The organism is Bacillus cereus group sp. BfR-BA-01524 (assembly GCF_022662595.1).
Lineage (GTDB): Bacteria > Bacillota > Bacilli > Bacillales > Bacillaceae_G > Bacillus_A > Bacillus_A thuringiensis_S.
The window spans coordinates 57,672-106,791 of sequence record NZ_JAKUDW010000004.1; the positions used below are offsets into that span (position 1 = coordinate 57,672).

Sequence of the window (49,120 nt, forward strand, 5' to 3'; positions counted from 1 at the left end):
TTAAAGCGCCTACGTTGATTACCATATCAACTTCAGTTGCACCTTTTGCGATAGCATCTTTTGTTTCAAATGCTTTTGTTTCAGTAGTGCTTGCTCCTAATGGGAAACCGATTACAGTACAAACGTCTACATCATGTCCAGCTAGTTCATCAGCCGCTAATTTTACCCATGTTGGGTTAATACAAACAGAAGCGAATTTATATTCCTTTGCTTCTTCGATTACTTTCATAACATCTTCTTTAGTAGTATTAGCTTTTAAAATTGTATGGTCAATTAACTTTGCAATGTTCATTATCTTCACTCCCCATATCTTTTAACAACTTCATTCTAACTCTTAGTTGAACAAATGTAAATACACTTTTGAAATTTTGTTCATTCTTTTTTAAAAGGCATTTTCTTGTAGTAAATAAAGCGCATTCTAACAAAGAACACTTCATATATAATCAAATTTTCTATGTTAACAATGGTAGTATGTATCTCCATATCCATAATTATTTTTTAAAAGGCAATTTGTGTTCAAAAAAGACTCCTATCATTCATACATAACAAAATAAAAGGAGTTCTCAAAATTAACATTTTGAGAACTCCTTTTATTTCTAACCTTTTTCATAATGTAACAGTTCTTTTGCTGTATGCTGATCGATAATTAATACATTTGCATACCCGCCACGTAACGCACCATCAATTGCTTTTATTTTTCTATTACCACCTGCAACTAAAATAGAGCGTTTCTTTAATTTCAGTTCCTCTAACTCAATTCCAATTGTACGCTGATTAATCTCTTCGCTACTAATATTTCCGTCTCCATCAAAGAAACGTGAACAAATGTCACCGACTGATTGTTTTTTGAGTAAACTTGTTTCATCCTTATCGAAATAACCTAATCGGAATAACAGCGCTTCGTCTCGCACTGTTCCTACAGTGAAAACTGCAATATTCGCTTGTTTCCCCATTTCGATAATGTGATGAATATGTCGATCCTGCTCTACTAATTCTTTTGTCACTGCATTATCAAATATAACTGGAAGAGGTAGATTTCTTGGCGTCGTTTGAAAAGCATCTGCAAATAAAGCTATCGTCTCATTCGCATATGTATTTACACTCGAATGACTAATGCCACCTTTTAGCTGGACAACCTCTACCCCTTTTACATGTTGCGGTACGATTTTTCTAGCAATTTCATACATCGTCATTCCCCAGCTTACACCAACAATATCACCGTTTTTAACCGTCTTTTCCATATACTCAGCAGCATATTTACTTATATACTCTGTAATCGTTGCATATTCCGGTACTGGAGAAAACACAACATGTGCCTCTAACAAGTTGTACTTTTCTTTCAGTAAATTCCCAACGTTATCTAAATCCGCAAATGGATCGGCGATGCTAATTTGAACAAACCCTTTTTCTTTCGCGTACTTTAACAATCTAGAAATCGTCGGTCTTGAAATATTTAATTTGTTAGCAATTTCTTGCTGACTATAATCTGATTGATAATATAATCTTGCAACTTCAACGCTTAATTGTTGTTTATCTTTTTCCATAGTAACTCATTACAAATCCCTTCCTGTATTTCCCTTTCGTTACAAGCATTATACAGCTTTATGCAAAAAAATTCGACTACCGAATTTTATCTAACTGAACTTCTATTCTACGTATTATATATAATGAAACCTTATTGTGTAGATTTACAAACTCAATATAGAAACACTTACAACATATAAATCAGTTTATATGTAATTCATTCTTTATTGCTTTTCCTGTAGTAACGATAACAAAGCCGTTCAATAAGAAACATGAAACATCGTCTAAAAGCTATTCAAATACCCCTCATAAACAAAAGATACTGTTCATAAGGGGTATGTATTCAATTTAAGTTTATAAAAATCGGATGGAAACACTGCAAGTTCTCACTTATTTAGAATAAGAGAAAAGATGATGTTTTATTTGTTCAATAAAATAATGATGGTGTATATTATCGTTAGATACGCGACTTGCCATAATAGCTCCCTCCATTGAAGATGCAAGAAAAGAAGCGAGCGATATAATATCTATATCTTCTTTAAGTTCTTGTTTCTCTATTCCTTCTTTTATGAGAGAAGCCATTAACATTACTGTATCATCATAACCTTTTGCTGCTGCTTTTTGTAATTCTGGAAATACTCCAGTACTTTCAATTGCGCTATTAAGTAATGGACAGCCTCCAGCAATAGGAGGATTATTAGCTGCATCTTGATATACAAGGAAAATTGCAAGGATTTTATCAATTGCTGTCTTTTTATTTTCCATTGCTTTATGAAAATGACTCCACATAATCTCACCACTTTTGTCGTAGGCAGCAAGGACAATTTCTTCTTTACTTTTGAATCTACGATAAATAGATCCTTTAGGTAATTCAGTAGCTGTCATTATATCCTGGATGGATGTGCGAGTTATCCCATTAGTATTAAATAAATATAAAGATGTTTCAATAATTTTTTCTTTAACCTTATCAACTTTAGTCATGCTTTGTAATCCTCCTAATAAAAACGAGCTTAATATTTCAGGTGATATTTACCATCTATTTTCTTGAATTTTTTTGTAAGTATAAAGAAGTTTGGAACAAAAATATCTTATCAACCCCTATATTATCTGAACCTCAAACAATACGGTTTGAAAAGAGGTTAATCAAATTGTATTATCTATATCAATCAAATGAATTTTCTGTCAAAATTAACATGACCAATTATTCAATTCAGTCATGTTATACAACTACTTTCACCTAACTTCGTAGCAGGGGTAAAAATATATAGTTAATTTTAACGTATAGACATATGATTATTATATATAATTTTTATTAATATGTTTAGCTAAAGTGTTCGAACTCCCCCCACTTTCACTTCATTCTATAAAAGATTAATCATTAATGATTACTGGAATTAAATTGTAACAAAGCAACTGAGATATAAATATATTTGCTTTTTTCCATTTTGATTTTGTTAATACTTTGTAAAAAAGGTTTAAAAAACTAGAAACTTGTAGTATTATTAGATTTCAATTCAGACCGAACTGTCCGGTTTGAAATCTTTATATAAATATATTTATAAGGAGAACGTTATGCAGAAAGAAAAATCAAAGATTGTAGGTAATTTAATTACGGGGGCAATAAAGTGAACTTTATAAAAATGAATAAAAAAGAAATTATTATGCTAATAGTTTATACAATGTTTGCACTACTTCAAATTGGCTTGTTCATATTATTTGGCTTATCACTTTTAACTAACAGCAATTTAGTTGAATCAGAATTTGCTCTTAGTGCCATCGGTTTGACTGTACCTGCTATTGTAGGAATAATTTTCTTTAGGAAAGAAATTATTGAAAGTTTTACTTATTTTAAAGAGAAAACAATTTTGAAAATAGTAAGTGTTCCTCTGGTGGTTTTATTTACGGTAATTGTAGAACAATCTGTTATGCGTTTTCTAGCAACTGCCCAGCCAGAGAACCAAGAACAGCTCCTTGAAACAGGTACGGGGATACCTCTTATTTTTACATTGCTAGTATTTGGTATTCTAGGGCCATTGCTTGAAGAAATTGTGTTTCGTCATATAATATTAAATCGTTTTTCACATTATATTGGTACTGCTATTGCATCTATCATCTCAATTATAATTTTTACAGTTCTTCATACGAACCAGCTTTCAGATATTGCTATTTATTTACCTGGCTCAGTGATACTTACTGCGGCTTATCTTATTTCTAAGAGATCCATTGCATATGTTATGGCGATACATATGTTAAACAATTGCATCATTTTCATTCAATTGCATATGTCATAGCGATACATATGTTAAACAATTGCAGGTTTTGATGCAAAAATACTCTATGTTTCTATCGAGTATTTTTGGCACCAGAACCACTTTTTCTAAGGCATAAGAAATCTTATCAAAACTACAACTTATTAGGAGAGTGTCAGTCATGATTGTAACAACAACTTCTGGAATTCAAGGTAAAGAAATTATTGAGTATATTGATATCGTAAATGGTGAAGCTATTATGGGTGCAAACATTGTCCGCGATTTATTCGCTTCAGTTCGTGATGTTGTCGGTGGCCGTGCTGGTGCTTATGAAAGTAAGCTAAAAGACGCTCGTGATATTGCGATGGACGAAATGAAAGAACTTGCAAAACAAAAAGGTGCGAACGCTATCGTTGGTATTGACGTAGATTACGAGGTTGTACGTGATGGAATGTTAATGGTTGCTGTAAGTGGTACAGCTGTACGTATATAAGTAAATAAAAAAACGGTTCCTCCCTTGGAATTTATACTTTGAGGAGAGGCCTGGTTCTGTTGCTGATTTTAAAGAATAAAAAGAAATGTTGATAAATCATTATACGTCGAAAAAACACAGTTTGAGTGTAAACTGTGTTTTTTTATATAGAGGCCCCATCCCATCACTATCAAGCTAAAATTTTGTGTTAACTTGTACAAAATTTACATTTTTTACTTTGGGGTAATTTTGAATCCTTAAGTTTATGGGCATGTGGTGGTACCCTCTAATACTGTACAAATTTTTTATAAATGGTTGTAAGGTTCTACGTTTTTGACCATTCTGTACAACGATAACTTTGGTTTATTGATTTCACCTGTAATCTGGTATCCTATCCTCTGATACAATTTAATGGCAAGTTGGTTCTCTTTCTTTACCGTCAGAGAGCATTTGGCAAAGCCTTGCAGCGAAGCTTGTTCCTCAGCAGATTCAATTAGTCTGGTACCTATCCCTAGTCCTCGACTTTCGGGCAGTAAGGCAATTGTTCCGATGTGAAACTCATCATCTTCTCCCTCCTTCAAGGTAAACATGGAATAAAGCATTTTGATATTCAGTATGTTATAAACAACAAAACCCAGCTTTCGGAACGAAAGCAGCTGTTTAAAAGTGGGCCAGGCAAGACGATTTAAAACTGGTATGGGATAGCAAGTAATCATCCCTAAAGTTTTCCCGTCCATTTGAGCTTCATAAGCGTATTGATGACTGAAACGGTTGTTCTCCTGCCGCCATAGCTTACAAAATGTCCAATCGACTGTGTTCTTCTCCTCAGATCCTGCAAGTGGAAACGCCATGTATTCCAATGCCATTACATTTAGCTGGGCGCCGACCATGGATTGATGAACAGCCTTTACAATAGAGATTTTATTCATTATCCTATTGCTCCTTTTCACTTTCTATATTATTAATATTAATTATCATGGATTTGAATCAGTTCAGTTCACTTCCCTCTCAATTCATCCTTAGCTTTGAAACCATAATAAAATGTATTTAAAACAAGCTCTGCAGCAGATTTTTTAGCCACATTTCCTTCATGTACCTGTTCCCAGGTATGGAAAAGCAGAGCATAAAGCGTATTCAAAATCCATTCGCTGCTAACTGTTTGCTGAAAGTAACCTCTTTGTTGTAGCAATTCAATAACGCGTCTTAAGGGTTCCCTCAGCTTCTCTTCTGCTTCACCTAATTCTTTGTTGTTAAATACAGATGCATCATGACCTAGAAAATAGATTTTGTCACCTAAAGGGATTAACGCTTCAATGAGTTCCGGGATATAGTTTTCACTTCTTTCCTCATCCAGTGGAATCTGGTTTACAGTATCACTTACCATTTGTATAGCCCGATGGCCCAAGAACAGCATCAATTTCTCCCTGCTTTCGACGTAGCGATGGAGTGTAGCAATTCCAATTCCCGCATATTCCGCAATTTCATTCATCGAAGCAGTAGGATTTTCAACAAGCAATATAGTAGCTGAATCAAGAATTGCATTAAATCTCGCTTCCTTCAACGCTGACAAGTCTTTCTTCATCGTCAATCTCTCCCTTTTTCTGTATAAAGTCGTCATTTTTGATAGATGAATATATCATTTGATATTATAATAAACAATCTCAAATAAAGTGTCCAGCTGCTGAATGTAGCTTTTCAAAAAGAATTATATTCCTGAAACTGATAGCACTTTGAATGTTTCATTTTTAGCATTTCATTATTTAGATAACGATGAAGAAATTAAATTCTTTAATGTAATAAATACAAGAGCCAAAGGAAATGGTACGAATCGCTTTCTTAGTAGAAAAAATGATTACCTTATCTGGTTTTTTTAACTATTTTTATGACGAATTAATAATTACAGTAATTTTTCTACTTTTATTAAATCCGTTTGCACTTCATTTAATTATTGAATATTTTATAATGAAGTTACTTTCTGCATAAAGTTATCGGTTTACTTTAAAATTCACTTCCGGGTATTTGGTCATCAGCCTTTTAAGGGTTGAGCCGTCATCCTCCTGTTTTACATACTGGTCAAAAAATGCCAGGCTGAATTCGTTAATAATACGATGAACTTCCTTTGGATTTTCACCTGGGCTCTGCAACAGAGGTGAGAACAAATGTAAATCGGTAAAGCTTGTATGATCCGTATGAGGAATGACCATTGACATACCACCACCAGCTAACCCACGTCCGTATCGCTCCCTCACTTCAAAGGGATCTGCTTCATCAGGCTCTTCTGCACTCATGAGCAGAAATGGTTTTCCAATGCCACTTTCAGGCAAAATTTCACCATACAATGTACCATCCATATTGATAGCTGCTTTGACACGAGAATCTTTTGCAAGTATTTGTGCTGCGGTAGCTCCACCGTAAGAGTGGCCAAACATTCCAATTCGCGAGGTATTCAGTCTTCCTGTAAAGAAACCGGTCTCATCGTTTTCGTTAAGTTTCTCTATCTGATTAAGGACAAAGCTGACATCTTCCTCCCATAATTTTATGTGGCTATCTCCTTCATCAGTTAAATTGATGGGCTGTACGTAAGCAGTTCGACCACCTGGAAAGACGGTAGCTGCAGCATCAAAGGTATGATCGATACTTAGAACAATATATCCTTGACTAGCCAACTCCTCAACTTGAAACGTGTTTTGATTACGAAAACCATTAAAACCATGAGAGAAGAGTAATATGGGATAGTGATTCTCTGAGTCTGAGAGTTGTAAATCCATAAACGAATGAGACTTTACCAATTCCATGTGGCTGAATGCAAATGCAGGAATAGACAATGTTTTTTCCAATCCCTTGGAGAGCTCATTTATGTTACGAATATAAGGTTCTGGATCCCCCTTGCTTTTTTCAGCTGCAGGATACCAAATTTGCACCATCAGTTCGCGCCGATCGTTTGGATTTTTCGAATATGGTTCATTTCTCTGATGATCAACCCAATGATATAGCTTCGTACCGACCCTATGTGGACCAGTTGGTTCTTCAAATGAAAATACCGGCATAAGTAAGGGTAGCGCAACTGCTACAGACAAATAGATACATAGTAACGAAGTCTTAACTATGTATATACCCGAACTTCTAAAGCCCTTTTTCCGCCCAGTTAATAAATAGCATAAAATTAAGATAACTGGGGATACATATGCCGGAATCATCTGCCACCTAAAACCTTCTGCCAATAACTGAACTGTAACCATTACAACGGCAATCAAAGTAGCTAATTTAGACCACTTTTTCGTTTCTCTGCCTATTAACAGTATCCAACTCAATAGACTAAAATTCACTACTATCAAAACAACTTCCCAGAAATTCATTGGCCTATCTCCTTTGCATGCATTTTACTTCTAATTAAAGAGGTAGTTTTCAGCCTAAGCAAAAGCAGATGAAACACCTATATAGTTGCACCAATTATGCTTAGTAACCGTTGCATCCACTCTACTCCTTTATTCAAATTAAAAACTTAAAATGCCCAGCTACCTTTACGGAAAATTGGTTCTACAGTTCCATCTGGTAGAATACCGTCGATATCCATCTCACTGCTGCCAATCATAAAGTCCTCATGTGTTATTGAAATATTTGCCCCTAACGTTTCAAGCTGATCGTTTTCTAAATCTCTTCCATCCTCTAAGCAAGTTGGATAAGCTTTACCAATCGCTAAATGGTTCGATGCATTTTCATCAAACAATGTATTAAAATATAAAATTCCCGATGCTGAAATCGGTGATTCATGTGGTACAAGTGCTACTTCACCTAAATAGCAAGAGCCTTCATCCACATTAATAAGCTCCTGTAATAAATCATGTCCTACCTGTGCTTCAGCTTTAACAATTTTTCCTTCTTCAAATGTCAGTTTAAAGCCATCGATAATATTCCCTTGATAAACTAATGGTTTTGTATTGCTTACATAGCCATTTACACCTTGTTTCATCGGTAACGTATAAACCTCTTCTGTCGGCATATTAGCCATAAAGATAGTATCATCAGGAGTTTTACCACCTCCAGTAACCCATTTATGCTGTGGTGCTAATGCAATTGTTAAATCAGTACCTGGCGCTGTATAGTGAAGCTTCATATATTTTTTATCGTTCAGTAGGACCGCACGAGATTCTAAATTTGTTACATGTTCACGCCATTTTTCAATAGCACTGCCGTCACCAATACGAACAGCTTTAAAAATAGCCTCCCATAATGCTGGTACTTGATCCTCAGTTGCTAAACCTGGGAACACCTTCGATGCCCACTTTGGTGAAGGAACTGCTACCATCAACCAAGCTATTGAATCCTTCATTACGGCGTTGCGATTGTTTCTCAGAGCAGCTCCTGCTACCTTTTGATAGGTAGCTAGGCGATCAGATGAAATACCTGTAAATTTATCAGGATCTGTAGCATCTATCATTAATAGTGCTCCTTTACGTTCGATCAGCTCATCATTCATTTTGACTATCCACTCTGGGAAGCGATTAAATTCTTCATCTGAGGCATAATCAAAGTAAGCACGTTCCATTTCTTCATCCGAAAAATTAACATGAACACGCCCTGCCCCAGCCTTATAAGCCTCTTTCACAATTATACGGGCGAAATCCAATGCATCCACTGATGTATTGACTAATAAGTATTGCCCTGGTTGAATATTGACACCGATTTTCACCGTAAGTTCTGCATATGCTTGTAATTTTTCTTCAAAAGTCATATTATTTACCTCGCTTTTATTAAATTGGTTTTGAATTCCCCTCACTAACTTACTTTCTGAACAGGTTTTCTCAGAATTTCCATTTCCCATTTTTTATTAGAACATGATAACAACTAATGGATTTTTTCTACTACTCATATATTTAATTTTTAAACTTTGATTCAATTAATATTGATTTGTTTTTCAAAAAATCTAATCGATGGGTATCAAACACTACATAAAGTTATAGAGTTCTTTATTGTGAAAGCTCACTCATTTCTTCCCAATCTTTTCAATGCTGCTGTACCTAAAGACTTACCATCAATAGGGCGTTTAACATTCTCAATCACTCCTTTATCTTTACAAAAGCATTTTTGATAGATAAACATATCATTTGACATAAGATTAAATCATTTCAAATGAATTATCAAGCCATAAAATTTAATTTTTAAAAAATTCGGTAAAAAAAACATATGAAAATGGATTCTATCAAAGGGAGCGATAACAAAAAGATTTTTATACACACATGGATAAAACACATGACAAACTTATATATAATTGCAAGTTCAACTCTCACAAAAAACAGGATAAAAAAATAAACAGCAGAACTAGTCCACTGTTTACTTTGCCACACCTTCATGTAATTTTTCTGTATAATCCTTTACATCTTTCCAGCTATCTTTCGCTGTATGTAAATCTTCTTTTATAAACGTAAACTCTTCTGGAGTAATTCCTTTTACGTTTTGTAGTAAATTATTATATTTTGCACCTACTGTATACCATTGATTTGATATGTTTTGTAGTGCTGTAATTGCTGCATCAATTGTTTCTGTCATGTTTGTTGTTTTATTTTTTACATCAGTCAAAATTAAGACTTCTGCTTGTGCTCCTGAAATTCTATCTTTTAAATTAGCGATTTCTCTTTCTGCATTTGCGATATCTTTTTTCGCAACCGCAATCATCGGCCCGCCAGCAAGACATGTTATTAGAGCTACGCAAAGTACGCCACCAGCAATGACCATATCATTACTCTTTTTAATCGAATCGTTATATGTATTTATTTGTTGCTCTAGAGCTGGAATACCAGCATTCGTACTTGCCAATATCGCTGTTAACTGATTTGTATCCTCTTTGAAACTATTTGTATCTTTCGCCATTCTATCGCGAAAAGCTTTCAAATTTCCTAATAATCCATCTACCTCATTTTGATTCTTTACAATATCCGCATACAACTTTTCTAAATCCGCTTTTAATTTTCCGCTATCCTTTTGATCAATCGCTATTAACATGTCATTATAATACGATTGAAAAGTATTATTGTAATTTATAATATTTTGATCCATTTTCATAATTTGAGGCTTCATATTATTTAACCAATATGCTGCATTAACTTTTGCATCTCTTTGATGCTGAATCATATTCCCTTTAAATTCACTATTAATCGAACTTATTTTACTTAAATCCGTCTCTTGTTGATTTTGAATTAATTTTGCATATGAATCCATTGCAAATATACTTGATGTCGTTTGTGCCATTACATCTTGGAATCCAGCTGGCCCTAGAGAATAATTTTTCGCACTTTCTTGCAATGTTTTTACGTTTTGTTCTGCTGCAAAAGGATGTAAAGGAAATGCGTTACTCGTTGCCACCCCAGCAATCATTAACGTTAAAAGGCATTTTTTATAAAATCTTTTCTGCATACTTTTCACCTATTTTCTTTATAAAAGTATAAAAAGCTCCTGCTCACAACTGAACAGGAGCTTCAAACCATTCATCAACACTTAACGCTCTAACGATTCGTATTCGATTATGCTTTTTTCGTATCTACTACTTTAATATCTTCCGCATAAATCTTTTCTGCATAGTCTTTAATGTTTTTCCAGCTATCTTTCGCAATGTTTAAATCTTCTTTAATGAAAACTAGGTCGTTTGGACTAATAGAATCTACATTTTGAAGTAAAGAATTGTATTTTGATCCCATTGTGTACCATTGGTTTGAAATATTTTGTAACGCTGTAATTGCAGTATCGATTGTATTTGTTAAATACTCTGTTTGTGTTTTAATGTTCGTTAATCCTGCTACTTCTAATTGCGCAGTTGTAACTTGTCCTGTTATCTTTTGAATTTCTGCTTGTGCATTATCAAGCTCTTTCTTCGCTAATACGATTCCAGCTGTACCACCGCCTACAGCTGCTGCACCACCTGCAATTAATGCTACTCCTAGCGGTGTTCCTGCGCCCGTAGCAATAACTACTGCACCACCGATAATTGCAATTGGTCCTAGAGCTGTCGCAACAGATGAACCGATAATAATTGCATTATATTTACTAATTGCTTCATTGTACGTTGTAATTTGATTTTGCAGAAGCGGAATTCCTGCATCTTGACTAGCTAATATAGATGTAATTTGATTTGCATCACCCTTGAAGTTTTGCGTATCCGAAGTCATTTTATTTCGGAATTTCTTCAAGTCTTCTACTAACTGATCCACTTGCGCTTTATTTTCATTAATACTACTTGATAATCTAGTTAAGCCTTTCGTAAGAGTCGCTTTATCCTTTGCATCAACTGCAGCAACTAAAGTATCATAATAGTTTTGGAATTTCGTATTGTAGTTAATGATATTTTGATTCGTTGAAATAAGCTGTGGTTTTAATACATCTAACCATTGCTTCGCATTTCCTCTCGCTGTATCTTGATGCTGAATGACTTTTCCTTTTAAAGCCGCATCAACAGACGATACATTTCCAAAGTTAACATTACCTTGTTTAATAATTGTTAAAGCATACAGATCCATTACTAAAGCATTTGAACCTGTTCTTTCCATTGCATCTTTTAAGCCTTCTGGTCCTAATGAGTATTCTTCATAGTCATTATAAGCTTTTGCTACCGCATGAACTGGAGCTTGTTTCACTGTGCTTTCAGCTGCATACGTATGGGCTGGCATAATGTTTCCTGCTGCAAATACTGCCATAAGTGCTGATAGAGCCATTACTTTATATGGTTTTTTTGTCATTTTTCTTCTCTCCCTATATCGCTAATTATTTTTCTGCTTAATGTACTTCAACGTTTGTAACGTAATCTTCAAATTGATTTGTTTGTTTATTCATTTCATCACTTACTTTTTTAATTTGATTGAAATGTTTTTGAAGTAAACTACTGTCTGTATACGTGCCTTCTTCAACATTCTTTTGAATTTGGATCATATTATTGTTTAAAACTTTCCAGTCCGTTAATAACGTTTCTAAAGTTGTAATTTGACGATTGATTAGTTCTGTAAAGCTACTTACTTGGTCTTCAACAAATGTAATTTGTGTCGCCTCTGCTTCAGTTTGTGATAACTTTTGAATAAGTGGTAGTAGCTCTTTTTGCTTTTGCTGAATGCGAAGAGCTGCTTCTCTCGTTTGACTATCTGCAGCATTTACAATTTCATTACTTAAAGTACCGATAGAAACAAAATCGATTGTTTTCGTTTGTGCAGTTTGATTTGTGATTGTAAATACTTGTTTACCGATATTAATAGAACCTTTAATGATTTCTTGAGGTCTATTCAAAATAGTAGTTAGTTCAGCTTGAATTTCCCCTTGAATTCTTTTAATATCTTCTCTTAATTTCACAATATCTCCACTTGATCCTTGCAGTGTTTTTATTGCTTCATCGGCTTTAATTGATAAGTTGTTACTATCTTTGTCTAATACTGTTTTAAATCGATTTAACTCTAATAAATCTTGCTCCATACTCTCTTGGATGCTTTGTACTTGCAATTGTAATTTTCCATATGCACTTATAAAATCTGCTTTTGCTTGCTGATCTTCATTTACGTTTCCTGCTAGTTCATAGAGCTTACTATAATAGCTATTAAATCTAGTGCTGTATCTCATCATTTCTTGATTTAAGTCAATTAGCTTCGGATTATATTCATCAATCCATTCTCGTACATTCGCCTTTGCAAACTTTTGATGATTCGTTAAGCTACTCATCGCATTTACCTTAATGTCTGGCTGTTGCAAGATAATTAATCCGTATGCTTGAATAAGCGGTGATTGTGATCCTAACATTCTAATTGAATTGGATAATGTATTTGGAGCAATTACATTTTGCGCATATACTGTTTTCACTTCTGTTTGCCCCTCCTTGGCGTAAGCGCTTACAGGAATGAAGCAACTCGTAGATACTGCTGTAACCAATAACCCTGTAATTAAAGTCTTTTTCACTTTAACTCCTCCTATGTATTAGCAACTATTACTATCGCATTTTATTATTCTATTTTCTTGCCCATAATTTGAGATGGTTAAAATAGAGAACGTTCTCACCGCGATCCATGTATGAACCACCTCTCTCGTATTGCTACAGTACTTACTTATCGTCACAAAACATTTTATTATTTTTCATATGTGTTTAGTATGAATAACATTGTATAAATTTTCTATTTCATCGAAATTCCCACATTCACATAGTGAATATATTACGTAAAAATATTATTCATTTTAAACTAAACAACATGCGTAAATATGAAATTTCGTTTTGTTTTCATATATGTTTTGTACTGTAAGGTCATTTAAACACAGCTGTTTATATAACGTAAAGAAGTATTTTCATCCCCTTTATTTTCAAGCTTTCATGTCCTTATTTCAAAATATAATCCGATTCACTTTATCGATTGAAATATCTACATATCACAACAGAAAACACTACTTGCAAATAACCGATAAAATTATATCGATATAATTTTTAAACCCATATGCAATTATGCATAGGATATACACAAAAAGGATAGCTTCATTTTCACGAAGCTATCCTTCAAAAATCTTCTTATTTTTTCAAATGATATGGAACTGTCGTAATAACAACATTTCTTTTATAAAGTAAATACGCACGTATGAGTAAACTGGATTGATTATGAAGAATGTTATGCCAACCTTTTTTCGGAATGAACTGTGGTATAACGACCGTAACGCGGTAATTCGATTCACTTGCCTTATACTGCACTGTATCAATGAATTTCGTTAACGGCTGAATAATACTTCTATAATGAGAATGTAATGTAACAAGCCTTACTTCAGGTTGCCACACCTTCCATTTCTCTTCAAATTTCTTTTCCTCTTCTCTGTCAAAAGCAACATATACAGCGATAACTTGATCTGCAGAAAGAGATTTCGCATAGTTCAATGAATTTTCTACTACATGCGTCATACCTGCTACAGGAACGACAATTACATTCCCCTCAATTGGAATAAGAGGTTCACAAGTTTTTAAACTTAATTGATCACCCACTGCATCATAATGCTTCTTAATTCGATGAAACAAGAAGATAATAGCAGGTAAGAAAATAAGAATCGACCAAACTTGTGCAAATTTAGTTAAAAAGAACATGCTCATTACGATAAAACTAATAACTGCACCAATTAAATTAACCGTTAATTTTAAAGCCCATCCTTCAGGTTTTTCACGAAGCCACTTTAATACCATCCCTGTTTGAGAAAGTGTAAATGGAATAAATACACCTACTGCATATAACGGAATTAAATGTTCTGTTTGTCCTTGGAAAGCTACAATTAAAATAATCGAAGCAACTCCAAGTATTATAATACCGTTTGAGTAACCTAGACGGTCTCCTCTAATCGTAAACATTCTCGGTATGAATTTATCTTTTGCGAGGTTAACCGCTAATAAAGGAAATGCAGAATAGCCTGTATTAGCTGCGAGAATTAATATTAAAGCTGTTGTACCTTGTATGAAATAGTACATGAAATTACGTCCAAATGTTTGTTCAGCAATTTGAGAAACAACTGTTACTTCTTTACTCGGCGTCACTCCGTAATAATAAGCTAAAAATACAATTCCTGAAAATAACACAGCAAGTAATGCACCCATTGCAAGCAATGTTTTTGCAGCATTGTTTGGCGCAGGATCTTTAAAGTTCGGAATTGCATTTGAAATTGCTTCAACACCTGTTAAAGCAGAACTACCTGATGCAAATGCTCTTAACAGTAAAAACAAACTAATGCCCGCAACCGGCGTTCCGATCGGCGTGTGTAAAGCCTGCGAAACGTGACCAGTCAAAATATTATATATGCCTACACCAATTAATATAAATAGTGCTAAAACAAATAAATAAACAGGATATGCTAAAACGGAAGCTGATTCCGTTACTCCTCTTAAATTTAAGATGGTAATAAATATAACAAATATAATCGCAATGATTACATTATGTGCATGTAAACTAGGAAAAGCAGATGTTAGCGCATCTGTACCTGCAGATACACTTACCGCAACAGTTAAAATATAGTCGACTAATAAAGATCCTCCAGCAATTAAGCCTGGATTCATCCCTAAATTTTCTTTTGATACAACATACGCTCCCCCGCCATGCGGATAAGCAAAAATAATTTGACGATAAGATAAAATAAGGGCTGTCAATAATACTAATACCCCAACAGCGATCGGAATGGAATACCAATAAGCGATCGCTCCCACACCTGCTAAAGCAATTAAAATTTGTTCTGGACCGTAAGCAACTGATGACAATGCGTCAGAAGATAAAATAGCTAAAGCTTTCGTTTTATTAAGCTTTTGTTCTCCAAGCTCTGTTGATTTTAACGGTCTTCCAATTAAAAATCTTTTAATAGATGAAACCAATGCTGTCCACTCTCCAATAATTTTGTACGAACTTTTCTGCTTGTTACAGCCAGTAAACTATTTCTTCAGAAAACAAAAAATGTCTACAAGCCATAGCGAAATAGACTTGTAGACATTATTTTTTTTGTCGCACAAGCTCCACCTTCCTTCTCAATATAACGCTTACGAGGTTAGCTGTCGGATTCGGGCCTATGAGTAGCCCTACCTTTTTCAAGGATTCACCCCATCGGATTATGTACTAATCCGTAAAAACGGGTCCCCCGTACCATGCGGTTTCAGCGATTTAGAAAATTGAAACTGTGGATTATAATACTCCTTTATTTTCAAAAAGTAAACAAAAATTTTTAATAAGAAAAAAATTAAAATGATTGCGCATAATCCGCTGAGAAATATACATAATGAATATTAAAAATCCGCAAAGGAGACCCATATGTCTAAAGAAAAGAAGCCTATTTTTTCCGATTCATATTTAGATGCAGTAGCAAATGAAATTAATCAGTTATATGGTAAACGTGAACAGGAAATAAATTTGACAGATAGAACGAAAAGAAATAAATAATTTGTCATACAAAAAAATAAAAAAGATAGCAATACACTTATATATTGCTATCTTTTTTATTTTTTCATACATCTAATTCTATTACAGATTTGTTAAAGGTCATCTCTTCATACACCTTTAAATTTTGATATATAGTTCCTAATAATGGTGCCGCTATAGAAAATCGCTCTGCTACATCCAGTAAATATCCTTGCAAGTGCTTCCCTTCAATAAACGAACCCTTTTCCATATCACGCTGCATTGATGACTTCATATCATATGAAATTTTATCAATCGTTTTCATATGTTCCTGGGCAATATTAGCCTTTACTGGAGCTCCTAATACTCTCATGATTTGTACAGATTCCTCAAACACATTACGGATAAAATCACGGCCGCCTTCACTTTCACGGATTGGTCCAATTGGTGCACGCATTAACGTTGTCACACCTGACATTACAGTAATAAATAAATATTTATGCCACATATCTTGCGTAATATTTTCACTTAAAACAAAACTAGATTTCGTACCTGAAAATGCTTTAGAAATATGCTTTACTCTCTCTGAATTTTGAGACTTAATTTCTCCAAACACAAGTCTGTTGGCAGCGCTAGTTTGTACAATTTCTCCTTGATCGTTTAACGTCGTCTCGATAAAGCATAAACCGCCAATTACTTTTTCTTCGCCGAATTCTTTTTGTAGTAGTGATAAATGAGCGATACCATTTAACAATGGAATGATTACAGTATTATCGCCAACAAACGGCTTCAAATCTTGAATAGCCTCGTTTAAGTGATACGCTTTTGTTGAAAATAAAATAACATCAAATTGAGAAGTTCTCTCTTCTTTCGTTATTAATTTCGGTTGGAAGGAAAAATCCCCGTTAACACTTCGGATTACAAGTCCTCTTTCCTCTAATTGTTTTTTCCGTTTACTACGAACAAGAAACGTGACATCTTCTCCCTTCTCGACTAATCTGCCACCAAAAAATCCTCCGACTCCACCAGCGCCTAATACTAAAATCCGCATACAGCATCCCCCTTTTTAAAATACAATTTTATAACTTTTAGTATACATAACATTATACATGTCCTCTACTAAATAAGCTGAATTTTCACTCTTAATTGAGTATAAAACAGTGGTTATTTTCAAATAAATTTGGGCATGTTGTTTCTATAGCATATATGGAAAGGAAACAATGTAGATGGAGGCAATACAAGCAATTGAGGAAAAAGGTGTAGCAACAGCTATATTTCAATTTATATTCCCGTTTTCGTTTAAAGCTGGATATGAACAAGATATGTTCCCTTTCTTACAAAAAAACGATTTTCGTCCTTTTCGGCTCGATCATCTCGATGATGAAAATACATATTATGGGGAGTTTAAAGTTTCACATCAAAATATGGAAGCATACTATCTTTCATTTACAAATAAAATTCTCTTTCCTCACTCAGAGCATCAAAAGGGCTTGCAACGTTATTCAAAGGATCTTAACTTAACTGGACATTTAACAACAAACCTTATTTCAATTCCATTCAAGATACACTCTATTGATGTAACACTTTGTCCTTATGAACTTGGCTTCTTAACAATTCGAACAAAAGTAAACACTGCTCCAAATATGACTTTATCTGAAGCAATCGAATTCGCTGCTCGCTTCCGTGTACTTGAAACTAAAACTGATAAAAATGAGTCTATTTGTATTGAATGTAACGGAAAAAAGTATTCCCAAGTTGAAAAATTCATTTTTGGTTATTTATTTCATGGCGTAACTGATTTCTTTGAAAAGAAGAGATTAAGAAGTTCATACTTTCAAACCTTCCCTTTCTTTGAAGACCAAAGAATGTACGTTCAAACTTTATTGTCACTAAAAGAAGGTATGGAATTTAATGAAGTGGATGTTTATCGTACTTCCAGTCTTTCCGGATTAACAAGTGATGGTAAACCATATGTAAGCGCAAATAACCTTCCTTACATTCATGACTATTTAAAAAAACACGCTTACCAGAGATGGGCTCCAAATCGTTATTTCATAATGGAAGAACATATTTTTACATGTGTAACAAATGAAGGAGAACGCGAAATCTCTAAACTTGCTAGTCAAATGTACGGGGAATTTTATTACGCTTTATTATTAAACCTATTCCATAAAATTGTTTTATTAAAAATGGCAAACGCCTATGCTGAGCTAAATATTGAACAAGATACTAATGAAATAGAGAAATTAATTTATTCGATCAATTCGTTCACTGCTAATTATTTTTCTTTAGAATTAGTATCCCAATCACAAAGTGAAGATATTTTCTTCCGCTTAAGAAAACTTTTTAATATTGAGGTTTTATACTCGAACGCGAAACAAAATCTTGATAGTTTGTTTAAATATCAAGAAAATGTCGCCTCTAAAAAAGATAGCCTTTTATTATTAATTTTAACGCTCTACTCTGTAGTGGGCCAAATGTTAGGGTTTACTATGATCGACCTTTTAAGAAACACCGATTCAAACAAAATATCTTCACCTCTTGAATTTTTCGCTCTATTAATTGCGATTAGCGGCATTGTCATTTCACTTATTTTAGGAGCCCAAAGTTTATATCAATGGGGTCTACAGCATAAACAAAGAAAAGCTTGGGTAAAACAAACGGTACTGTCTGCTGTAAAAGAAAAAGAGGATAAAAATTAAAGAAGGTTATTTTCAAATACATGGTATGCTGCAGTAAATGAAATTTTTATCAGCGATTTTCCGATTATATCAGCGCAACTCAAAATATATCAGCGATTTTTTTAAATATATCGACTTACCGACAAAAAACGACAAATGACAGGACTGTATAATAAAAAAAGGGTGCTCCAAAATAAAACTTGGAGTACCCTTTTTATTATACGAATTCAGCTTACTTCCCTGCTTCGATTTTCTCTAATGCAGCAGCTACTTGTTCTTCAGTTAATTCATGTTGTATTACATAGCGGTTACGTGGGCTTACACGACATTCATGAGAGCATGCACGTAAATATTTCGCTTCGTTTTCTTCAGAACATAAAATTTTCTTATTACATTCTGGATTTGAACAGTTTACATAGCGCTCACAAGGTTCACCTGTAAAGTGATCTTTACCAACGATAACATGTTCTTTTTGGTTTACTGGCACAGCGATACGCTCATCAAACACGTAACATTGTCCATCCCAAAGCTCACCTTGTACTTCTGGATCTTTTCCGTACGTTACAATTCCGCCGTGAAGCTGACTTACATCTTCATAACCTTCACGAACTAACCAACCTGAGAATTTCTCACAACGAATTCCACCTGTACAGTACGTTAAAATCTTTTTACCTTCAAGTGTTTCTTTGTTTTCTCTAATCCAATCTGGTAATTCACGGAATGATTCAATATCAGGTTTAATCGCACCTTTGAAGTGTCCTAAATCAAACTCATAATCATTTCGTGCATCAATGATAACTGTATCTTCTTGTTTCATTGCCTCATAAAAATCTTTTGGCTCTAAATACTTCCCAGTTATTTCGTGTGGGTTAATGTCATCTTCTAGACGAAGTGTAACTAATTCTGGACGAGGACGTACGTGCATTTTCTTGAATGCATGCCCTTCTTCTTCATCTATTTTAAATACGATACCATCAAAACGTGGATCATTATTCATTGCTTCCATGTATTTCTCTGTTTGCTCTACAGTTCCAGAACAAGTTCCGTTAATACCTTCTTTTGCTACAAGAATTCTTCCTTTTAATTCAAGTGAATTACAAAATTCTAAATGCTCTGCAGCAAATTCTTCTGGGTTTTCAATTGTTGTGTACATGTAATATAGTAATACTCTGTATGGTTTTGTAGTTGCCAATATATTTCTACCACCTATCTAATTTTTAAAATCATGTATAAGTTAACGTTCATATCAAAACATATATAATAAGAAAATGAATCCCATTTTCTTTTCTTTATACTATTTTCTATCAGTTAACAAAAATAAAAAACAAGATTACACATCATAACACTATGGTTATGTTGTAATCCCAATATATTATATATCATACAATTGCAATTCCATCAATTAATATGCTGTATTATCGGCTTTATGTTCACATAAATTTCAAAAACAGCCCTTTAATTCACTATGTTTCCCCATGTCATCACACCATAAACTCCCAATTCATTTTACATTATCACACCATCCATTGCATAAAGGCATATAATTTGCATTAAGGAAACTTTCGTGTTCAAATGAAATTATCACATAACATATTTAAATGTATTGAAATAATGAGTAAGAATAAATACAATAATTTCATCAAGTTAACATTTTAAAGGGGAAAACTACTATGAATAAAGATATAACAAAAGATGAACATCTCCCTTCTGAAAGTACAACTGTACAATCAGCTCACTTAGCTTTAAGTGGAGAAACAAAAGGTTGGAAAAGACTGTTACCATTTTTAGGACCCGCTTTTATCGCATCCGTTGCTTATATTGACCCTGGCAACTTTGCTACAAATATCGCAGCTGGTTCACAATATGGATATTTACTATTATGGGTTATATTCGCTTCTAACTTAATGGCTGTATTAATCCAAACTTTATCGGCTAAATTAGGAATTGCTACAGGAAACAATTTACCCGAAATAGCTCGTGAAAACTTTCCAAAACCTGTGTCTATCGGCTTATGGATACAAGGTGAACTAGTTATTATGGCTACAGATTTAGCGGAATTTATTGGAGCTGCATTGGGGCTTTACTTACTATTTGGAATCCCGATGCTACCTGCCGCTTTAATTACAGCAGCCGGATCATTTATTATCCTTGAATTTCAACGTAGAGGATTTCGTCCACTAGAAGCTATTATTACAGGAATGATTTTCATTGTAGTAATTGCTTTTGGGATTCAAGTTTTTTATGCAAAACCAGAATTAAGTCCCCTTCTTTCAGGACTATTTATTCCAAAATTCCAAGGTGTAGACAGTATATTACTTGCAGCAGGGATTTTAGGTGCAACAGTTATGCCGCATGCAATATACTTGCATTCTGCATTAACACAACGCCGCGTGGTTGGAACAACAGATGAACAAAAGAAAAAGATTTTCCGTTTCGAATTTATTGATATCATTATCGCAATGGTTATCGCTGGAGCAATTAATGCGAGTATGTTAATTGTTGCTGCTGCACTATTCTTTAAAAATGGTATGCACGTTGAAGATTTAGATGTGGCATACACTCAGTTTAGTAACTTAGTCGGTCCTGTATCAGCTGCGTTATTTGGAATTGGGCTCTTATCAGCAGGACTATCTAGCTCTTCTGTCGGTACAATGTCAGGTGATATTATTATGCAAGGTTTCATTCGAATGCATATTCCGTTATACTTACGCCGATTTATTACAATGATTCCACCACTAGTAATTATCGCTTTAGGTGTAAATCCAACTTACGCTCTAGTCATGAGCCAAGTCGTCTTATCATTCGGTATTGCTTTTGCATTAGTACCACTTATTATGTTTACAAGCAATAAAAAAATTATGGGTGCGCTCGTTAATCACCGCATAACAACCTTTATCGCTTGGATCATTGCTGCACTTGTTATCATTTTAAATATTTTCTTATTGTATCAAACATTTGTAGGGTAATGAAAAAAGGGTATTCCAATTTTAATTTGGAATACCCTTTTTGGATGAAATGATTTTCTTCTAGTTACCACTTAAGTATGTCCCTCTTTCCGGCATCATGACACCATTTTCAGTTCGAAAGTAAAGTGGCAATCCTTCCGCAAAAAACATACTTACCTTGGACGGATCTTGCCTTTGATGATGAATATGTAAATGCGGCTCACTTGAACTTCCTGAGTTACCGACTTGAGCAAGAAACTCTCCTTCATTTACACGTTGTCCTTCTCTCACATTAATTGATCCTTTCTTTAAATGGGCAAGAATTAAAAATGTGCCTGTTTCATCTAGTCGTAAATAAATATGATTCCCAGCCATTGACTGAAAATTATCCGATCCCGGAACTAAATCTTGTTCATTATTATTAATTGATACAACCGTCCCAGAAGCTGGTGCCATTACTTTCGCTCCATATATTCCGTAATCCTCTAACTTACTACTTTTCACTTCAGCAGGTGGAATGAGAATATCATATGCCCACCTTTCATTTGGTTTTATAACGTGATAGTTCGTTTCTAACCGATCACCACCCCAACCTATTAATGCTCGTTCATTCAAAGGAAAACGAACTACTGCTTTAGGACTCATAGATTGTATATCTGCTGGGTAAGCAATTCTACCTATATTAGCAAACCAACCGACAGGCCAAGCTCCAATGATAGAAAACAGAATGATTAAAAATAGCGTTCTATCTATCCGCTTTCTAAAAATGCCTTTCAAAAAAAATATTATTACTGATCCTATCAAGAGGAAAAATGAAATAAAACTAAAAGCCTGTATACTCCACCAAACAAAAACTGATGTAACATCATTAGCTACATAAACTAAGATCCAACTTATAATTAAAAAAGAAACTATAATTACTAATAAAAATTTCTTCCACATGTCGCATCCCTACTCTCATATCCTTTTCCTCAATGATACAAAGTAAAAATTACAGCATATGAAAGAAATACTTACGACTTTCTTACTTTTTTATACTGCGGTAATTTCACAGTAAAAACTGTTTCTTTATCGTTACTACGTACAGTGATATCCCCTTGATGGAGCTCGGCTATACTTTTTGAAATTGCAAGTCCTATTCCTTTCCCGCCCGTATGAGAACTACGTGATTTTTCACTACGATAAAACTTCTCAAAAATGTAAGGAAGGTCCTCTTTCGGAATGCATTGTCCAAAGTTTTTAATTTCTACTTCAACATTCAGTGTTTTATTGAAAATTTCAATTGCAATTTCCTTTCCATCTCTCCCGTACATAATACTATTGCCTATTATATTTTCAAATAGTCTCACTATAAGTGTCACATCAACTTCTACATGTAGCACTTCATCATTTTTAATATAAAAGTTCATATTGGCATCATCTAATTGTGGTACAAAGTCAATCATGATTTGTTCAATTAATGCTTTCATATCTACTTCATCTTTATGTAATTCAATCTCTCTATAATTTATTTGACAGTATTCTAATAAATCATCTACTTGATGTTTTAATTCATAACTTTTTCGCTTTAATATACTTATATACTGTTCACATTCTTCTCCATTCGAATGGAGTTTATTTCCTAACAGGTCCGCATAACCGATTAAAGATGTTACTGGCGTTCGTAAGTCATGAGAAATATTACTAATCATTTCATTTTTCATTTCCTGTGATTTTTTTTCATTCTCAATAGACTCTTTTAAGCTTTTCGCCATTCTATTAACATTTGCCGCTAGTTCACCAATCTCATCGCTTTTCGAAATAGGTATATGTATTTCAAAATTACCGTCACTTATTTCCTTCACGTTCTTGTTAATTTGAGACAACCTTTTCATCAGCGTTTTTGTCATTAATGCAAAGTATGTTGTAGTAAAAATCAAAAAAACTATAAAATATAAAAATGAATATTTTTCCTCTAAAACATTAACCTGACTATATATATTTCCAACCAAAATTTGAAACACTATTATACTTACAGTCGCTAACAAGATGCTACATATGAAAGCAATAAAAAATTTCGCCCTAATACCCTGTAAAAATCTAATCTTCAATTTTATATCCGACTCCCCAAACATTTTGTATAAACTTCGGTTCTTTTGGATTCTCTTCAATTTTATTTCTCAATCTTGCAATATGAACCATTACTGTATTATTACTTTCATAGGCTCTTTCGTTCCAAACGCTCTCATATATTTCTTCAATCGTGAACACACGGTTCCTTGCAACTGCCATTAAGTGTAAAATTTCATATTCAGTTTTCGTAAGATTCATTGTTTCTCCATATAACATTACTGTTCTCGACACTTCATCTATTTCTAAACCTCTAATGTTTATTTTCTTTTCCATTACTTGGGGAGCATTTTGATTGAAATATGTATACCTTCTTAATTGGGCTTTCACTCTTGCTATAAATTCAATTGTACTGAATGGCTTCACAATATAATCATCTGCCCCAGTACTAAATCCAATTACCTTATCTACATCCGATGATTTCGCGCTTAAAAACATAATTGGTAAACTATGTTTCTCTCTAATCCTTCTACAAAGTTCTATACCATCCATTTGAGGCATCATAATATCCAAAATAGCAAGTTGAATACTGTTATTATTTATTATTTCTAAAGCCTCTTCTCCGTTATGAGCACTAAAAACTTTAAAACCTTCTTGTTTTAAATTCACATTAATAAATTGAATAATATCTTTATCGTCATCTACAATTAATATCGAATTTTTTTCCATTTCCAAACCTCTTTTTTGAAATATATTCCACATCTAAGTTTATCATAAATCAAATCTACCATTACACCTTGAATAATCTTTATTTTCAGATTAAATTATATAATAACAAATACATTCTATTTTCATGTGAAAAGGAGCGAAAATATGTTTCCTTTATTAAAAACTGAAAGACTTATTTTAAGAGAACTTACCGAAGAAGATGCACCACGTATACTACAATGCTTTTCTAATACTAATGTACTGCGCTATTATGGTCAAAAACCGTTACAAGATGTTGATCAAGTGAAACAAATCATTCATAACTTTAAGTTGAGTTACAATGCAAGAAGCGGTATAAAATGGGGGATCGAATTAAAAGACAAGAAAGAACTCATCGGTACCATTGGTTTTCACGATTGGTCTTCTGAGCATAAACGAGCCAATATAAGTTATGCCTTTTTGCCTGAACACTGGGGAAAAGGATATGCGACTGAAGCTGTTTCTGAGGTTATATCATACGGTTTCCATACGATTCATTTAAAGCGGATTGGAGCAATTGTATTTCTTGAAAATGAAGCTTCCAATAAAGTACTATTTAAATTAGGTTTTGAAAAAGAAGGCGTTCTAAAAAATTATATGTATCAAGATGATATCCCATATGATACGAATTTTTACGCTTTATTAAAATCAGTTTAATAGAATTTATGTGTAAAAAACCTTACTTTTAAAAAGTAAGGTTTTTTGTATTTATTCATTAGCAATATAAGCATTCTTATAAGTATAAATACCACCAAATTGATGCTTTTCAATTCCTTTTACATAATCCTTTTGTACATATGCTGAGCCAATATGATAAAGCGGCGCCACCGCAGCATCTTCTAATAATACCTGCTCGGCTTCTCGCAACGCTTCCCATCGTTTTTCCGTATCTAGTACAAAATCCGTTTTCGCTTTCTTTATTAATTCATCGTAACGAACATTAGAATAATTCATTTTATTATTCGGATTCCCTGTCGTAAATAACTCTAAATAACTAATTGGGTCTTTATAGTCAGGTCCCCAATTTGCCATAGTTATATCGTAATCACCTATTTGTTCTAACTGTAATTTTTGCTTAAATGGCTGTTGTTTAATTTGTATCGTTAACCCTTGCAAATTCTTCTCTAAATCACCTTTTATATATTCTGCCATACGTATTGCGTTATCTTGTTCGAACGTTAAGAACCCTAGGTTTACTTGTTCTACCCCAAGCTCTTTTTTCGCTTCTTCCCAAAGTTTTTTCGCATTTTGCAAATCATATGAGGAAATATCTCCATTTTCTTTTCTAAAATCTTTACCAGTCACTTCATTTACATGACCAACTGGTACAAGTCCACTTGCAGGTTTTGCTCCGTTATTAATAAAGTGAGCAACGAAATCATCTTTATTTAACGCTAATGAAATAGATTGACGCACCTTTTTATTTGCTAACGCGTTATTTTTTTCATTAAAACGAAGCATAGCAATTCCGGGATCACTCGACATATGTAATTCCTTATTCCCTTTATACTTGTCTACAACTTGCGAATTAATAGGTACTCGATCCAAATCTCCGGCTTCATATAAATTTACAGCTGTCATTGTATCCTTTAGGATATGAAAGTTTATTTCATCTAATTTCACTTTCTTTCGATCCCAATATGTAGTATTTTTCTTTAATTGAAACTCTTGTTCATGCTTCCATTTTTCTAATACAAATGGACCGTTATATATGAGATTACTAGGTTCCAATGCATAATTGTTTCCTTGTTCTTTCAAAAATGATTCATGCTGTGGTAAGTATATAGGTAGTGCTAACAACTGTAAAAAATACGGAACTGGCTGTTCGAGTTCAACTTCTAACGTATAGTTATTTATCGCTTTAACCCCAAGTGCATCAAGAGGCATTGTTCCCTTATTGATCTCTTTCGCATTTTTTACATAAAAGAGCATGGACGCATATTGAGAGGCTGTTTCAGGGTTAATTGCACGTTTCCAAGCAAATATAAAATCATTTGCTGTTACATTATCCCCATTTGACCATTTTGCATCTTTACGCAAGTCAAATGTATATTTCTTACCATCTTCACTTCTTTTAAACGATTTTGCTATGGCTGGAGTAGGCTGATCTTGATCGTTTAATACATATAACCCTTCAAATATATTCTGCATAATGTGTGCTGATGTACCATCTGTTGTTTTCACAGTGTCCAGAGAAGGAATTTCTTCTGATACTGTTACATTTAACACTTGTTTTTTAACCTCTGTGTCACTTTTATCCGCTTTATTATTACAAGCTGTTAATAATAAAGATGTAACAAGTGCCATTACCATTAAATGACTCTTTTTTCGCTTCATGAGTTGTTCTCCTTAAATATAAAATATTATAAAGCGTAATATATTATAGCAGAAATACTAACAGAAAGACGCGACATTCTTTTGAATATTTATTCGTTCAAGAAAAAAACTATCCTTTTAAAAGGATATGGATTACCTTGGAATCTTTTCGATTTTTAACGAAAAAAACATATAAACTAATAGGAGCTTAACTTTTCCTCAATAAAATCGAATTTAATTGTCGCTTCAATACATACTTTCTATTTTATAGCATCTAAATACCACAATACCAAATTAACATTTACGGATATTTTACGAAACTTTCGGAAATTAAGACGAACATTCTGGACTTATCGTTCCGGAATATTTATACTAAGTTACATGAATGGAGGTGTTATAAATTGGGTAGAAGTATTAGTTTTAACAAAGAACACGCGTTAAATAAAGCTATGCATTTATTCTGGGAAAAAGGTTATGATGCTACATATATATCAGATCTTATTGAAACGATGGGTATAAGTCGATCTACTCTCTACGATAGCTTTGGAGATAAGGATGCACTATTTAAACTAGTTTTGGAACATTATAAAAATTATGGCTCTCAAAAGAGAAATTTACTTTTTAGTGGTATAAACACAAAAGCATCACTTAAATCCTTTTTTTATCAACATATTGAAAAATGTTATTCAGGTGAGATTCCAAAAGGTTGTATGATAACTAATTCTTCACTGCTTATTGGACAAATTGACCCTGCCATAGAAGAAATACTCATAAATGATTTTAATGAACTTGAAAAAGTATTTAAGCAAGTTATCGAAGAAGGAAAAAAGAAAGGAGAAATTTCACAAGAGGTTGATACTGAATTAGTTGCATATTCTTTATTAAGTTTAAATCATAGTTTGAATGTAATGTCTAAATATAAAAAAGAGAAAAATTCAGCCTATCATCTAGTAGATAAGACTATTGCAGACCTATAGTCTTTCTTTTTTAATGATTTCGGAATGAACGTTCCAAAAAGAAAGGAATGATAAAATTGACTAAAAAGACAAATTTTCTAATATTTATTTTAGCAATTAGTTGTGGTTCACTTGCTGCAAATATTTATTATGCACAACCAATTGTACAATTCATTGCAAAAGATCTGAACATTTCTTCTGATTTATCTGGATTGCTCACTACTTTTACACAAATTGGGTATGGATTGGGGTTATTTTTTATCGTACCGATGGCTGATTTATTGAAAAGTAAGAAAATAATAGGAATTCTTATCGGGTTAACTATTTTTTCATTAATTGGTACGCTAATTTCGACAAACGGAATTATTTTTTTACTATTAACAACTATAATTGGCATTGGGGCCTGTGCAGCTCAAATGTTAGTTCCACTAACAATGAGAATCGTGCCAATTGAAGAGGCAGGTAAATATGTGGGTAAAGTGATGAGTGGTTTATTGATTGGGATTATGATTGTTCGCCCATTATCTATCGGAATAACAGAGTGGTTTGGCTGGAGAATGGTATTTCTTTTTTCATTAATAACCCTAGTTACCGTATTACTGTTAATTCTAAAATTTTTACCCAACTATAAAGTTATCTCAACTAGTAACATGACATATCCAAATTTAATAACTTCTATGGTAAAGCTACTAATAAATACTTCTCCTTTACAACAAAGAGCTTTTTATCACGCATGTTTATTTGCTGCATTTAGCCTTTATTGGACAGCTATTCCAATTTTATTAAGATCAGAGCCATTACATTTTTCAAATAATGAAATTGCATTATTTGGCTTTGTTGCAATTGCTGGAGCTTTATTAACTCCTACTATTGGTAAAATAGCAGATAAAGGTTATATTTTTACAATGACTAATGTATCATTGGCACTCGTACTATTATCGATCGTACTATTATTCTTTGTTCAAGATCATTCACTATTTAGCATAATTTTAATTCTTATCTCAGGTATCTGCATTGATATTGGTGTAGCAGGAAATTTATTATTAGGTCAAAAAATTATCTTTGGTTTGAATCCCGAGATAAGAAACAGACTTAATGGATTATATATGACTATTTTCTTTTTGGGAGGAGCCTTTGGTTCATGGATTGGAAGTTATACTTACTATAAATTTAATAGTGAAGTAACTTTACTCATTGGAGCTGCTTTACCTTTAATCGCCTTAATAGTTCATTTAATACACAATAATACAATAAGTTTATTAAAAACCAAAAATAAATACATGTCCTAACTATCAATGTACTCTAAAACTAGCGTCAACATCTAATTTTTTGGGTAGTGTTAGCATTATCACTTCTGTTGCAAAGTTTTAAAAAATATAGTGAGGTTTACAAATTAGAAATAGGCTGTGGAGAAGATTCTCTCCACAGCCTAAAAAAGTTATCTTTGTAAACCTCGTTTATAACGACTTGCTTCAAATATAATATGCTCTTCATCTAACGTTTTACATTCACCATTCCAAACGACACGTTTTCCGTTAATAATTACATCGCTTATATCTTTTCCACTAGCAGCATATACAACGTGTGATAACACTTCATCCGCTGGTTGTAAATGCGGCTTATTAGACGGGTCAATCGTAATAAAATCAGCACACTTACCAGCTTCTAGTGACCCTGTTTGTTTCATCCCGATTACTTCCGCAGCTCCTTTTGTCGCAAGAGAAAGAGCTGTTTCAACTGGTAATGCTGTTGCATCTTGGTGAATACCTTTTTGTAATAAAGTCGCTATGCGCATTTCTTCAAACATGTCTAAATTATTGTTAGATGCAACACTATCTGTTGCAATCCCTACTTTTATTCCTGCTTCTAGCATCGCTTTTACATTCGCTATACCAGAACCTAGTTTTAAATTACTATTTGGGTTATGTGCTACTCGAACATCATGTTCTGCTAAAAATGCACGCTCATCATCATTTAATACTACACCGTGTGCAATAACTGTTGGGCGTTTAAACAATCCGCAGCTCGCTGCATATTCTACTGGACGTTTTCCGTACTGTGCTTCAATATCACGTACTTCACGCTCTGTTTCAGAAAGGTGGATATGAACCATTGTTTGATTCTCTACTGCAATACGAGCACACTCTTCTAACAATTCTGTACTACATGTATATGGACTATGTGGTGCAACCATCGTAGTTAACATGCCACTTTCTTTATAATAACGCTTCACATATTTCTCAGCTTCTTCAATCGCTTTCTTTTCATCGTCTTTCGTTCCGAAGCTAAATAAAGTCCTTGAAACAGCAGCTCGCATCCCGCTCCTTGATACCGTTTCCATAATTGCGTCTTGATCTACTCCAATTGGATTAAACATGTCAGAGAATGATGTTGTACCACTTTTCACCATCTCAAGTAATCCTAATTCCGTACTAGCGACCGCAAGCTCTGGAGTAAATTGACTTTCCAGTGGCCAAATTCTCGTCTCCAGCCATGGCTGTAATAACATATCATCTCCAATACCTCTTAGGAGACTCATTACAACGTGTGTATGTGTATTTACAAGCCCTGGTAAAACCCACTTTCCTTTCATGTCAATTACTTCATCTACTTCAAAATCATTTGCAAATTCTCCGCTCTTTACATCTATAATTTGATCATTTTCTACAATGATATATCCATTTTCTATCACTTCGTTTTGTTCATTCATCGTTACAATTGTAGCGTTTACATAAGTTGTTTTCAAAAGTATTTCCCCTTTCAACTCTATGAAGTTCCCTTTAATAAGTTACCACCATTATAGTAACTTATTAAAGATTAAGAGTCAAAAGATAATTTTAATTCTTTCGTTATTTTTCCCTTCAAAATGCTATATTGTTTTTCATTTGTATCTGCAAATGCTTCTTCCCGATTTGACTTTTCATCCATATAATTCAATTTCCCATTGAATTGAGTCTCTGTAAAATCAAATCTCTGCCCATCTATAAAGTTATAAAAGTGCCATACCTCTCTTACTTTTGTCTTTTTAATTTCTCCTCCGTGTATGTCTTGAACGACAAGAGCTGTAACACCACATTGTCCCTTTGCTGGGTTTTCAATTGTCCACTTTGAACTTGTTTCTATTGACCAAGATCTTATTAACGCCTCATATATTTGCTTTTTCTTTACATCATCCATTCTAATCTTCCCCTACTATTAATAGTTTTACACATCATATTTCAAAAGAGGCAGTAAACGACCCTTAAAGACAGTTGATGGTGTCTCTCCTATTAACTGTGCTCCCATTTTCAAGTAATATCCTTTTGCATTCGGATCACTATCAATTGTAAAACTTTTTAATCCTAGTTCATTGGCTTTTTCTATTACATACTCCCAAAGTATTTTCCCGTAACCTTTTCCTTTGTAATGAGGATGAATGTACAAGAAATCGAGAGCTTTATCATTACGTAAAAATGAGAAAAAACCAATCTTCGCATTATCGTTTACTAAAACATATACAAAATTATTTTTTATGTACTCTTCCGTAATTGTTAAATCTTCCTTACAAGCAAGTATGAATTCTTCACTATAATTCCACGTTGCTTTTGAATGTAGTGCGAGTTCACTTAATTCATTTGCTTCACTTAATAATGCTTCTCTTATCTTCATGGTTCTTTTTCCTCACTTTCAATATGTACACTACTAAATTGATTCGGAAAGCACTTCAAAAAAACCTTTAATTTCCATAAATTAGAAATTATTTTTATAAATCTTTATTATAATCAGTACGATTTTCAACAATTTTTTTAAAGAAAAAGAACGCCATCCCTAAAAGTTGGCGTTCTCTTTTTCTAAATTTTAATCTTCAAGCTCACTCATTCGTTTTACTATTTCGTACGATACAAACCTATACAGTTTCTACTACCGCTGCAAGCATTGTTCCATTTTTAGCATAATTCGTATGCCAAGAAAAAGCTTTTTCTAAAATATGAGGAGTTTGTCCACCTCTTGTTTTTGCTTCTTCGTAATAAGCACGTAGTTGATCACGATACATTGGATGTGCGCAATTCTCAATAATAAGTTCCACTCTTTCTCTTGGCGCAAGCCCTCTTAAGTCAGCATACCCCTGTTCAGTGACGATAACATCTACATCATGTTCTGTATGATCTACATGTGAAACGAAAGGAACGATGCTTGAAATGTTCCCACCCTTCGCAATCGATTTAGTAACAAAGATAGCTAGGCGTGCATTTCTTGCAAAATCGCCAGACCCACCAATACCATTCATCATTTTTGTACCTAAAACGTGAGTAGAGTTAACATTTCCGTATATATCTAATTCTAATGCAGTATTAATTGAGATTAATCCAAGGCGACGAATAATTTCAGGATGATTGGAAATCTCTTGTGGACGCATCATTAATTTGTCACGATATTTTTCAAAGTGAGAAAATACTTGTTGCATTTTCTCTTCAGAAAGCGTGATAGAACAACAAGAAGCAAAATTGACTTTTCCAGCATCCATAAGATCAAAAACTGCATCTTGTAAAACCTCGGAATATACTTCTAAATCTTCAAATTCTGAATCTAACATTCCATGCAATACGGCGTTAGCCACTGAACCAATTCCTGATTGTAACGGCGCTAAACGATTTGTTAATCGGCCTACTTTGACTTCTTCTCGAAGGAATTCTATTAAATGCTGTGCCATAATAACAGTTTCTTCATCCGGAGGAACAATTGTCGATGGCGAATCCAATTGATTCGTAAACACAATTCCCTTTACTTTTTCAGGATCAATTGGAATACCGATTGTTCCAATTCGGTCATCCGTTTTCACAAGCGGAATTGGAAGCCTCTCTCCTTGTTTACCTGGTTCATATAGATCATGTAGCCCCTCTAATTGCGCGGATTGAGCCATATTCATTTCAATAATAATAGACTTAGCATTTAAGGAAAACGCTAAGGAATTTCCAATTGAAGTGGTTGGAATAATCATTCCGTCCTCTGTAATCGCAACCGCTTCCAAAATAGCGAAATCTATATCTAGAACGTCAGCACGAAGTAACTCTGCTGTATGAGATAAGTGCTGATCTACAAATAAAAAGTCTCCGTTATTAATTCCTTTTCGCATTGTCGCATCAGCTTGGAAAGGCAATCGTTTCCCTAAAATTCCTGCCTCAGCAAATAATTTGTCTACATCCGAGCCTAAAGAAGCCCCAGTATAAACATTTACTTTAAAAGATTCATCATTCTTAACTCGGTTTACAAGCGCAAATGGGACTGCTTTCACATCACCTGCACGTGTAAACCCACTTAAGCCTAAAGTCATTCCACTTTGAATCCAGGAAGCTGCTTCTTCAGGTGTAACTACCCGATCTTTTAGACGTTGATCTCTGATTCTATCTAAATTGTTCTCCATATGTAATCCCTCTCTCATTGAATATTCATAATTATTTTACACATTAACACTATCAAAATAGGGATTTTAGTATACAATGCCGAAAATTCAGACAGAACAGCAAATCTAGGTTCTAAAGCAGAAAAATTTAGAATCCTAGAAGCTTACGGAAATAACTAGCGTATGATTGACTAACTGGTACCCTCTCACCATTATCCATCGAAAGTACAAAAGTAGAATGGGTATCAGGATAAATCGCTTTAATATGATTAACATTTACAATAAACGAACGGTGACATCTAATAAATGAATCTTTCGGAAGCAAGTATTCGAATTCTTGTAGAGAGTATTTATGTGTTCCTGATAACTCTTCTGAATTCACATACGTCTTTTTATCTTTAGCCTCTAAATACATAACCTTTGAAAAAGGAACCGGAATCCAGCCGTCTGTTGTTTTTAAAGTAACGACTGACTTTCCATCCGTTAAAGCTGGATAAATTGCCGTTACGCACCCTTCAAGCTTTCCATTGTTTGAAAATGGTACAGCCATTCCATGATAAGGAATACCAAAAACATCCCGATTAATAAACTCAGATGTTTTTTGATTCATCACCATCGATTTATGAGCAATCGTTCCTTCCTTTATAGGATCCCCGACACTAATCTTTAAATCAATTCGTTTACTTGGCCGGTAGTAAATATATTCTTTCGTATTCGAAACAGCAATTGAAATTTCATCTGAAAATAATTCACCAACAACATCTAGTAATAAACCTAACGTTCTATCTTCCATTCTATTAACACCTCATTCACTATTATACTACTATTATGAACGAGCATCTGTTGCTTTATAAAAAGTTTGATTTTAAGTTACTTTTAAAATTAGTTTTATTCACTATTACTTCGTTACTACCAAAAACCTCACTTCAGAAAAGTGAGGTTTCCTCTCATACAATATTTCTTTATTTTTTTAAAGACTCTAGTAACTTTTTAACAAAATAAATTGAATTATGCGAAGCAGATACACAATTATCTTCGAACACTTCTATGCCAGACGCTTCTTCTGTATCTGTTATTGATCTCACTGCTAAAAACGGAATCGTATTTGCATAGCAGACGTGGGCTATACTTGCAGTTTCCATATCTACACAAAGTGGATTGTATTTAGAGATTATTTCTGTACGACCACTCTCACTAATAAACGCTTCTCCAGTAACAACTTTTCCAAAATAAACATTTTGAGCGAATTGATTGTTCTCAACCACTTCTCTGCTTAATTCAAGCAGGTTTCTATCCGTTCTAAAATATACACTTTCCATCCAAGGATGATATTCAGTTAATATCCCTTCATCAACATCATGATATGCTATTTCTGTTGAAATTACTGTATCTCCAATTTTCAATACTTTGTCGATTGCTCCTGCAACACCTGTGACAATAATATGCGTTACATTGAATTTATCGATTAATATTTGAGTTGCAATAGCTGCATTAACTTTACATACACCACAATATAAGGCAACAACTTCTACATTCTCATATTTCCCACTGTGAAATGTTAACATCGCAAGATTCATTATTTCCTTATTAGACATTTCTTCAATAAAAGGCGTAATTTCATCTTCTGATGGACCGATAATTCCAAATCTCATACATTCATCTCCTTACTTACACAGAGCTTGCTATCTGTTTAATTATATAGAATAAGATTTATTTTTTATTAAGTAAAGTGAATTTAAGAATTTATTGCCCCTATTTCTGTATAATAAATAATCCCAAACTACAAACAGTTTGGGATTATCTTCCTCATTTATTATGCGCATCTAACCACGAAATTAAATCTTTAAATACTTCATCCTTATTTACTTCATGAAACATTTCATGTCTACCATTTTCATATAAACGTAGTGTCACGTCTTTCACACCACATTTTTTATAGTTTTCATATACTTCTTTTACACCTTTCCCCATATCGCCAACAGGATCACGATCACCAGAGAATATATGTATTGGAAGATTCTTTGGCGTCTTCTTGTATTCTTCTAGTTTATTTACTTCTAATACTCCAGAAAATAATTCTCGGTAAAAACTCGTCGTACAAATGAAACCACATAACGGATCCGCAATATATTTATCAACTTGATTATTATCTGAAGATAACCAATCAAATTTTGTACGATTTGGCTTAAAGTTCGAATTGAAGTTTCCGAAAGATAAAAAGTTTAACATTGGACTTTTCGTTTTTGCCCCGCGCAATTTCATTTCGATTGTTGCTACTTTATGACCAATAGCTCCTAAAAGCCCTGGATTTCCACCTGTTCCTGAAATCAGAAATCCATCGTATAGTTCACCCCTAAGTTGTACAGCACGTCTTGATAAAAAAGAACCCATACTATGTCCAAGTAAAAACAAAGGACTTGACTGCTCTTCTTTTATCCTTTCTGAAACAAAGATAACATCCGATACAACTTGATTCCACCCTATATTTGGTTCAAAATGACCATAATCTTCTTCTTTTTTTACTGTTTTCCCATGTCCTTTATGATCATGCGCATAAACACCATACCCTGCTTCCAATAAAGCATCTACAAATTCTGTATACACCCCTGCATGCTCTGTCATGCCATGTGCAATTTGAATAATTCCTCTCGGATCTCCTTCTGGTAACCATTTACGCAAATAAATTTCCGATCCATCCAATGCCGTAACGAAACTTTCCTGTACATTCATTTCGTCAGCCCCCAAATTTATTATGTATACCTTTAAGAAAAATGAATATCCATTCACTTTTCTTATTTTATATTATATGTAATTGCTTTCATTATGACAAATGATGTATTTTTCAGACTTGCTTTCAAACTAATCTCTTGACGAATCAAAAATAAAATTATATAGTTACTTACATAAAGTAATTATATAATTTTTAGGAGGTTTCTACTATTATGATGCCATCACTATTTTTAGCACATGGTTCGCCTATGCTCGCTATTCAAGATACAGACTATACACGATTTTTAAAAACACTTGGAGAAACATATAAACCGAAAGCAATTGTTATTTTCACTGCTCACTGGGAAAGTGAAGTATTAACGATTTCCTCATCAGATAACGAGTATGAAACAATTTATGATTTTGGAGGTTTCCCCCCTGAGTTATACGAAATCAAATATCGTGCGAAAGGCTCTTCTAGCATTGCATCTATGTTAGAAACAAAATTTAGAAACAAAGGTATTCCAGTCCATCATAATATGACGAGAGGTTTAGATCATGGTTCATGGACACTCCTGCACCGCATGTATCCAGAAGCAAATATTCCTGTCGTGCAAATATCAGTAAATCCATTCCTTTCTGCAAAAGAACAATTTGAAATTGGAGAAGCACTTAAAGGACTCGGACAAGAAGATATTTTAGTAATCGGTAGTGGCGTTACCGTTCATAATTTACGAGCACTGAAATGGAATCAAACTACTCCTGAAAAATGGGCAATTGAATTTGATGATTGGATTATTAAACATATGCAGAATAACGATAAAGATGCATTGTTTAATTGGGAGAATAATGCCCCTCATGCACAATTAGCAGTACCAAGAGCAGAGCATTTTGTTCCTTTGTTTATTGCAATGGGAAGTGGCGAGAATAGCGGTGAAGTCATTCACCGTAGTTATGAGCTTGGTACATTAAGTTATCTCTGTCTTCAATTTTAAAGAAAAGGATGAAGCAATCGTTGCTTCATCCTTTTTCTTTTTCATTCACTTAGTTAACTAACTTCCAAATGTCGTTTCTCTGATACTTCTTCGTTCTTATTATGAAAATAAACCCAAATACACGCAATAAATAATAGTGATGATGTAGAGAGGAAAACATATTGGAAGCCTGCATGCGCTGCAATTTGTCCCCCGAGCACTGGACCAATCATATTTCCTAAAAACTGAAACGACTGATTATATCCAAATATTCGTCCCGTAACATGGGTTGGTGTATGTTGTTTTAGTAGAGTTTGTACGGAAGGCAATAATCCTGCTTGTGCGATACCTAATAAAAATCGAAGAATTAATAGTTGCCAAGCTGAGGTTACAAATGCTTGCGGGATAAAAATAATTCCTGCTGCAAATAACGCTACAACTAACGTTTTTTGAGGACCGATATGATCTGATAATCTTCCTAGTCTTGGTGCTGCCAAAATAACTGCTAATCCTGTCGCTGACATAACTGCTCCCGCAATTGTTTCAATATGTGCAGTATGAGGACCTACTAAATTTTTCACGTACAATGTAACAATGGGTTGAACTGACATATTAGCAAGTTGAATAATAAATGTTGTTACAAATAAACTAATAATTAAATGCTTCGCTGGGACCATCGTCCATACTTTTTTCGGCTGTGTTTTTTTTGCTTGAGCAGAGTGATTTTCTTCATGCAGGAAGAAAAAAACGATGAGAAAGGAAAGGAATAAAAAAGCTCCTGTAACAAGAAAGACATGACGCATTCCAATTAACTCAGACAAATAACCTCCAAGTAACGGGCCAAGTAACGAACCGCTCACACCACCAGTTGAAATTGTAGAAATTGCCCAACCTGAATGTTCTTTCGGAGTTTCTGCTGCAATAAATGTCATCGCCGTTGAAAGGAAACCAGATACTGCTCCCATCAAAAATCTTAGTGCGACTAGTTGATACACATCCGTTACAAACCCCATAAGCGTCATAATAATCGCCATACCGAGGCTAGCACGAATCAGCATCAATTTCCGTCCATGTATATCACCAAGCTTTCCCCATATTGGTGACACGATCGCACCCATTAAAAATGTTATACCAAATGCAAGTCCCGACCACTGTGCAATACTAGAAGTGCCGGTTACTCCTAATTCCTCAATATAAAAAGATAAAAAAGGAATTACTAAACTCATACCGGCTGCAGTGGTAAAACAACCTAGCCAACAAATCATCAAATTTCGTTTCCAGCTGGCCATTTTCACACCTTCTTTCTTTAGATACCCATTCTACACCCTTTCTTGTAAAAAGTTTAGTAATTTGCTTTATATGTAAGATTTACTACAAAACCCGCTATTTTCTAGTAAAAACCACTACATCTCTACATCATTTTCATAATAAAACCAACTCCCCTAAATGAAGTTGGTTAATTATTATCTATCGGTATTAAACGAGCATTACAATTTCTCTCGTAAAACTCAATGGGACCTGCTTGTCCAATAATCGCATATTCATATCCATCTTGCTTCATATTATATAAACAATGATGCAATAATTCTTTTCCTACACCTTTCACACGATTTTGTTTCGCTATGCCCATCGGACCAAACAATCCTTTCTTTCCTCTCACTACATCGTAACAGGCGAAACCAATTATTACTTCCTCCTGCGGTGCAATATAGATAGGTAACTTTTCGTTATATGTCCGAAATCCATAAACAACCGACTGTAACCACCGTTCACCAAATTCATCCGCTACAAATCGTGATAACTTATCAAAATCAGAAGGACTAGCTCTTCTTATATGACAAAATAATGTATTATAAATAGATTTAAAACGATTTAAATCTACCACTAAGTCTCTCGGGACAGCTGTAATACGTAATATATCTTCTTGCATTTGTGTATGTATAAATTCACCAATATCTGTATCTATACGAAATAATGCATACATAATATGTCCTTCATTAATTACTACTTGCTGAAAGCGTTCCATACGTTTCTTCGCTATTTGTAAAATTTCTATCGCTTTATAAGATAGTTTATATTGCCCTATTTTTTTATATTCTTGATTATGTAACTCGAATCGTTTTCGTAACGAAAGTTTTTCTAAAAAATCTGGACCCACTTTATGAAACAAATACATAAATAACTCAGCGCAAACTCCTGTACCTTCTTTACACATACCTATAAACAGATGGACCGGGTGAATTATGTTACACTCACTCTCTTTTGCTGCAATCTCCAATATTTTATGCACACGTTTTGTAAATTGAAATTCCTCCATATGTATTTCCATCCTCTACTAATTTACTAACAAACCGTAACCATAAATAATTGAAACAATTACACCCACTACCAATATACCTGGAAGTAAATTTGCCACCTTGATTTTAATAATACTAAGCAAGTTCAATCCAATAGCAGATATCATAATGCCGCCCGTAGCCGTCATCTCCACTATAAATTGGTTCATTAATTCTTTCGGGACAAAACTATTAATTTGTGTTGCAAAAACTGCAATACCACCTTCATATAAAACAACTGGAATCGCCGAAAATACTACGCCAATTCCTAGAGTTGTCGTTAATATAATAGAAATAAATCCATCGATAATCGCCTTTGTAAATAAAATATCATGATTTCCGCGAATCCCACTGTCAAGTGCACCAAGTATCCCCATCGCGCCAATTGCAAAAATTAAAGTAGCTGTTACAAAACCTTCTGATATGCTACCTTTCCCTTTCGATCCAACTTTATTTTCTAGCCAATCCCCTAAATGTTTTAACTTTTCTTCTAATTGTAACCATTCTCCAATTACCGTACCAATCACTAAACTCAGTATGACAACAAGAAAGTTTTCACTTTTTAATGCCATTTGAAGCCCAAGCACAGTAACCGCTAAACCGATTGCGTGCATTATCGTCCCTTTCATACTTTCTGGAATCCTACTAAATAATTTACCAAGTAAAGTACCAAATATAATACAAATCCCATTTACAACTGCTCCTAATATAACCATTTCTCATTCTTCACCCTTCGAATTCTTTATTTCTATATTTTGGTTTATACATTGATTTACAGGTTATCTATATGTTAACTTAATATTGAGAATATTAACAAATGTTTTCCACTACATAACCCGCTATTTTTTGTAACTTTAATTACCTTTAATAGATTCAGTGTTAATTTAATTGCGGGATAATATTAAAAGGGAAGGTATATATGAAAACTTTACTAAAACGATTTTTGTTAATAGCCTTTTTCATTACACCGATTGTTTTATTAATCAATTACTCTTTTATTTCAAAAGCAAAAGACAAACCCGATTTGCAAAACAAATCTAGTAAAACCGCTTCAAAAAGCGAAAAGAAAATAGAAGACCAAGAAATCACACTCACCTTCTCTGGTGATACAATGTTTGATTGGCAATTACGTCCTATAATCGAAAAGAATGGGGCTGATTACCCATTCCAACATGTAAAAGAAGAAATAAAAAAAGCTGATATTTCTTTTGTGAATTTAGAGTCGGCATTTACAACGAAAGAAAAGAAAGCACCTGGGCAATTGTTTTGGATTAAAAGTGATCCATCTACACTACAAGCTATTAAAAACACTGGATATGACATCGTAAATATTGGGAATAACCACACACTTGATTATGGGCAAGATGGATTATTAGATACGATTTCTCACGTAGAAAAATTAAAGTTCCCTTACATTGGAGCCGGAAAAAATGCGAAAGATGCATATACAGCACGAGAAATGACCGTAAAAGGGAAAAAGTTCAAATTTCTTTCCTTCGTTCGATTTATGCCTGATTCTAATTGGGTAGCTGGTGAGAATAAACCTGGCGTTGCGAATGGCTATGATTTAAATCTTGTAACAAAAACAATTAAAGAACAAAAGAAAGATGCAGACTATTTAATCGTCTATATGCATTGGGGCGTTGAAAAATCAAATCGTCCGGTAGAATACCAAAAGCAATATGTACCTAAAATGGTTGAAGCAGGAGCTAACGCAATTGTCGGAAGCCATCCACATTGGTTACAAGGGTTTGAGTATTATAATAAAGTTCCTATCGCTTACTCATTAGGTAACTTTTTATTCCCGAGTTATGTGAATGGGAAAAGCGCTGAAACTGGCGTATTAACTTTAACTTTTAAAGGAAAGGATGTCCAAATGTCATTCAATCCTTATATCATTCGCAACAACCAAGTTTCCCCTGTAAATGAAGGAGAAAAGAAAAAAGCTCTTCAATATTTACAAACAATTTCAACTGATGTAGAAATTGATGATACAGGGAAAATAAAAAACAAACGAAACTAGACAGCTCAAGATCCATTTCTCCGTAATATACTTTACAGAATAGGTGATAAACATGCTGAAAGAGTTATTAGAAAATATAAACCTCTTAGAAAACATCTATAAAATGTCTATAGCAATCCTGCTTTTATGTTCCTTTTATTCTGTGAGACTATTAAAAAAAATAAAGCGAGAGAGAAATCTTACTCCCTTTGAATTTACAATGTATGTAATTATTCGCATTGCGATAATTTTTTGGTTAGCTAGCTTTATTCTTCTTGAATTTAATGAGTATCTAGTTTAACTATAAAAAAGATAGAACAAGCATTATTTTTCCCCGCTTGTATCTATCTTTTTTATTTGGGTGCTAACTCTTTCCTTCTATTAAATAAGTAAATCAAACAAAACAGGGTTTTTATTAAGCTCCATAAATTGAATATTATTTTCTTTAAAGCGAGTAATTAATTGCTCATAATCTTCTTTATGTTTTAATTCTACGCCGACTAATGCTGGACCATTTTCTTTATTATGTTTCTTAATATACTCAAAGCGCGTAATGTCATCTTCTGGTCCTAATCCTTTATCAAGAAATTCTCTTAGCGCACCTGAACGCTGCGGAAATTCAATGATGAAATAATGCTTTAACCCTTCATAAATGAGAGAACGTTCTTTCATTTCTTGCATTCTATCAATATCATTATTTCCACCACTTAGCGTACATACAACTGTTTTACCTTTTATTTCATCTCTATATAAATCAAGCGCTGCAATAGAGAGTGCACCAGCCGGTTCAGCTACAATCGCATTTTTCTTATACAGTTCTAAAATCGTCGTACAAACTTTCCCCTCTGGTACTAAAATAATATCGTCAATTACATCTTTACAAGTTTCAAATGTTAACTTTCCTACTTTTTTAACAGCTGCCCCATCAACAAAACTATCTATTTTCTCCAATGCTACATTTTCATTTTGAAGAAAAGCCTCTTTCATAGATGCAGCTCCCATTGGCTCTACACCAATAACCTTTGTAGTAGGACTAACACCTTTTACATATGTACCAACTCCTGATGCTAATCCACCACCGCCAATTGCTGTAAAGATATAATCAACTGATTTCTCCATATCATGCATAATTTCAACTGCCACTGTCCCTTGACCTGCAACGACATACGGATCATCAAACGGATGAACAAATGTCATCTTATTTTCTTCACAATAGCGCTGTGCTTCTTGGAAAGAGCTATCGAATGTATCACCAACTAATACAATCTCTGCGAAATCACCACCGAAAAATTGTACTTGTGATACTTTTTGTTTCGGTGTTGTTGTGGGCATAAATATTTTTGACGTAATCTTCAATAAATTACACGTATAAGCAACTCCTTGCGCATGATTACCAGCACTTGCGCAAACAACACCGTTTTGTAATTTTTCTTTCGGTAAGCTTTGAATTAAATTGTACGCACCACGAATTTTGAAAGAGCGAATTAATTGTAAGTCTTCTCGTTTTACATAAACGTCACAATCATATTTCTCAGACAAAACTGTATCACGTTGTAACGGTGTTTTAATAACGATATCTTTCAGGCAATTATGCGCCATTAAGATATCTTCAATTTTCACTCTCTCCTTTACCTTTTGCACCATTATATATCATCCTTATCTCTTTTAAATTGGCTCAATCAAAATGTGGGATTTTCAGAACAGCCCCTGTATTCGCCGATGTTACCATTTGTGCATAACGTCCAAGCCAGCCAGTTTTTACTTTCGGTTCTGGTCGTTTCCATTCTTTTTTACGATTTTCTAATTCTTCATCACTCACTCTTACTTCTAGTAAGCGTTCTTCAACATCAATACATACAATATCCCCTTGTTCAAGAAGTGCAATCGTTCCACCAGCTGCTGCTTCTGGTGAAATATGTCCTACTGAAATTCCACGTGAAGCTCCAGAGAAACGTCCATCCGTTAATAATGCAACCTCAGCACCTAATCCCATTCCAGCAATTGCTGATGTTGGGGCTAACATTTCTGGCATACCAGGGCCACCTCTTGGTCCTTCATAACGAATGACAACTACATCTCCTTTTTTCACTTTCCCAAGCATAATGCCAGCAAGTGCCTCATCTTGTGAATTAAAAATAACGCAAGGCCCTTCAAAACGCTTTACCTCTGTTGCACCGCTTTTAATAACCGCTCCATCTTTAGCAAGATTTCCTTTTAATATACGTAAGCCCCCCTCTTCACTATGAGGGTTTTCGAGAGAGTGAATAACCTCCTTATCTTTAATCTCTGCCTCAGCGATATTTTCTCTTAATGTTTGCCCAGTAGCAGTTATTCGATCAAGATGAAGTACTCCTTCTTTCCGGCTCATCTCTTTCAAAATTGCACTAATCCCGCCCGCACGATCAATATCTTCCATATGCCAATTTGAGGCTGGACTTACTTTACATAAATGAGGTACACGTCTTGAAACTGCATCAATTCGGTTCATATCATAATCTAGTCCTGCCTCTTGTGCGAGTGCTAGCGTATGTAATACTGTATTCGTTGATCCACCCATCGCCATATCAAGTGCAAAAGCATCGTCAATCGCTTCTTCTGTTACAATATCACGCGGCTTAATATCTCTTTCAATTAAAATTTTCAATTTCTCTGCTGCTTGTTTAATTAACTCTTCGCGTCTTGGATCAATTGCTAAAATACTCCCGTTACCAGGAAGAGCTAAACCTAACACTTCACATAAACAATTCATAGAGTTCGCGGTAAACATACCCGAACAAGAGCCACAAGATGGACAGCCATGATCTTCAATATCTTTTAATTCTTCTTCTGAAATTTTCCCAGATTGATAAGCTCCTACTCCTTCAAAAACGGAACTCAGGTCAACAACTTCTCCTTTAGATGTTTTTCCTGCTGCCATCGGGCCGCCTGAAACAAACACAGTCGGAATATTAATACGTAGTGCAGCCATCATCATACCTGGTGTAATTTTGTCACAGTTTGGGATACAAATCATGCCGTCAAACCAGTGTGCATTTACAACCGTTTCTACTGAATCTGCAATAATTTCACGACTCGGAAGAGAATAACGCATACCGATATGTCCCATCGCAATACCATCGTCAACTCCAATTGTATTGAATTCGAATGGTACCATACCTGCCGCGCGAACTGCCTCTTTTACAAGTTTCCCAAACTCGTTCAAGTGTTTATGCCCTGGAATAATTTCAATAAAAGAATTACAAATCGCTATGAAAGGTTTATCAAAATCTTCATCTTTCAAACCAGTTGCTTTTAATAAACTACGATGCGGTGCTTTATCAAAACCTTTTTTAATCATGTCACTTCTCATCTTGTCAAATCCCCTCTTACATATTTTTCATTTATACTCTCTTACTCTATTTCTTTACTAATTCTTTCGGTGCATGAATCCAGCTCATCATTTCACGAAGCTCTGCTCCTACTTTTTCTAACTGATGATTTTGCTCTGCTTTTTTCATTGCATTATACGTCGGACGCCCTGCTTGATTTTCTAAAATCCATTTCTTCGCAAATTCACCTTGCTGAATTTCCGTAAGAACACGCTTCATTTCCTTCTTCGTTTCATCTGTAACAATTCTCGATCCTGTTACATAATCTCCAAACTCTGCCGTATCTGAAATAGAATGGCGCATAGTCGTTAATCCACCTTCGTACATTAAATCGACAATTAGCTTTAATTCATGCAAACATTCAAAGTATGCAATTTCAGGACGATACCCACCTTCCGTTAACGTTTCGAATCCAGCCTTCACAAGTGCAGTTACCCCGCCGCAAAGTACAGCTTGCTCTCCAAATAAGTCCGTTTCGGTTTCTTCTTGGAATGTCGTTTCAATTACCCCCGCACGTGTACACCCTACACCTTTTGCATACGCCAGTGCTACATGTAGCGCTGTTCCCGTCGCATCTTGATGCACTGCGACTAATGCTGGAACACCATTTCCTTCTTGAAATACACGGCGAACGAGATGACCTGGACTTTTTGGCGCGACCATCGCTACATCTACGTAACTTGGCGGATTAATTTGTCCGAAGTGAATGTTAAATCCATGCGAGAAAAGTAACATTTGTCCTTCACGAAGATTCTCTTCTACCTCTGCTTTATACACATGAGCTTGCTGTTCATCTGGCAATAACATTTGTACAACTTGTGCGGTTCGAACCGCTTCTGAAACAGACATTACTTCAAATCCATCAGCTTTCGCTACTTCATACGACTTACCAGGACGAACACCAACTACAACTTCTACACCAGAATCACGTAAATTTTGTGCTTGCGCATGACCTTGTGATCCATAACCAACTACTGCAACAGTTTTTCCTTGTAATAACTCTACATTTGCATCTTTTTCATAATATGTTTTCATATTCCATACACCCCTTATAATTTATTTACTTGCAGAACATCAATTAATTTTTTCAACTGACTAACAAGTAATATCGCTTCATTTTCAGTACAAACTGCTGTGAGTTTCATTTCAGAAACACCACTAGTATCTCTTTCGTTTAAATGTAAAGAAGAAATATAATAACCACGCCGAGCAAAAATCCCACTTATACGTAATAAGACGCTTGGCTCGTTATGAATAACGAGTGAAAAAGTATGACTCATTCTTCCCACCTCTTCATAATCATTTCGTTATTCCCTTTGTTTGGCGGAACCATCGGAAATACGTTTTCACCTTCTTCTACACAAAAATCAACTACGACAGGACCTTCGTGAGCAAATGCTTCTAACATCACTTGTTTTGCCTCGGTTGAATTTGTTGCTCTTAATCCCTTTACTCCATAAGCTTCTGCTACTTTCACAAAATCTGGTGATCCAATTTTTGATTCTGATAAACGATTTTCATAAAACATTTCTTGCCATTGCCTTACCATCCCTAAAAATTTGTTATTTATGATAAATACTTTTACAGGGATGTTATTTTCAGCAATTGTTTGTAGTTCTTGAATGTTCATTTGAAAAGAAGCGTCACCTGCAATACAAATGACAAGTTCTTCTTTTTTAGCTAGCTGAGCACCAATTGCTGCTGGAAAACCAAACCCCATTGTTCCTAATCCTCCAGAGGTAAGGAACGTCCGAGGTTTTCTTGCTTTATAGAAGTGAGCAGCCCACATTTGATGCTGACCTACTTCTGTTGTGACAATCGCTTCACCATTCGTTAATTCACTTACTAAGTTGATCACATGCTGTGGTTTTAACTCAGATTCTTTTTGCTTATAAGAAAGTGGATATTCTTCTTTCCATGTCTTTACTTTCTGAAGCCATTCGTCTGTTTGTGTATAAATAGACATATGTAACAGCATGTGTAACGCTTTTTTTACATCACCAACAATCGGATGTTCTACAGTTACATTTTTATGAAACTCAGAAGAATCAATATCAATATGTACTTTTTTCGAGTTTGGAGAAAAAAGTTCTAATTTTCCTGTTACACGATCATCGAAGCGAACACCTAATGCAAGTAGTAAATCACATTCTGTTACCGCCATATTAGCAGCGTATGTCCCATGCATACCAAGCATCCCTAGAAACAATGGATCATCCGGTGGATATGCACCAAGTCCCATTAAAGTTGAAACGACTGGAATACGGTTCTCCCTTGCGAATTCGAAGAGTTCATCGGATCCACCTGAATGAATGACACCTCCTCCAATATAAAGAAGTGGACGCTTAGATTTTGAAATTGCTTTAGCCACCTCTCTAAGTTTCATGCTGTCTGGTACAAGTTCTGGTTTGTACCCCGGAATATCAACTTCTTCATTAAAGAAACTGGTGACTTTTGCATTTTGAACATCTTTTGGAATATCAATTAATACTGGTCCCGTGCGCCCGCTTTTGGCGATGTAAAAAGCTTCTTGCACAATTCGTGATACATGATTCACATCACGAACCTGGTAATTATGCTTCGTAACAGGTACTGTAATTCCGACAACATCCGCTTCTTGAAATCCATCTTTACCAATTAAAGGCGTTGCAACTTGCCCGGTAATGACAACTAAAGGAATCGAATCCATATAAGCGTCTGCTAAACCCGTAACTAAATTTGTCGCCCCTGGGCCAGAGGTAGCAAAGACTACCCCGACCTTTCCAGAAGCTCTCGCATATCCTTCAGCCGCATGAATGGCAGCTTGTTCATGACGAGTTAAAACATGTTTCAAACCACTTTCGTATAAAGCATCGTATATTGGCAAGATTGCTCCGCCCGGATAGCCGAAAACGGTCGTTACACCTAATCTCTTTAAACATTGAATCACATGCCCAGCGCCTGTCATTTCTTCATACTGTAATTTCTCATACGCTGTATACTGCTGCTTCATTTCCATTAACTCCTCTCCTTATTTACGCTAAGCTTTCCGTCAGCCCGGGAACACGTACTCCTCTTTCTCTCGTTAATTTTTTAAATTCTTCGGTCAATTGTTTCGTTACACTTCCTGGTTTCCCATCTCCAATTTCTCTCGAATCAACTTTTACAACTGGAATTAACTCCGCTGCTGTTCCTGTTAAAAATACTTCATCCGCTACATATACATCATGGCGAGTGAACGGTCTTTCCTCACACGGAATACTCAGTCGCTCACATAGCTCGATAACACTATTTCTCGTAATACCTTCTAATGCTCCTAAATAGGATGGCGGGGTTAATACTTTTCCATCTTTCACAACGAAAACATTATCACCAGAACCTTCACAAACATATCCTTGTTGATTTAACATAAGAGCCTCTAACACTCCTGCTTGCGCCGCTTCAATTTTTACAAGTACGTTATTTAAATAATTCATTGACTTAATACGTGGATCTAACGCGTCTGGTGTATTACGTCTCGATGCAACAGATACAACGCTTAGCCCATTATCATAAAATTCTTGTGGGAATAACTTTAATTGTTCTGCAATGATAATTACGCTCGGCTTCACACAACTTCTCGGATCGAGCCCTAAGTCACCTTTTCCTCTTGAGACAATTAAGCGAATGTAAGCATCAGTATATTCATTTTTTTGAAGTGTATGTAAAACTGCTTCTTCCATTTCTTCTACCGTCATCGGAATTGTTAGTAAAATAGATTTCGCTGATTCATACAATCGTTTCACATGTTCTTTTAAACAAAATACATTTCCTCCGTAACTACGAATCCCTTCAAATACACCGTCCCCGTATAAAAAACCGTGATCATATACTGAAACAACTGCCTTTTCTTTTTCTACAAATTCCCCATTCATGTAAATGTACTGGTTTCCCATCTCACATCGCTCCTCTTTTTTCTCTATTTTTTGCAATCTATTTCTACATCGATTGCTGAGATGAGTATTTTTAACAGAACATTCAGTATATAACCCTTAAAAATATACTCGTCTCAACAATCGATTACTTACATACTTGTAGCAATCCATTGCTGAGACGAGGGAATCGTGGTACCACTCAGCTTCCTTATACTTCTCACGAAATATAAGCTCTGCAAGTCCAATTAGACTTTTGTTTTTCTATCGGGAACAACCCCGCTACTTTTTACTAGTTTTCAAAAGTAGTGCTCCAAGGTGATTTTCAATGAGTGAATTGTTACCACCCTCACAGCCTCGGGGCAGCTCTCTGAAACAATCTTTATCATTTACTCTCCTCTTCTACGCATTCTCTTCTTCTATTTTTAAAAATAAAAACTCTCGCCTCAGCAATCAACTACTACAATTTAGTAGCTTTGATTGCTGAGGCGAGAGTTTCGCGTTACCACTCAGCTTCCTTATACTTCTCACGAAATATAAGCTTTGTAGGTCCAATCAGACCTCCGTCCTTTTACCGGAGACGATGCCGCCGCCCTCTACTCAGTTTCCCTTTCGTAAGCGATGCTCCGAGGTGATCTTCAATGATTCGATTGTT

General features: G+C 34.6%; 45 protein-coding genes, 1 riboswitch and 1 other annotated feature (1 of these 47 running past the window's edge). Of the genes, 12 read left to right on the plus strand and 33 right to left on the minus strand.

Translation table 11 applies throughout. The annotated features are described in order from the left end of the window. The 3 genes from deoC to MR170_RS02395 form a co-directional block, all read right to left on the minus strand. Positions 1-292 carry the start of a deoxyribose-phosphate aldolase gene (deoC, locus tag MR170_RS02385; RefSeq protein ID WP_001017440.1) on the minus strand. Its footprint begins 380 nt before the window's first position, so the window shows 292 of its 672 coding nt (coding positions 1-292); its start codon is at positions 290-292; its stop codon lies off the left edge, out of view. A 304-nt stretch (positions 293-596) separates the two neighbouring features. Next, a complete protein-coding gene (locus MR170_RS02390; protein WP_016082054.1) occupies positions 597-1,544 on the minus strand; it encodes a sugar-binding transcriptional regulator in 948 nt (315 codons plus the stop codon). Between the two features lie 370 nt (positions 1,545-1,914). Further along, the gene (locus tag MR170_RS02395) at positions 1,915-2,505 is read right to left on the minus strand and encodes a TetR/AcrR family transcriptional regulator (protein ID WP_016082055.1); all 591 of its coding nucleotides are present in this window, start codon (positions 2,503-2,505) and stop codon (positions 1,915-1,917) included. 644 nt (positions 2,506-3,149) lie between these two features. Between MR170_RS02395 and MR170_RS02400 the strand changes: the two genes are divergently transcribed. Continuing rightward, positions 3,150-3,815, plus strand: coding sequence for a CPBP family intramembrane glutamic endopeptidase (locus tag MR170_RS02400; protein ID WP_242307031.1), 666 nt, complete (start codon positions 3,150-3,152; stop codon positions 3,813-3,815). Positions 3,816-3,954: 139 nt separating this feature from the next. Next, on the plus strand, positions 3,955-4,266 hold the full coding sequence (locus MR170_RS02405; protein WP_000637505.1) for a heavy metal-binding domain-containing protein: 312 nt from the start codon (positions 3,955-3,957) through the stop codon (positions 4,264-4,266). Between the two features lie 284 nt (positions 4,267-4,550). On the opposite strand, the gene MR170_RS02410 is transcribed toward MR170_RS02405, so the two are convergent. Together MR170_RS02410 and MR170_RS02415 are read right to left on the minus strand one after the other, a co-directional pair. After that, the gene (locus MR170_RS02410; RefSeq protein WP_242307032.1) at positions 4,551-5,174 is read right to left on the minus strand and encodes a GNAT family N-acetyltransferase; all 624 of its coding nucleotides are present in this window, start codon (positions 5,172-5,174) and stop codon (positions 4,551-4,553) included. 68 nt (positions 5,175-5,242) lie between these two features. Continuing rightward, on the minus strand, positions 5,243-5,827 hold the full coding sequence (locus MR170_RS02415; RefSeq protein ID WP_043936825.1) for a TetR/AcrR family transcriptional regulator: 585 nt from the start codon (positions 5,825-5,827) through the stop codon (positions 5,243-5,245). Between the two features lie 236 nt (positions 5,828-6,063). Between MR170_RS02415 and MR170_RS02420 the strand changes: the two genes are divergently transcribed. Next, complete coding sequence (locus tag MR170_RS02420) at positions 6,064-6,228, plus strand: hypothetical protein (RefSeq protein WP_016082058.1); 165 nt, start codon at positions 6,064-6,066, stop codon at positions 6,226-6,228. Between the two features lie 2 nt (positions 6,229-6,230). On the opposite strand, the gene MR170_RS02425 is transcribed toward MR170_RS02420, so the two are convergent. From MR170_RS02425 to MR170_RS02450, 6 genes are all read right to left on the minus strand, one after another. Beyond that, positions 6,231-7,601, minus strand: coding sequence for an alpha/beta hydrolase family protein (locus MR170_RS02425; RefSeq protein WP_242307033.1), 1,371 nt, complete (start codon positions 7,599-7,601; stop codon positions 6,231-6,233). Positions 7,602-7,747: 146 nt separating this feature from the next. Then, positions 7,748-8,977 (minus strand): aminopeptidase, encoded by a 1,230-nt coding sequence (locus MR170_RS02430; protein WP_242307035.1) that lies wholly within the window; start codon positions 8,975-8,977, stop codon positions 7,748-7,750. Between the two features lie 599 nt (positions 8,978-9,576). Next, complete coding sequence (gene nheC / locus MR170_RS02435; protein ID WP_242307041.1) at positions 9,577-10,656, minus strand: non-hemolytic enterotoxin NHE subunit C; 1,080 nt, start codon at positions 10,654-10,656, stop codon at positions 9,577-9,579. A 107-nt stretch (positions 10,657-10,763) separates the two neighbouring features. Then, positions 10,764-11,972, minus strand: coding sequence for a non-hemolytic enterotoxin NHE subunit B (gene nheB / locus MR170_RS02440; RefSeq protein ID WP_000162968.1), 1,209 nt, complete (start codon positions 11,970-11,972; stop codon positions 10,764-10,766). Between the two features lie 37 nt (positions 11,973-12,009). After that, on the minus strand, positions 12,010-13,170 hold the full coding sequence (nheA, locus tag MR170_RS02445) for a non-hemolytic enterotoxin NHE subunit A (RefSeq protein WP_242307049.1): 1,161 nt from the start codon (positions 13,168-13,170) through the stop codon (positions 12,010-12,012). A 598-nt stretch (positions 13,171-13,768) separates the two neighbouring features. Further along, complete coding sequence (locus MR170_RS02450) at positions 13,769-15,595, minus strand: APC family permease (RefSeq protein WP_016082062.1); 1,827 nt, start codon at positions 15,593-15,595, stop codon at positions 13,769-13,771. Between the two features lie 144 nt (positions 15,596-15,739). Then, a riboswitch (cyclic di-AMP (ydaO/yuaA leader) is annotated at positions 15,740-15,886 on the minus strand. 139 nt (positions 15,887-16,025) lie between these two features. On the opposite strand from MR170_RS02450, the gene MR170_RS32215 reads away from it, so the two are divergent. Then, positions 16,026-16,154, plus strand: coding sequence for a hypothetical protein (locus MR170_RS32215; protein WP_000031873.1), 129 nt, complete (start codon positions 16,026-16,028; stop codon positions 16,152-16,154). A 64-nt stretch (positions 16,155-16,218) separates the two neighbouring features. On the opposite strand, the gene panE is transcribed toward MR170_RS32215, so the two are convergent. After that, on the minus strand, positions 16,219-17,163 hold the full coding sequence (panE, locus tag MR170_RS02455; protein ID WP_242307051.1) for a 2-dehydropantoate 2-reductase: 945 nt from the start codon (positions 17,161-17,163) through the stop codon (positions 16,219-16,221). A 175-nt stretch (positions 17,164-17,338) separates the two neighbouring features. Between panE and MR170_RS02460 the strand changes: the two genes are divergently transcribed. After that, the gene (locus MR170_RS02460; RefSeq protein ID WP_242307053.1) at positions 17,339-18,814 is read left to right on the plus strand and encodes a hypothetical protein; all 1,476 of its coding nucleotides are present in this window, start codon (positions 17,339-17,341) and stop codon (positions 18,812-18,814) included. Between the two features lie 211 nt (positions 18,815-19,025). Here MR170_RS02460 and trhO read toward each other — a convergent pair whose 3' ends face one another. Continuing rightward, a complete protein-coding gene (gene trhO, locus MR170_RS02465; protein WP_061666774.1) occupies positions 19,026-19,985 on the minus strand; it encodes an oxygen-dependent tRNA uridine(34) hydroxylase TrhO in 960 nt (319 codons plus the stop codon). 478 nt (positions 19,986-20,463) lie between these two features. Between trhO and MR170_RS02470 the strand changes: the two genes are divergently transcribed. Next, complete coding sequence (locus tag MR170_RS02470; RefSeq protein WP_226602952.1) at positions 20,464-21,759, plus strand: Nramp family divalent metal transporter; 1,296 nt, start codon at positions 20,464-20,466, stop codon at positions 21,757-21,759. Positions 21,760-21,819: 60 nt separating this feature from the next. On the opposite strand, the gene MR170_RS02475 is transcribed toward MR170_RS02470, so the two are convergent. From MR170_RS02475 to MR170_RS02485, 3 genes are all read right to left on the minus strand, one after another. Next, entirely contained in the window at positions 21,820-22,680 is an 861-nt protein-coding gene (locus tag MR170_RS02475; protein ID WP_098629238.1) for a M23 family metallopeptidase, read from the minus strand. 71 nt (positions 22,681-22,751) lie between these two features. After that, the gene (locus MR170_RS02480; RefSeq protein ID WP_242307080.1) at positions 22,752-23,852 is read right to left on the minus strand and encodes a sensor histidine kinase; all 1,101 of its coding nucleotides are present in this window, start codon (positions 23,850-23,852) and stop codon (positions 22,752-22,754) included. Then, the gene (locus tag MR170_RS02485) at positions 23,818-24,516 is read right to left on the minus strand and encodes a response regulator transcription factor (protein WP_016082070.1); all 699 of its coding nucleotides are present in this window, start codon (positions 24,514-24,516) and stop codon (positions 23,818-23,820) included. Before MR170_RS02485 ends, MR170_RS02480 begins: the two co-directional genes overlap by 35 nt. A gap of 144 nt (positions 24,517-24,660) precedes the next feature. Between MR170_RS02485 and MR170_RS02490 the strand changes: the two genes are divergently transcribed. Next, positions 24,661-25,191 (plus strand): GNAT family N-acetyltransferase, encoded by a 531-nt coding sequence (locus tag MR170_RS02490; RefSeq protein WP_242307063.1) that lies wholly within the window; start codon positions 24,661-24,663, stop codon positions 25,189-25,191. Positions 25,192-25,242: 51 nt separating this feature from the next. Here the strand turns inward: MR170_RS02490 and MR170_RS02495 are convergent, their stop codons facing one another. After that, a complete protein-coding gene (locus MR170_RS02495) occupies positions 25,243-26,871 on the minus strand; it encodes a peptide ABC transporter substrate-binding protein (RefSeq protein WP_016082071.1) in 1,629 nt (542 codons plus the stop codon). Between the two features lie 380 nt (positions 26,872-27,251). Between MR170_RS02495 and MR170_RS02500 the strand changes: the two genes are divergently transcribed. Beyond that, the gene (locus MR170_RS02500; RefSeq protein WP_000533752.1) at positions 27,252-27,827 is read left to right on the plus strand and encodes a TetR/AcrR family transcriptional regulator; all 576 of its coding nucleotides are present in this window, start codon (positions 27,252-27,254) and stop codon (positions 27,825-27,827) included. A 47-nt stretch (positions 27,828-27,874) separates the two neighbouring features. Further along, complete coding sequence (locus tag MR170_RS02505) at positions 27,875-29,095, plus strand: MFS transporter (RefSeq protein WP_242307065.1); 1,221 nt, start codon at positions 27,875-27,877, stop codon at positions 29,093-29,095. 149 nt (positions 29,096-29,244) lie between these two features. Here the strand turns inward: MR170_RS02505 and MR170_RS02510 are convergent, their stop codons facing one another. The 7 genes from MR170_RS02510 to MR170_RS02540 form a co-directional block, all read right to left on the minus strand. Beyond that, positions 29,245-30,570 carry a bifunctional S-methyl-5'-thioadenosine deaminase/S-adenosylhomocysteine deaminase gene (locus MR170_RS02510; RefSeq protein ID WP_242307067.1) on the minus strand — a complete coding sequence of 442 codons (1,326 nt, stop codon included), beginning with the start codon at positions 30,568-30,570 and terminating at the stop codon, positions 29,245-29,247. 53 nt (positions 30,571-30,623) lie between these two features. Continuing rightward, the gene (locus MR170_RS02515; RefSeq protein WP_029441986.1) at positions 30,624-30,983 is read right to left on the minus strand and encodes a YunG family protein; all 360 of its coding nucleotides are present in this window, start codon (positions 30,981-30,983) and stop codon (positions 30,624-30,626) included. A gap of 27 nt (positions 30,984-31,010) precedes the next feature. Continuing rightward, complete coding sequence (locus MR170_RS02520) at positions 31,011-31,454, minus strand: GNAT family N-acetyltransferase (RefSeq protein ID WP_029441985.1); 444 nt, start codon at positions 31,452-31,454, stop codon at positions 31,011-31,013. Positions 31,455-31,692: 238 nt separating this feature from the next. Then, a complete protein-coding gene (locus MR170_RS02525) occupies positions 31,693-33,207 on the minus strand; it encodes an acetyl-CoA hydrolase/transferase family protein (RefSeq protein ID WP_242307069.1) in 1,515 nt (504 codons plus the stop codon). A 127-nt stretch (positions 33,208-33,334) separates the two neighbouring features. Then, positions 33,335-33,979 (minus strand): LytTR family DNA-binding domain-containing protein, encoded by a 645-nt coding sequence (locus MR170_RS02530; protein ID WP_029441983.1) that lies wholly within the window; start codon positions 33,977-33,979, stop codon positions 33,335-33,337. A gap of 169 nt (positions 33,980-34,148) precedes the next feature. Next, positions 34,149-34,838 carry a 5'-methylthioadenosine/adenosylhomocysteine nucleosidase gene (locus MR170_RS02535; RefSeq protein ID WP_242307071.1) on the minus strand — a complete coding sequence of 230 codons (690 nt, stop codon included), beginning with the start codon at positions 34,836-34,838 and terminating at the stop codon, positions 34,149-34,151. A gap of 154 nt (positions 34,839-34,992) precedes the next feature. Beyond that, entirely contained in the window at positions 34,993-35,916 is a 924-nt protein-coding gene (locus tag MR170_RS02540) for an alpha/beta hydrolase (protein ID WP_001102583.1), read from the minus strand. 212 nt (positions 35,917-36,128) lie between these two features. Between MR170_RS02540 and MR170_RS02545 the strand changes: the two genes are divergently transcribed. Next, positions 36,129-36,890, plus strand: coding sequence for a DODA-type extradiol aromatic ring-opening family dioxygenase (locus MR170_RS02545; RefSeq protein WP_242307075.1), 762 nt, complete (start codon positions 36,129-36,131; stop codon positions 36,888-36,890). 53 nt (positions 36,891-36,943) lie between these two features. Here MR170_RS02545 and MR170_RS02550 read toward each other — a convergent pair whose 3' ends face one another. The 3 genes from MR170_RS02550 to MR170_RS02560 all read right to left on the minus strand — a co-directional run bounded on the left by MR170_RS02550 (position 36,944) and on the right by MR170_RS02560 (position 39,921). Next, positions 36,944-38,158, minus strand: coding sequence for a multidrug efflux MFS transporter (locus MR170_RS02550; protein WP_048565308.1), 1,215 nt, complete (start codon positions 38,156-38,158; stop codon positions 36,944-36,946). Positions 38,159-38,325: 167 nt separating this feature from the next. Continuing rightward, entirely contained in the window at positions 38,326-39,186 is an 861-nt protein-coding gene (locus tag MR170_RS02555; protein WP_242307076.1) for a GNAT family N-acetyltransferase, read from the minus strand. 18 nt (positions 39,187-39,204) lie between these two features. Beyond that, positions 39,205-39,921: a DUF554 domain-containing protein gene (locus MR170_RS02560; protein ID WP_000236030.1), complete on the minus strand. Its 717-nt coding sequence runs from the start codon at positions 39,919-39,921 to the stop codon at positions 39,205-39,207. Between the two features lie 203 nt (positions 39,922-40,124). Between MR170_RS02560 and MR170_RS02565 the strand changes: the two genes are divergently transcribed. Together MR170_RS02565 and MR170_RS02570 are read left to right on the plus strand one after the other, a co-directional pair. After that, the gene (locus tag MR170_RS02565) at positions 40,125-41,228 is read left to right on the plus strand and encodes a CapA family protein (protein WP_000854536.1); all 1,104 of its coding nucleotides are present in this window, start codon (positions 40,125-40,127) and stop codon (positions 41,226-41,228) included. A gap of 52 nt (positions 41,229-41,280) precedes the next feature. Further along, positions 41,281-41,508, plus strand: a complete 228-nt coding sequence (locus MR170_RS02570) for a hypothetical protein (RefSeq protein WP_242307077.1) — start codon at positions 41,281-41,283, stop codon at positions 41,506-41,508. Positions 41,509-41,588: 80 nt separating this feature from the next. Here MR170_RS02570 and ilvA read toward each other — a convergent pair whose 3' ends face one another. Genes ilvA through ilvE form a run of 6 tightly spaced genes read right to left on the minus strand, consistent with a single transcriptional unit; the run spans position 41,589 to position 48,489 of the window. Then, a complete protein-coding gene (gene ilvA / locus MR170_RS02575) occupies positions 41,589-42,851 on the minus strand; it encodes a threonine ammonia-lyase IlvA (protein WP_000250319.1) in 1,263 nt (420 codons plus the stop codon). 31 nt (positions 42,852-42,882) lie between these two features. Continuing rightward, on the minus strand, positions 42,883-44,556 hold the full coding sequence (gene ilvD, locus MR170_RS02580) for a dihydroxy-acid dehydratase (RefSeq protein WP_242307079.1): 1,674 nt from the start codon (positions 44,554-44,556) through the stop codon (positions 42,883-42,885). A gap of 46 nt (positions 44,557-44,602) precedes the next feature. After that, on the minus strand, positions 44,603-45,610 hold the full coding sequence (gene ilvC / locus MR170_RS02585) for a ketol-acid reductoisomerase (RefSeq protein WP_000861143.1): 1,008 nt from the start codon (positions 45,608-45,610) through the stop codon (positions 44,603-44,605). 14 nt (positions 45,611-45,624) lie between these two features. Next, positions 45,625-45,855 carry an ACT domain-containing protein gene (locus MR170_RS02590; protein WP_016082082.1) on the minus strand — a complete coding sequence of 77 codons (231 nt, stop codon included), beginning with the start codon at positions 45,853-45,855 and terminating at the stop codon, positions 45,625-45,627. Further along, the gene (gene ilvB / locus MR170_RS02595; RefSeq protein WP_242307081.1) at positions 45,852-47,567 is read right to left on the minus strand and encodes an acetolactate synthase large subunit; all 1,716 of its coding nucleotides are present in this window, start codon (positions 47,565-47,567) and stop codon (positions 45,852-45,854) included. Before ilvB ends, MR170_RS02590 begins: the two co-directional genes overlap by 4 nt. A gap of 22 nt (positions 47,568-47,589) precedes the next feature. Further along, entirely contained in the window at positions 47,590-48,489 is a 900-nt protein-coding gene (gene ilvE / locus MR170_RS02600) for a branched-chain-amino-acid transaminase (protein WP_000528161.1), read from the minus strand. 150 nt (positions 48,490-48,639) lie between these two features. After that, positions 48,640-48,879: a binding site (T-box leader), on the minus strand. Between the last annotated feature and the right edge of the window lie 241 nt (positions 48,880-49,120).

What these genes read in the sequence shown, in the direction of transcription:
- MR170_RS02430 (WP_242307035.1), bottom strand. Translation starts at nt 8,977, where the DNA reads ATGACTTTTGAAGAAAAATTACAAGCATATGCAGAACTTACGGTGAAA.
- MR170_RS02475 (WP_098629238.1), bottom strand. Translation starts at nt 22,680, where the DNA reads ATGTGGAAGAAATTTTTATTAGTAATTATAGTTTCTTTTTTAATTATA.
- nheC (WP_242307041.1), bottom strand. Translation starts at nt 10,656, where the DNA reads ATGCAGAAAAGATTTTATAAAAAATGCCTTTTAACGTTAATGATTGCT.
- MR170_RS02460 (WP_242307053.1), top strand. Translation starts at nt 17,339, where the DNA reads ATGGAGGCAATACAAGCAATTGAGGAAAAAGGTGTAGCAACAGCTATA.
- MR170_RS02545 (WP_242307075.1), top strand. Translation starts at nt 36,129, where the DNA reads ATGATGCCATCACTATTTTTAGCACATGGTTCGCCTATGCTCGCTATT.
- MR170_RS02565 (WP_000854536.1), top strand. Translation starts at nt 40,125, where the DNA reads ATGAAAACTTTACTAAAACGATTTTTGTTAATAGCCTTTTTCATTACA.
- ilvB (WP_242307081.1), bottom strand. Translation starts at nt 47,567, where the DNA reads ATGAAGCAGCAGTATACAGCGTATGAGAAATTACAGTATGAAGAAATG.
- MR170_RS02555 (WP_242307076.1), bottom strand. Translation starts at nt 39,186, where the DNA reads ATGGAGGAATTTCAATTTACAAAACGTGTGCATAAAATATTGGAGATT.
- MR170_RS02520 (WP_029441985.1), bottom strand. Translation starts at nt 31,454, where the DNA reads ATGAAGATAAGAGAAGCATTATTAAGTGAAGCAAATGAATTAAGTGAA.
- MR170_RS02540 (WP_001102583.1), bottom strand. Translation starts at nt 35,916, where the DNA reads ATGAATGTACAGGAAAGTTTCGTTACGGCATTGGATGGATCGGAAATT.
- MR170_RS02495 (WP_016082071.1), bottom strand. Translation starts at nt 26,871, where the DNA reads ATGAAGCGAAAAAAGAGTCATTTAATGGTAATGGCACTTGTTACATCT.
- MR170_RS02390 (WP_016082054.1), bottom strand. Translation starts at nt 1,544, where the DNA reads ATGGAAAAAGATAAACAACAATTAAGCGTTGAAGTTGCAAGATTATAT.
- MR170_RS02560 (WP_000236030.1), bottom strand. Translation starts at nt 39,921, where the DNA reads ATGGTTATATTAGGAGCAGTTGTAAATGGGATTTGTATTATATTTGGT.
- MR170_RS02480 (WP_242307080.1), bottom strand. Translation starts at nt 23,852, where the DNA reads ATGTTTGGGGAGTCGGATATAAAATTGAAGATTAGATTTTTACAGGGT.
- MR170_RS02470 (WP_226602952.1), top strand. Translation starts at nt 20,464, where the DNA reads ATGAATAAAGATATAACAAAAGATGAACATCTCCCTTCTGAAAGTACA.
- MR170_RS02590 (WP_016082082.1), bottom strand. Translation starts at nt 45,855, where the DNA reads ATGAGTCATACTTTTTCACTCGTTATTCATAACGAGCCAAGCGTCTTA.
- panE (WP_242307051.1), bottom strand. Translation starts at nt 17,163, where the DNA reads ATGCGGATTTTAGTATTAGGCGCTGGTGGAGTCGGAGGATTTTTTGGT.
- MR170_RS02415 (WP_043936825.1), bottom strand. Translation starts at nt 5,827, where the DNA reads ATGAAGAAAGACTTGTCAGCGTTGAAGGAAGCGAGATTTAATGCAATT.
- MR170_RS02505 (WP_242307065.1), top strand. Translation starts at nt 27,875, where the DNA reads ATGATAAAATTGACTAAAAAGACAAATTTTCTAATATTTATTTTAGCA.
- ilvD (WP_242307079.1), bottom strand. Translation starts at nt 44,556, where the DNA reads ATGAGAAGTGACATGATTAAAAAAGGTTTTGATAAAGCACCGCATCGT.
- MR170_RS02530 (WP_029441983.1), bottom strand. Translation starts at nt 33,979, where the DNA reads ATGGAAGATAGAACGTTAGGTTTATTACTAGATGTTGTTGGTGAATTA.
- MR170_RS02570 (WP_242307077.1), top strand. Translation starts at nt 41,281, where the DNA reads ATGCTGAAAGAGTTATTAGAAAATATAAACCTCTTAGAAAACATCTAT.
- MR170_RS02535 (WP_242307071.1), bottom strand. Translation starts at nt 34,838, where the DNA reads ATGAGATTTGGAATTATCGGTCCATCAGAAGATGAAATTACGCCTTTT.
- MR170_RS02525 (WP_242307069.1), bottom strand. Translation starts at nt 33,207, where the DNA reads ATGGAGAACAATTTAGATAGAATCAGAGATCAACGTCTAAAAGATCGG.
- MR170_RS02410 (WP_242307032.1), bottom strand. Translation starts at nt 5,174, where the DNA reads ATGAATAAAATCTCTATTGTAAAGGCTGTTCATCAATCCATGGTCGGC.
- MR170_RS02420 (WP_016082058.1), top strand. Translation starts at nt 6,064, where the DNA reads ATGGTACGAATCGCTTTCTTAGTAGAAAAAATGATTACCTTATCTGGT.
- MR170_RS02550 (WP_048565308.1), bottom strand. Translation starts at nt 38,158, where the DNA reads ATGGCCAGCTGGAAACGAAATTTGATGATTTGTTGGCTAGGTTGTTTT.
- ilvC (WP_000861143.1), bottom strand. Translation starts at nt 45,610, where the DNA reads ATGAAAACATATTATGAAAAAGATGCAAATGTAGAGTTATTACAAGGA.
- MR170_RS02395 (WP_016082055.1), bottom strand. Translation starts at nt 2,505, where the DNA reads ATGACTAAAGTTGATAAGGTTAAAGAAAAAATTATTGAAACATCTTTA.
- MR170_RS32215 (WP_000031873.1), top strand. Translation starts at nt 16,026, where the DNA reads ATGTCTAAAGAAAAGAAGCCTATTTTTTCCGATTCATATTTAGATGCA.
- nheB (WP_000162968.1), bottom strand. Translation starts at nt 11,972, where the DNA reads ATGACAAAAAAACCATATAAAGTAATGGCTCTATCAGCACTTATGGCA.
- MR170_RS02490 (WP_242307063.1), top strand. Translation starts at nt 24,661, where the DNA reads ATGTTTCCTTTATTAAAAACTGAAAGACTTATTTTAAGAGAACTTACC.
- ilvE (WP_000528161.1), bottom strand. Translation starts at nt 48,489, where the DNA reads ATGGGAAACCAGTACATTTACATGAATGGGGAATTTGTAGAAAAAGAA.
- MR170_RS02405 (WP_000637505.1), top strand. Translation starts at nt 3,955, where the DNA reads ATGATTGTAACAACAACTTCTGGAATTCAAGGTAAAGAAATTATTGAG.
- ilvA (WP_000250319.1), bottom strand. Translation starts at nt 42,851, where the DNA reads ATGGTGCAAAAGGTAAAGGAGAGAGTGAAAATTGAAGATATCTTAATG.
- MR170_RS02515 (WP_029441986.1), bottom strand. Translation starts at nt 30,983, where the DNA reads ATGGATGATGTAAAGAAAAAGCAAATATATGAGGCGTTAATAAGATCT.
- MR170_RS02485 (WP_016082070.1), bottom strand. Translation starts at nt 24,516, where the DNA reads ATGGAAAAAAATTCGATATTAATTGTAGATGACGATAAAGATATTATT.
- MR170_RS02425 (WP_242307033.1), bottom strand. Translation starts at nt 7,601, where the DNA reads ATGAATTTCTGGGAAGTTGTTTTGATAGTAGTGAATTTTAGTCTATTG.